A 56,049-nucleotide genomic window follows, 5' to 3' on the forward strand; every position below is an offset into this window, starting at 1 on the left:
CTTGATCCCTGTTTTGTAGCCGTACGGACGGCGGGCCCTTTTCGGTGTTCTGATCTCACCGCAGGCGTGCGAGCAGTGCGTGTTCGACGAGGGTGATGAGGGCGCTTTTGGCGCTGTCTCGGCGGCGGGCGTCGAGGGTGATGACGGGGGTGTCGGGGCCGAGTTGGAGTGCTTCGCGGACTTCGTCGGCGGTGTGGGGTTGGTGTCCGTCGAAGCCGTTGAGGGCGACGACGAAGGGGAGYCCKSWGTTTTCGAAGTAGTCGAGTGCGGGGAAGCAGTCGGCGAGGCGGCGGGTGTCGACGAGGACGACGGCGCCGATGGCGCCGCGGACGAGGTCGTCCCACATGAACCAGAAGCGGTCCTGGCCGGGGGTGCCGAAGAGGTAGAGGATGAGGTCTTCGTCGAGGGTGATTCGGCCGAAGTCCATGGCGACGGTGGTGGTCGTCTTGCCTGCGGTGTGGGTGAGGTCGTCGATGCCCGCCGAGGCGGAGGTCATGACGGCTTCGGTGCGCAGGGGGTTGATCTCCGACACTGCGCCGACGAGGGTGGTTTTGCCGACGCCGAAGCCGCCTGCGACGACGATCTTCGCGGAGGTGGTGGCGCGGGTGGGGGTGGCCGCGTTAGAGCTTGCGAAGTCCACTGAGGACCCTTTCGAGCAGCGTGACNCGCCTGCGACGACGATCTTCGCGGAGGTGGTGGCGCGGGTGGGGGTGGCCGCGTTAGAGCTTGCGAAGTCCACTGAGGACCCTTTCGAGCAGCGTGACGTCAGGCGTTCCGCCCGACTCGCCCGCGGCGGCGGGCTGGTGGATGGCGACAAGACCGGCTTCCGCCAGGTCGGCGACGAGAATCCGGGCGACCCCGAGCGGCACACCGGCCAGCGCGGAGATCTCGGCGACGGACTTCACCTCGCGGCAGAGACTCACGATCCGCTGGTGCTCCGGCAGCAGGCCGCCGGTGCGCTCGGCCGAGGCGGTGGTGGAGATCAGCGCCTCGATCGCGAGCTGGTACCGCGGCCGGGTACGGCCACCCGTCATCGCGTACGGGCGGACCAACGGCTGCTGCTCGTAGGACTCCTGGCCGCCGTAGCCGCTACCGGACTGCCGGGCGCCGTAACCGCCGCTGCCGTACCCGTTGTTGCCGTAGGAACCGGCGGGTGTCGGGGTCATGAGTCCTCCTTGTGCTGCCGCCGTTCGCAGCAGGTTCCGGCTGGGTGAAGGCCAGCCGAGGCGGGATTGCCAACCACCCTACGGCGGCTGACGGTTGGGGCGCCGGACCGGGTCGGTCGGTCCGGCGCATCGGGGTTGACGAACCGTCAGTGCAGGAGACTGCCCTGGAGTTCTGCGCGGAGTGCGGGGGTGAGGACGGCTCCGGCGCGGTCGACGAGGAGGGCCATTTCGTAGCNGACGAACCGTCAGTGCAGGAGACTGCCCTGGAGTTCTGCGCGGAGTGCGGGGGTGAGGACGGCTCCGGCGCGGTCGACGAGGAGGGCCATTTCGTAGCCGACGAGTCCGATGTCGGAGTCGGGGGCGGCGAGGACGGCGAGGGAGGAGCCGTCGCTGACTGCCATGAGGAAGAGGAAGCCGCGTTCCATTTCGACGACGGTCTGGTTGACGTCGCCGCCCTCGAAGATCCGGCTGGCGCCGGAGGTGAGGGAGGTGAGGCCGGAGGCGACGGCGGCGAGCTGGTCGGCCCGGTCGCGGGGGAAGCCTTCGGACATGGCGAGCAGGAGCCCGTCGGCGGAGACCACCACTGTGTGGGACACCCCGGGGGTGTTGTCCACGAAATTGGTGATCAGCCAGTTCAGGTTCTGTGCGGCCTGGCTCATCTGACTCAACTCAACGCTCCTGGTGNTGTGGGACACCCCGGGGGTGTTGTCCACGAAATTGGTGATCAGCCAGTTCAGGTTCTGTGCGGCCTGGCTCATCTGACTCAACTCAACGCTCCTGGTGATCTGGGCCGAACTCCCCGGAACCCGGGTTGCCCTGCGCACCGTTCTGCCGGCCGCCGCCGTTGCGGTGGCCTCCCCCGAAGCCGTCGAAGCCCTGCGGCCCACGGCTCTGCTGCTGCCCCTGACCCTGCTGGCCCTGACCGGGCTGGCCGGGCTGCTGCCCCTGGGCCTGCTCCGCGCCTGCCTGCCGGCCCTGCTGGATGCCGCGGCGCAGGTTGGTCAGCCGGCCACGCACCTCCTCGGGCGCGCGGGAGACCTGCGGACCGGTCAGCGGCGCCGCCTCGGCGGTGCCGGAGACCAGGTTGGCCTGCGGGGTCCGCCGGGGCAGGCCCGACATGGTCAGACCGTCGGAGGACGGCTCCCGGACCTGCTCGGCCCGGCGCCAGCGCTCGTCGTTGGCGGACGGGCGCCACGGTGCGTCCCCGAAGCCGGGAGCACGCTGGGCCTGCTCCTGCTGGGGAGCCTGCGGCTGCTGCGGGCCCTGCGCCGGACCGGCCTGCTGCTGCGGGCGCGGGGCGGACGGCTCGGTGAAGCCGGGGGCGGAGGTACCGGGCCGCCGGGGCTGGTACGACCGGGGACGGTCGTCCTGGCCACCGGGCTGGGCCGGCGCCTGCTGCGGCGCCGGTCGGCCCTCCGCGGTCCGGGCCCGGCCGGGCAGCGGCTGGCCGCCGCCCTGACCCTGCGGGCCCTGGGGCTGCGGGCGCTGGCCCGGACCCTGGCCCTGCTGCGGAGCCTGCCGGGGCCGGCCCGCCTGCGCGTCCTGCGGACGCGCCCACTGCTGGGTGTCCTCCGGGCCGGGCCCGGTCGGCAGCGCCATCGGCTGCTGCTGGACCTGCTGGGGCAGCGGCTGCGGGGCGTGCTGCTGAGGTGCGTGCTGCTGCGGTGCCGGGGTGGGCACGGTGGGCAGCACCGGCTCGACCAGCCCGAGCCCGAGCGGGTCACGCGGGTCGATCTCGCTGGCCTCGAACCGGGGCCGGGCGAACTGCACGGTGCCGTCCGGCATGCCGGACTCCAGCGGGGCCGGAGCCTGCTGCTGCGGGGCCTGGGCCTGCTGCTGGGCGGGGGCCTGCGGGGCGCCCGGCCCGAACGGCTGACGCTGGGCCGGCTCCTGCGGACGACGCCGGGCGGGGTCGGGCGAGGTGGCCCGGCCGTGCTGCGGCTGGTCGGCCCAGGCGGTGTCGGCGGCGTTCCCGGTGGGCTCGCCGACCGGCTGCCGACGCTGCTGGCCGGGGCCGGGACGGCCCTGGCCCTGACCGAAGCCCTGCTCCTGCGGAGCACGGCGCTGCTGACCGGCACCGGGGCCGGCCTGGCCCTGGAGACCGGGCGCACCGGAAGCGCCGGGGATGCGACGCGGCGGCTGCCCGTCGCCCTCGCGCATCGGCTGGGCGGACTCGCGGGTGGGCAGTGCACCGGCCGGAGCGCCGAACAGACTGCCGGCACCGGGTGCGGCAGGACCGCCGCCCGGACCGCCGGGGCGGCCACCCTGAAGCTGCGGGCGACCGGCCGGAGCGGCGCCGGGGCCACCCTGGCCGAGCGCGGCCGCGCCACGGCCGGCCAGCGCCTCGGCGACGTTCGGACGGTTCTGCTGACGCGGCGTCGGGCCGACACCGCGCTGCTGCTTGCCCTGGGCGGAGCCGGGGCGGCCGGGGCCGCGCCGGTCACCGGAGGTGGTGACGTCGAGCGGGAGCATGACCAGCGCGGTGGTGCCGCCGGAGTCGCTCGGACGGAGCTGGATCCGGATGCCGTGTCGCAGCGACAGCCGGCCGACCACGAACAGGCCCATCCGGCGGGAGACCGAGACGTCCACCACGGGCGGGTTGGCCAGCCGCTCGTTGATGTCGGCCAGGTCGTCGGGGGAGAGGCCGATGCCGGTGTCGTGGATCTCGACCAGCACCCGGCCGTCCGGCAGCGCGTGGCCGGTGACCCGGACCCGGGTCTGCGGGCTGGAGAACGAGGTGGCGTTCTCCAGCAGCTCGGCGAGCAGGTGGACGAGGTCGTTGACGACGCGTCCGGCGACCTCGGCCGACGGGACCGAGGCGAGTTCGATGCGCTCGTACTGCTCCACCTCGGAGGCGGCGGCGCGGAGCACGTCGACCAGCGGGACGGGGCGGGTCCAGCGGCGGCCCGGGTCCTCGCCCGCGAGGACGAGCAGGTTCTCACCGTTACGGCGCATACGGGTCGCGAGGTGGTCGAGCTTGAAGAGGTTGGCCAGCTGGTCCGGGTCGGCCTCGCGGCTCTCCAGCTCGGAGATCAGCGAGAGCTGACGCTGGATCAGGCCCTGGCTGCGGCGCGAGAGGTTGGTGAACATCGCGTTGATGTTGCCTCGGAGCAGCGCCTGCTCGGCGGCCAGCGAGACCGCCTGCTTGTGCACCATGTCGAAGGCGTGCGCCACGTGGCCGATCTCGTCCGCCGAGTCGACACCGACCGGTTCGACGGTGACGTCGACGTCGTGCGGGTCGCTCTCGGAGAGGATCTTGACCAGCTCGGGCAGGCGGCGCTCGGCGACGTCCTCGGCCGCGACCTGCAGCCGGGTCAGCGAGCGCACCATGCCACGGGCCACCAGGGCGGCGCCGGCGATGGCGACGATCAGCACCAGGGCGATCAGCGCACCGTTGACCAGGGCCTCGGTGTCGGCCTCGTCCTGGAGCTCACCGGCCTTGCCGTCCAGCGCCTCGAGCAGCTTGGTCTCGCTCTTCTGCTGGGCGTTGATCTTCACGGAGGCCTGGTCGTACCAGAGCTTGTACGAGAGCGGCTCGGTCTGCTTGATGCCGTTCGCGCTCAGCACCCGCTTGGTGTAGCGGTCCGAGTCGGCGATCTGCTGGTTGCGGGCCATCCCGGCGTTGAGCGCCTGGGCCTCGCCGTCACCGTAGATCGCGGTGAAGTTGGTGAGCGCGTTGCCCTCGGAGATCTGCAGCCGGATGCCGAAGGACTCGTCGGAGGAGTTGAGGTGCGGTCCCTCGGCGCCGGGGAAGGCCAGTGCGGCGCTGATCAGCGCGCGCTGCATGGAGGTGTTCTCCTTGGCCAGCGAGAACTGCTGCAGCGCACGGGTGATCTTGACCAGCTCGGTCGAGTTCGAGGCGATCGCGATGTCCTGCGTGATGGACAGCAGGTTCTTGATGATCACGTCGTAGTTGGTGATCGTCGCCTGGATGTTGTCCGGGTCCCGGTAGGCGTTGCTGCGGGCCTCGGAGAGCTGGTTCAGGTCACGGCGGACCTGCAGCAGCAGGGCCTTGCCACCGGCCAGGTCGAGCTCGTCGAAGTTGTCGGAGCTGGTCGCGAAGGCCTTGCTCAGCGCGTCCGAGTTCTTCCGGGCGGTGACGATGTCGTCGTCCTTCGCCCGCTCGGGGCCGCCGTTGGTGAGCGGGCCCGCGCTGATGTCGCGCTCGGTCTGCAGGGCGCTCGCCAGCGCGGTGGCCTTCTTGGCCAGGTCGGCGAGGTTGGCCATCTGCGAGAGCTGCTTGGAGTTCTGCAGCGAGGACTCGACCCGGAGGCCGCCCAGGACCAGCGCGACCACCACGGGGAGCAGCAGCAGGGCGATCAGGCGGGTACGGATTCGCCAGTTGCGCATCGCGAACCGGCGCAGACCGGTGGCCCGGCGCCTGGTCAGCGTGGACCGCAGCCGGGAGCGGCCGCGGTCGGACTCATCCGCGCCCTCCGGGCCGTCCTGCGGCTCGGGCTCACCGCCGCCGACTATCTGCTCACCGGGGCCGGTGAGCGGCGTTGCCTGGTGGGGGCCTGCCACGGGCTCACGCGACTCCGGGTCTCCCGCGGCGCCGCTGCCCCTCTTGAAACGTCCCTGCACTGGCGTCGCAACCTCTGGACCGGGCGCCCCTCCCCGCTTGCGCGGATGGGGCGGTGTCGAGTTTTTCCGTCGCATTCCAGCACAGCGGGAGAAGTCCAACAAGGGGCGTTACCTGTCGGTGTCCTGGGCTACCCAGTGCGCGCACCGTCTCACGGAGTGTGCGGCAACCGGCCCGGAATACCACCCTTTTCGGACACTCGCCGGATACATGCCAACTGGACCGTAGGTCGCCCGGAGTCGCAGACGTTCCTGAATGTCCGAGATATCGGGATTGTCGTAATAGCCCGACCGTTCGAAATGCCCGACATGACGACATTGTCCGGCAATTTGTGAGCAAAATCACAGCCGAATTATGTAGCCGTGATCAGGATGCCTGTGGAAAGAGCTCCAGATGGTCCGCTTCCGGACCGTCTACTCTGGTGCGCGGTGCCCAGGCGCCAGCCTGCCCAGAATCACCGTCGCCGACTCCTGCGAGCGGCCCCGAACTCAAGGTGTGACGCAATGTCCCAGCCCATGAGCAACTCGACCGCGAACCCGCGCCGCACGTCGCTGGCCTCGATCGAGGAGTTCAGTCAGCTGCCCGGCGCCCAGGTCGCGCGGCAGCCGCGGGAGTACGGCACCGAGCTGCCCTCGAACACCGCCAATCCGCGTCGCACCGTGCTGATGGTCGCCCCGGCCCCGCGTCTGCCGCAGGACTGACCGGGAATCAACTTCTTCCTCGCCCGAGGGGCGCCGACCCGCAGACAGCCGGGTCGGCGCCCCTCTCGCGATAGCCTGGGGACCGTTCGAGCAGGGCCCGGTAAGGCCGGCGCCCGACAGACCGAGAGGCTCCCCACCGTGCGAATTGCCAGGTTCTCCGTCCGGGAAGGGAGTCCTGCCGCCGGCAGCGTCTCCTTCGGTGTGGTGGAGGGTGACCCCACCCAGCCCGAGTCTCTGGTGGTGCACGGCCTGGCCGGCCACCCGATCGTCTCGATGCAGCTCAGCGGCGAGAGCTACCGGATGCAGGACATCCGCCTGCTGTCGCCGATCCTGCCGAACAAGGTGGTCGCGGTCGGCCGCAACTACGCGGCGCACGCCAAGGAGCTCGGCAACGAGGTCCCGGACGTCCCGCTGACCTTCTTCAAGCCGTCCACCGCCGTGATCGGCCCGACCGAGGCGATCGCGTACCCGCCGTTCTCCTCGGACGTCCAGCACGAGGCCGAACTCGCCGTGGTGATCGGCCGGATGGGCCGCGAGGTCCCGCTGGAGCGGGTCCCCGAGATCATCTTCGGCTACACCTGCGCGAACGACGTGACCGCCCGCGACGTCCAGCAGCGCGAGGGCCAGTGGGCCCGCGCCAAGGGCTTCGACACCTCCTGCCCGCTCGGTCCGTGGATCGAGACCGAGCTGGACCCGAGCGACCTGGCGATCACCTGCACCGTCAACGGTGAGCTCAAGCAGACCGGCCGGACCTCCCTGATGGTCCGTTCGATCGCCGAGCTGATCGTGCACATCTCGGAGGCCATGACCCTGCTGCCCGGTGACGTCATCCTCACCGGCACCCCGGCCGGGGTCGGCCCCCTCAACGTCGGCGACGAGGTCGCCGTCTCCATCGAAGGCATCGGCACTCTCGCCAATAAGGTGATCAAGCGTGGCTAACACCGAGCTGGACCCGACCGTCCGGGTCCGCTTCTGCCCCTCCCCGACCGGCAACCCGCACGTGGGCCTGGTCAGGACCGCCCTCTTCAACTGGGCCTTCGCCCGCCACCACGGCGGCAAGCTGGTCTTCCGGATCGAGGACACCGACGCGGCCCGGGACTCCGAGGACTCGTACCACCAGCTGCTGGAAGCGATGCGCTGGCTCGGCTTCGACTGGGACGAGGGCCCCGAGGTCGGCGGCCCGCACGAGCCGTACCGGCAGTCGCAGCGGATGGACATCTACGCCGACGTCGCCACCAAGCTGCTGGTGGCCGGCAAGGCCTACCACTGCTACTGCTCCACCGTGGAGCTGGACGCCCGCCGCGAGGCTGCCCGCGCGGCCGGCAAGGCCTCCGGCTACGACGGCCACTGCCGCGACCTGACCACCGACCAGGTCGAGGTCTACCGCCAGGAGGGCCGCGAGCCGATCGTCCGGTTCCGGATGCCGGACCACACCATCGCCTTCGACGACCTGGTCCGCGGGAAGCTCAGCTTCGAGCCGGAGAACGTGCCGGACTACGGCATCGTCCGGGCCAACGGCGCGCCGCTCTACACCCTGGTCAACCCGGTGGACGACGCCCTGATGGGCATCACCCACGTGCTCCGTGGTGAGGACCTGCTCTCCTCGACGCCCCGTCAGATCGCCCTCTACGCCGCGCTGGCCGAGATCGGCGTCGGCGACGGCTCCACCCCGCGCTTCGGCCACCTGCCGTACGTGATGGGCGAGGGCAACAAGAAGCTCTCCAAGCGCGACCCGCAGGCCAGCCTCAACCTGTACCGCGAGCGCGGCTTCCTGCCCGAGGGCCTGCTCAACTACCTGGCGCTGCTGGGCTGGTCGCTCTCCGAGGACCAGGACCGCTTCTCCATGGAGGAGTTCGTCGCGGCCTTCGACATCGCCAAGGTGAACGCCAACCCGGCCCGCTTCGACCTCAAGAAGTGCGAGTCGATCAACGGCGACCACCTGCGCCTGCTCGACCCGGCGGAGTTCGTCCGCCGCCTGGTGCCGTACCTGCAGGCCCCCGGCCTGCTGCCGGCCGAGCCGACCGCCGAACAGCTCGACCTGCTGGCCAAGGTGGCGCCGCTCACCCAGGAGCGGATGGTCGTGCTGAGCGAGATCGTCAACATGGCGGGCTTCCTCTTCGTCGACCCGGCCGACTTCACGGTCGACCCGGAGGACGCCGCCAAGGTGCTCACCGCGGACGCCCGCCCGGTGCTGGCCGCCAGCATCCAGGCCCTCACCGAGCTGGCCGACTTCACCCCGGAGCCGATCCAGGCGGCGTTGCGCGAGGCGCTGGTGGAGGGCCTGGGCATCAAGCCCAAGTTCGCCTTCACCCCGCTCCGGGTGGCCGTCACCGGCCGCCGGGTCTCCCCGCCGCTCTTCGAGTCGATGGAGCTGCTCGGCCGCGCCGAGACGCTGCGCCGGCTGACGGCGGCGCTGGAGCTCACTCCGCAGGCCTGATCCTGCCTGCCCCGAGGGGCTGCGTTGACCAGCGACGCAGCCCCTCGGGGGCCTGCCTGCGGTTATGGATTTTGGAGCGGGGCCGGGTGTCGGGTAATGTTCTTTCTGCGCCGCCCGGGAGGGACAGGGCGAGGGACCAGAAACCTCGTCAGGGACAGACCAGCGGTCGCAACGCCGAGCAAAACCCCATCAGGGGTTGAACTCTGGTGGGGTATGGTGTAATTGGCAGCACGAGTGATTCTGGTTCATTTAGTCTAGGTTCGAGTCCTGGTACCCCAGCGCAGTATCCGAAGTACAAGCCCCCGTTGTGTAGCGGCCTAGCACGCTGCCCTCTCACGGCAGTAGCGCCGGTTCGAATCCGGTCGGGGGTACGCAACAAATAGAGATCAAGCCCCCGTTGTGTAGCGGCCTAGCACGCTGCCCTCTCACGGCAGTAGCGCCGGTTCGAATCCGGTCGGGGGTACCAGATCCTTTCCACTGTCACCACCGGACGAGTTCGCAACCCCGGTCCTGACGAAGCATGGGATCACCAAGTTTGCCCCCGTTGTGTAGCGGCCTAGCACGCTGCCCTCTCACGGCAGTAGCGCCGGTTCGAATCCGGTCGGGGGTACCAGAGCAGAACGGCCGGTGGGCTTCGCAGTCCACTGGCCCGATGCTTTGTTGGGGTATGGTGTAATTGGCAGCACGAGTGATTCTGGTTCATTTAGTCTAGGTTCGAGTCCTGGTACCCCAGCCAGTAGGACAGCCCCGGAGATCCGGGGCTTTTTTGCTTTTCCGCCCCGCGTACGGGAAAAGGAACGGCCCCCGCCTCGGCGGGGGCCGTTCGTCGTTTTTTGGGACGGGTCTAGCCGCGCCGCAGGGCCTCGGTGAGGCGGTTGGCGGACTCGATGATGGCCTGGGCGTGCATCCGGCCGGGGTGGCGGGTCAGGCGCTCGATCGGTCCGGAGACCGAGACGGCGGCCACCACGCGGTTGGAGGGGCCGCGGACGGGTGCCGAGACGGACGCCACGCCCGGCTCGCGCTCGCCGATCGACTGGGCCCAGCCGCGCCGCCGTACGCCGCTCAGCGCGGTCGCGGTGAAGCGCGCGCCCTGGAGGCCGCGGTGCAGCCGCTCGGGCTCCTCCCAGGCCAGCAGGACCTGGGCGGCGGAGCCGGCCTTCATCGGCAGCGTGGAGCCGACCGGCACGGTGTCGCGCAGGCCGGAGAGCCGCTCGGCGGCGGCCACGCAGATCCGCATCTCGCCCTGCCGGCGGTAGAGCTGGGCGCTCTCGCCGGTGACGTCGCGCAGGTGCGTGAGCACCGGCCCCGCGGTGGCGAGCAGGCGGTCCTCGCCTGCTGCGGCGGAGAGTTCGGAGAGTCGGGGGCCGAGGATGAACCGGCCCTGCATGTCCCTGGTGACCAGGCGGTGGTGTTCGAGTGCGACGGCGAGTCGGTGGGCGGTGGGCCGCGCCAAGCCGGTGGCGGCGACCAGCCCCGCCAACGTGGCGGGGCCCGACTCCAGTGCGCTGAGCACCAGAGCGGCCTTGTCGAGAACGCCGACGCCGCTAGAGTTGTCCATGCCCTGATACTGCAGTCTCATTCCGCGAGACGCAAGTTCAATTCTCCAAGAAAAGCGCCACTCTTGATGGAGCAGCCCGGGAGACACCCAGCTTCGGACCATCATCCAACGTCCGCATGCTGGACACGATCCGGCGTGCAGGTCGTCCGGACAAGCGCCTCACCAGGCCGGCGGGACACACGACCTCGATCACACGAGAAGGCCGGCAGAGCGGCCGGCTGGAGGGAAAGCGATGGGACGGACACTCGCAGAGAAGGTCTGGGACGACCACGTCGTCCGGCGCGCCGAGGGCGAGCCCGACCTGCTCTACATCGACCTGCACCTGCTGCACGAGGTGACCAGCCCGCAGGCCTTCGACGGTCTCCGGCTGGCCGGCCGGAAGGTCCGCCGGACCGATCTGACGATCGCGACCGAGGACCACAACACCCCGACGCTGGACATCGACAAGCCGATCGCGGACCCGGTCTCCCGGGTCCAGCTGGAGACGCTGCGCGCCAACGCCGCCGAGTTCGGGGTCCGGATCCACTCGCTCGGCGACGTCGAGCAGGGCGTCGTGCACGTGGTCGGCCCGCAGCTCGGTCTGACCCAGCCCGGCACCACGGTGGTCTGCGGCGACTCGCACACCTCCACCCACGGCGCTTTCGGTGCACTGGCGTTCGGCATCGGCACCAGCCAGGTCGAGCACGTGCTGGCCACCCAGACGCTGCCGCTGGCCCCGTTCAAGACGATGGCGATCACGGTCGAGGGCGAGCTGCCCGAGGGCGTCACCGCCAAGGACCTGATCCTGGCCATCATCACCAGGATCGGCACCGGCGGCGGCCAGGGCTACGTCCTGGAGTACCGCGGTTCGGCGATCCGCAGCCTCTCCATGGAGGCCCGGATGACGATCTGCAACATGTCGATCGAGGCGGGCGCCCGGGCCGGCATGATCGCTCCGGACCGGACCACCTTCGACTACCTGGAGGGCCGCCCGCACGCCCCCCAGGGCGCCGACTGGGACGCGGCGGTGGAGTACTGGAGCACGCTGGCCACCGACGAGGACGCGGTCTTCGACGCCGAGGTGGTCATCGACGCCACCCAGCTGACCCCGTTCGTCACCTGGGGCACCAACCCGGGCCAGGGCGCACCGCTCGGCGCCAACGTGCCGGACCCGGCCTCGTTCGCCGACCCCTCGGAGCGGGTCGCGGCCGAGAACGCGCTCAAGTACATGGGCCTGGAGGCCGGTACGCCGCTGCGCGAGGTCAAGGTCGACGCGGTCTTCGTCGGCTCCTGCACCAACGGCCGGATCGAGGACCTGCGGGCCGCCGCGGCCGTCGTCGAGGGCCGCACCATCGCCGAGGGCGTCCGGATGCTGGTCGTCCCCGGCTCGGTCCGGGTCGCCCTGCAGGCGATCGAGGAGGGCCTGGACAAGGTCTTCACCGCCGCCGGCGCCGAATGGCGGCACGCGGGCTGCTCGATGTGCCTGGGCATGAACCCGGACCAGCTGGCCCCGGGCGAGCGCTGCGCCTCGACCTCGAACCGCAACTTCGAGGGGCGGCAGGGCAAGGGCGGCCGTACCCACCTGGTGTCCCCTCAGGTCGCCGCCGCCACCGCCCTGCTGGGCCGGCTGGCCGCGCCCGCCGATCTGTCGTCCGACGTCGCTGTGGAGGTCTGAGCAGCCATGGAGAAGTTCACCACGCACACCGGCCGGGCCGTTCCGCTGCGCCGCAGCAATGTCGACACCGACCAGATCATCCCGGCGCACTGGCTGAAGAAGGTCACCCGCACCGGATTCGAGGACGGGCTGTTCGAGGCCTGGCGCAAGGATTCCGAGTTCATCCTCAACCAGCCCGAGCGGCAGGGCGCATCGGTGCTGGTGGCCGGCCCCGAGTTCGGTACCGGTTCCTCGCGCGAACATGCGGTCTGGGCACTTCAGAACTACGGTTTCCAGGCCGTCATCTCGTCTCGTTTCGCCGACATCTTCCGCGGTAACTCGCTGAAGAACGGTCTGCTCACCGTGCTGCTGCCGCAGGAGACGGTGGATCAGCTCTGGGCCCTGACCGAGGCCGATCCGACCGCCGAGATCACCGTTGACCTGGAGACCAGGGAGGTCCGCGCCGAGGGTGTGACCGCCTCTTTCGAGTTGGACGACAACGTCCGCTGGCGCCTGCTCAACGGCCTGGACGACATCAGCATCACGCTCCGGAACGAAGGTGACATCGCGGAGTTCGAGGCCACCAGGCCCAGCTTCAAGCCGCGTACGCTGCCGGTCCTCTGAGGCCCGGATTCCTGACGGTCCGCCGGATGGCCCACCCCTCCCGAGGGGTGGGCCATCGGTCTGTTCCGGGCCCGAGTTGAGCTCCGGATAAACCCCCGGGCAGCGCAACTCCGTACAGATGGCACAATCGTTGCATGCACCGGCACCATGAACCTCCGTACGGGGACTGCGAACCAGCGTCCTCGGAGGGGATGGTCGACCCGGAAGTCACCGTGCTCTACGCGCTGGTGGCCGAGCGGTTGAAGCAGGCACACGCCCGCGTTCATGCGCTGAACGTGTCAACCGAGGCAAAGACCGCTCTCACCCGCCAACTGTTGATCGTCACGGAGACCGCCAAGCGCGATCTTCCGGGGGCGGCAAGGCGGTTGGCGCGCTTTGTGCAAGACCTCGACGAGGGGCACCTGCCTCTCGGGTGAGGTCCCGGACGCGCAAATCCATTGCGACACTAGGGTGATTCGCGCGTTTGGTAATTGAAAGTCCGCAGATACATACCTAACGTGCGAAATGAACGGATGGAATCATCCGGCGCCCGTTTCCGAAGGGGAAGACGTTGAACAAGGCTCAGCTTGTCGAAGCGGTGGCCGAGCAGCTGGGCGGTCGCAAGGCTGCCGCAGAGGCCGTCGACGCAGTGCTCGACACCATGGTGCGTGCCGTTGTGGCCGGTGACCGGGTGTCGGTCACCGGCTTCGGCACCTTCGAGAAGGTCGACCGCTCCGCGCGGTTCGCCCGCAACCCGCAGACCGGCGAGAAGGTCAAGGTCAAGAAGACCGCCGTGCCGCGGTTCCGTCCCGGCCAGGGCTTCAAGGACCTGGTCAGCGGCAGCAAGAAGCTGCCGAAGGAGGGCCCCTCGGTCAAGAAGGCCCCCAAGGGCTCGCTGACCCCGGGCAAGAGCGGCACCACCGCTGCCGTCAAGCGCGCCGCCACCAAGCGCGCTGCCACGGCCGCCGCTGCGGCTCCGGCCAAGCGCACCGCGGCCAAGAAGGCCACCACCGCGGCGAAGACCACGGCGGCCAAGACCACCGCGGCGAAGAAGGCCACCCCCGCCAAGAAGGCGACGGCGGTCAAGAAGGCTGCCGTGGCCAGCAAGACCGCGGCCGCGAAGAAGACCACCGCGGTCAAGAAGGCCACGCCGGCCAAGACCACCGCGGCGGCCAAGAAGGCCGCTCCCGCCAAGAAGGCGACGGCGGTGGCGAAGAAGACCGCTCCCGCGAAGAAGACCGCAACGCGCAAGACCACCGCGCGCCGGTCCACCGCCAAGTAGTTCTGGCGATCGGTCAACCGACGGCGGGTCAACCCGCCGTGAGCCGTGGCGGCTCGCATCCGCGGGTCTCGAAGCGGTCCGAGAGCCGCTCCGAGAGGTCGTTGAAGGCNCCGTGGGCCGCGTACTACAGCCGCGAGGCGTACACCGACCTCACCCAGGGGCGGTACCACGCGGGTCATTCCCGGAGCGAGCCGCCACGGCTCTTTTCCGTTATGACTCCTGATGCCCGATCGGGAGTTCGTAGCTGATATCCCAGCGCGAATCCGGCACGACCAGTTCGGCGGTCTCCACCGCCCGGCCCTCCCGGTCGTAGTAGGTGCGCTCGATCAGCGTCACCAGGTCGCCGGCCGAGACGCCGAGCAGGTTGGCCTGCTGCGCGGTGGCGCGGGAGGGGCGGGTCCGCTCCACCGCACGCTCCACCTGCACCCCGATCGCCGCCATCCGCCGCACCACGCCCTGGCCGGCCAGCGGGCCGTACTCGGGGCAGATCACCGGCGAGCCCTCGGTCAGCGCCAGCGGCTCCCAGCTGTTGGCCAGCAGGACCGGCTGACTGTCGATCAGGAACTCGTAGACGGTGTGCACCGTCGGCGCCCCGGGCTCCAGGCCCAGCCGGGCGGCCACCTCCGGCGAGGCCGGACTGTTGGTCTCGGTGCTGGACTCCCAGCTGCCGGTGCCGTCGATCTCGCCCAGATCGGCCCGGAAGGACGCCGGGATGCCGATCCTGGAGCGGACCATCGTGCGGCGCAGCACGGGGCGGCGGACGTAGGTGCCGGAGCCGGTGCGCCCCTCCAGCAGGCCCTCGGTGATCAGCAGCTGCTGGGCGCGCTGGAGCACGTTCGCGTCGACGTCGTACTCGATCGCCAACTTGGCGCGGGACGGCAGGACCTCGCCGGTCTGCCACTCGCCCCGGCCGATGCGGAGGCGCAGATCGGCGGCGATGCGCTGGTACTGGCGCTCAGCAGGTGACATCTGGCTCTCCCGGCGGCAGGCACGACCCGGCCGAGTTCGGCAGGGCGGGTGATTCAGCGTTGACAATCTAATGCATCAGGTGGAATCTAATTACTTAGATTCACGTTCCGTAACCAGCTGCTCGCGGGGAGAGTCGTTGCGTGCGAACCACCAGGGTGTTTGACGTGGCGAACCGCCTGGCCAGGGCCACCGGAGGGCGGCCCAGGGTCCGCGTCAGGCTGGACGGCGGCTGGCGGCTGTACCTGGTGCTGCCGGAAGGGCTGAGCGTCGACGCCCAGCTCACGGTGCTGGATCTGCTGGCCGGGGCGGACCGCTTCGGCCATGACCGGACCGACACGGCCCAGCGGGTCTGGGCCGACTTCGACCGTGACCACGAGCAGGAGCCGACGCTGTGAGTACCACCGGGGGCTACACCGTCTCCATCGAGGACATCGCCCCGCCCGCGACCTTCCAGCACCTGCCGGACGCGCTGACCGCCCTCTGGCAGGCCCTGCGGGTGCTGCCGCTGGGCTGGACCCAGTACGAGGCCTACCGCTTCTTCCTCGGCGAGGGAGCGGTCGAACGGGTCACGGAATTCCTCGACCGCGACGGCGAGTTGACGCTCAGTTTCGCGATCGGCGGCCGGTCCCACGCGATCCAGCTGACCCTGGCCTGAGGCCGGGCGTCAGCTCGCCCGGTCCGCCGGGTCGGGGAAGGTCTGCAGGGTCAGGAAGACCACCCGGCGGGCCTCGCCGCTGCCCTCGGTGCGGATCCGCAGCCGCTGGCCCGGGCGGAGCAGCCGCAGGCCGCCCGCGTCGAAGGCCGCGGCGTCGAACGGGACGGGGGTGCCGTCGTCCAGAAGGACCGAGCCGGTGCGGGTGGCGGGGTCGAAAGTGTACGAGGTGGCCTGCATGGCAGCAGCATAGCGACGGGTCAGGGCGCGTCAGGAGCAGACCGGGCTCAGTCCGCGCGCGCAGGCGACGGCGGCGGTGTGCGGCCCGACGCCGAGCGCTAGCGCCTCCCGGAGGTCCGCCCCGGTGTCCACGTCCCGGCGCACCGACGGAACGTCACCCGGGCTCAGCTCGGCGGCGCCGCCGGCCGCGTGCCGGGCCCGCGAGCCGTCGCCGAACCGGGGAGCCAGCGGGTGGCCCGGCGGGCAGGCCAGCAGGGTGGTGCCGAGCCCGGGGGAGTCGGCCAGGAAGGACCGCCCGCCGTGCGCCGCGGCGGCGGCCAGCACCCGGCTCAGCTCGGCGCTGCGCAGGGCGGGCAGGTCGGCCGAGAGCACTGCCAACGGGGCGTCAGGAGCCAGCCGCCTGGCCAGCTCGGCACCGTACGTCAGCGCCGGATTGAGCCCGCCGCCGGGCTCGTCCGCCACCACCAGCGCCCCCAGCCGGGCCAACTGGGCCCCGGCCAGCGCGTCCTGGGTGACCACCAGTACCCGGGCCACCAGCGGACACGCCAGCGCGGCCGCCACCGTGTCCAGCGCGAACGCCAGGGCCAGCGCGGGCCTGCGCGCACCGGCGTACGGCTCCAGCCGGCTCTTCGCCACGGCGAGCGGCTTCACCGGCAACACCAACGACCACTCGGGGTGGGGCGTGGGCGCGGGCGGTACTGCGAGGCGTACGGTGTCCTGGGTCATCGGCGCCATTCTTACGCCGGTGGCAGACCCCTGACCAGGCGGCCCACATGCCGCAGCCCTAGGAAGAGGAGCAGGAGTGGCTCGCCGCTCGTACGCCAGGTTCGGCAACGCCGACTACGGGATCTGGTACCGCTTCGCGGCCGCGCTCGTGAAGCCGGTGACCACCGCGCTGGTGAAGCCGGACTGGTACGGGTGGGAGCAGTTGCCCGAGCGGGGCGGCTTCCTGGTGGTGGTGAACCACAACTCGCTGATCGATCCGCTGATCTACGCGCACTGGCAGTACAACAGCGGCCGGCCGCCCCGGATGCTCGGCAAGGCCGGGGTGTTCTCGGTGCCGTTCATCGGCTTCATGCTGAGGAAGACCGGCCAGATCCCGGTGTTCCGCGACTCCACCGACGCGTCCAAGGCGTTCCGGGCCGCGGTCGCCGCCGTCGAGCAGGGCCAGTGCGTGCAGTTCTACCCCGAGGGCACCCTCACCCGGGACCCGGACGTCTGGCCGATGACCGGCAAGAGCGGCGCGGCCCGGGTCGCGCTGATGACCGGCGCGCCGGTCATCCCGGTCGCGCACTGGGGCGCGCACGAGATCATCCCGCCGTACGGCCGGGGCGGGAAGGGCAAGTTGCACCTCTTCCCCCGGCACAAGGTGACCGTGGCGGCCGGGCCGCCGGTGGACCTGACCAGGTACCAGGGCCAGGAGCTGACCGCCGAGGTGCTGCGGGACGCCACCGAGGACATCATGACCGCGATCACCGAGGTGCTCGCGGGGATCCGCGGCGAGCAGCCGCCGGCCGAGCGCTACGACATGCGGAAGGCGGCCCGGCAACGGGCCGACGACCACGCCGCCAAGAAGGACCGCGCCGCGGGCCGCCGGAACGACGAAGAGAGCACCAAGTGACCCGCTGCGCCGTGTTCGGGACCGGGTCCTGGGGGACCGCGTTCGCGATGATCCTGGCCGACGCCGGCTGCGAGGTGACCCTCTGGGGCCGCCGCCAGGAGCTGGTGGACGCGATCAACGCGACCCACGCCAACCCGGACTACCTGCCGGACACCCGGCTGGCCGCGACCGTCCGGGCCACCACCGACCCGGCCGAGGCGCTGGCCGGGGCGGAGTTCGCGGTGCTCGCCGTGCCGTCCCAGACGCTCCGTCAGAACCTCGCCGCCTGGGCGCCGCTGCTCGGCCCCGACACGGTGCTGGTCTCGCTCATGAAGGGCATCGAACTCGGCACCGCCAAGCGGATGTCCGAGGTGATCCAGGAGGTCGCCAAGGTCGGCCCCGAGCGGGTCGCCGTGGTCAGCGGCCCCAACCTGGCCCGGGAGATCGCCAACAAGCAGCCCGCCGCCAGCGTGGTCGCCTGCACGGACGAGCTGGTCGCCAAGCGGCTCCAGCGGGCCTGTCACACGCCCTACTTCCGCCCGTACACCAACACCGACGTGGTCGGCTGCGAGCTCGGCGGCGCGGTGAAGAACGTGATCGGCCTGGCGGTCGGGATGGCCGACGGGATGGGCCTGGGCGACAACACCAAGGCCACCCTGATGACCCGTGGGCTGGCCGAGATCACCCGGCTCGGGCTGACCCTGGGCGCCGACCCGCACACCTTCGCCGGGCTGGCCGGGATGGGCGACCTGGTGGCGACCTGCTCCTCGCCGCTCTCCCGCAACCACACCTTCGGCACCAACCTCGGCCGCGGCATGTCTCTCGAGGAGACCATCGCCGCCACCAAGCAGACCGCCGAGGGCGTCAAGTCCTGCGAGTCGGTGCTCGACCTGGCCCGCCGGCACGGGGTCGACATGCCGATCGTGGCGGCCGTGGTGGACGTGGTGCACCACGGGCGGCCGACCCAGGAAGCGCTGGCCGGGCTGATGGCCAGGTCCGCGAAGCCCGAACGTCACTGAACTCACTACCGCGCCGGTGACTTTCACCGAAACGCCCGCACGGTAGTCTCGAACACGATATGAGCATCGAAAAGACCTCCCCCAACGCGGCCAAGCCGCGCGTTGCGATCGTCTTCGGCGGCCGCAGCTCCGAGCACGGCATCTCGGTCGTCACGGCCGGCAGTGTGCTCAGGGCGATCGACCGGAGCAAGTACGAGGTGCTGCCGATCGGCATCACCCATGAGGGCCGCTGGGCCCTGGTCGGCGACGAACCGTCCCGGATGGCCATCACGGACGGGAAGCTCCCCGACGTGGACGGCGTCTCCGAGTCCACCGAGGGCCAGGTCGCGCTGCCCGGCAGCCCGGTCAGCCGCGAGGCGGTCTGGAGCGAGCCCGGCGCCGTGCCCAAGGCGCTCGGCGAGGTGGACGTGGTGCTGCCGCTGCTGCACGGCCCGTGGGGCGAGGACGGCACCATCCAGGGCCTGCTGGAGCTCTCCGGCGTCCCGTACGTCGGCTCCGGCGTGCTGGCCAGTGCGGCCGGCATGGACAAGGAGTTCACCAAGCGGATCCTGGAGTCCCACGGCATCGGCGTCGGCCACTACACCGTGGTGCGCCCGCGCGAGTGGGAGACCGAGGCCGGCCGCGCCGCCGCCCGGGAGCGGATCGCCGCGCTCGGCCTGCCGCTCTTCGTCAAGCCCTGCCGGGCCGGGTCCAGCATGGGCATCAGCAAGGTCAAGGACCTCGCCGACCTGGACGCCGCGATGGCCGAGGCCCGTCGGCACGACCCCAAGGTGATCGTCGAACTGGGCGTCGAGGGCCGCGAGATCGAGTGCGGCGTGCTGGAGTTCGAGGACGGCCCGCGGGCCAGCCTGCCGGCCGAGGTGCTGGTCGACGGGGACTACGAGTTCTACGACTTCGAGGCGAAGTACATCGACTCCTCCGAGGTGCAGATCCCGGCCCGGCTGACGGAGAGTGAGACGGCCGAGATCCGCCGGCAGGCGGTGCTGGCCTTCGACGCGCTCGGCTGCGAGGGCCTGGCCCGGGTCGACTTCTTCCTGCTGCCGGACGGCAGCTGGATCGTCAACGAGATCAACACCATGCCCGGCTTCACCCCCATCTCGGCCTACCCCAAGATGTGGGAGGCCACCGGCCTGCCCTACTCGGAGCTGATCGACCGGCTGCTCACCGCAGCCCTCAACCGCTCCACCGGCCTCCGCTGAGGTTTTGGCAGGTGCTCAGCCAGGCACCACCAGGGGCTCGGGGAACTGCGACGCCGACCCGTGCAAGGTGATCCATGCGTAGCTGGTCAGGCACTTTCGCAGTGACCCGCACGCCAGATCTCCTCGCAGTTCCCCGAGCCCCTGGACCGTAAATGGCTGAGCAGTTGCCTAGAGCCCCTCGGGGACGGTGGCCTTGACGGCGTCCGTCAACGAGCTGAGCGGGTCCGCGTAGTTGGGGTACGCCCCCTTGGGCACGGTGACCTCGACGTACGTCTTCCGCAGCGTGGTGACGAAGCGGTAGCCGCCGTCCGGGTCCCGGGTCATGCCCCACTGGACGCCGTTGACCTCCGGGGCGGCGGCCAGCGGGTCGTCGTCCAGGTAGCCGGGCCGGGCCAGCCCGCACTTCAGCACCGTCCGGGGCGAGCTGCCCCAGGCGGCGGTGTACGTCGAGGCGGGTGACGGGTCGTCACGGTCGTGACCGAGTACGGCCCCGGGCAACGCCTTGTCGAGCGCCTCGCAGAAGCCCGCCTCGGCGGCCCGGGGCGTCGGGGGAGTGACGTCGGCGGGCAGGCTCCAGCTCCAGCCCAGCAGACCGGCGCAGGTCAGCAGGACAGCGGGCGGGACGCCCCAACGGACGGTCGCAGGCAGGCTGCGGAGACGGCTCATCCCGCGATGGTAGCCAGCCCTTACAGCCGGACCACCGGGCAGGTCAGTGTCCGGGTGATGCCCTCGACCTGCTGGACCTGGGCGACCACCAGGCGGCCGAGGTCGTCGATGGTCTCGGCCTCGGCGCGCACGATCACGTCGTAAGGACCGGTGACGTCCTCGGCGGTGAGCACTCCGTCGATCTTCGCGATCGACTGGGCCACCGCGGTGGCCTTGCCCACCTCGGTCTGGATCAGGATGTATGCCTGTACCACGGGGGACCTCCAGCGGGGTGGGCTGATCGGCAGTCTGATCACCACGCTACCGCCCGGTGGGCCAGGTACGGGAGACCTCGGTACGGCCCGAGGGCGTACGCTGCGCGCGGGGGCGCGCAGGAGCGGCCTGGAGTCAGGTCAGTGAGAGAGGACGGCAGATGCAGGGGACCGTGGGCGAGCTCGGCGAGTTCGGACTCATCAGGGAGCTCACCGCCCGGCTGCCGCTCACCCCGGCCGTGGAGCTCGGGCCGGGCGACGACGCGGCCGTGGTGAGGACGCCCGACGGCCGGGTGGTGGCCACCACCGACGTGCTGATCGAGGGCCGGCACTTCCGTCGGGACTGGTCCACCGCGTACGACGTCGGCCGTAAGTGCGCCGCGCAGAACCTGGCCGACATCGCCGCGATGGGCGCGGTGCCGACCGCGATCCTGCTCGGCCTGGTCACCCCCGCCGACCTGCCGACCACCTGGGCCACCGAGCTGATGGACGGTCTGCGGGACGAGTGCCAGGTGGCCGGGGCGACCGTGGTCGGCGGCGACGTGGTGCGCGGGGAGACCATCACGCTGGCGATCACCGCGCTCGGCGACCTGCAGGGCCGGGCCCCGGTGAAGCGCTCCGGCGCCCAGGTCGGCGACGTGGTCGCGGTGACCGGCTGGCTGGGCTGGTCGGCGGCCGGGCTGACCGTGCTGTCCCGGGGCTTCCGCTCGCCGCGCGCCTTCGTCGAGGCGCACCGCCGCCCGGAGCCGCCGTACCACGCGGGCCCGGCCGGATCCGACCTCGGCGCCACCGCGATGATCGACGTCAGTGACGGTCTGGTGGCCGACCTCGGCCATGTCGCCAAGGCCAGCGGGGTGGACATCGACCTGCGGGCGGCCGACTTCGACGTGCCTGCCCAGATGGCGGACATCGGCCAGGCGGTCGGGGTCGATCCGCTTGTATGGGTGCTGTCCGGTGGGGAGGACCACGCGATCGTGGCCACCTTCCCGAGCACCGTCCAGCTTCCCGCCCGATGGCGTGTGGTCGGCGAGGTGGTGCGCACGGCGAGCACGGCCCGCGGCGGACAGGTCACCGTGGACGGCGCCCCGTGGGACCGGGCCGGCGGCTGGGACCACTTCGCTGAGGAGTAGGAGCAACGGCTTCGAGGCGCGGGGTCTGAGTCGGCGACAGGTCGGGCGGGTAGCCTGAGCGCTGTCGGCATGTCCGGTCTGTCCGGGGTGTCCGGTTCGTAGGAGAATCCATCAACTCGGGGGCCTGCGCTGCCCCAGGAGCGGGAGAGCACGCCCCCATGAGAATCGGCGTCCTGACCAGCGGCGGAGACTGCCCCGGCCTCAACGCGGTGATCCGCTCGGTGGTCCACCGTGGCACCGATGTGCACGGCGACGAGATCGTCGGCATCGAGGACGGCTTCCTCGGCCTGATCGAAGGCCGTGCCCGGCCGGTCTCGCACGACGACGTGACCGGTCTGCTCACCCTCGGCGGGACCATCCTGGGCTCGGCCCGGGTACAGCGGGAGCGGATCGACTGGGCGGTGGAGAACGCCGAGCGGCTGGCGAAGAACATCGGCATCGACGCGCTGATCGCGATCGGCGGTGAGGGCACGCTGACCGCCGCCAAGATGTTCAGCGACGCCGGGCTGCCGGTGGTCGGCGTACCGAAGACCATCGACAACGACATCGACGCCACCGACGTGACCTTCGGCTTCGACACCGCCGTGCACGTGGCCACCGAGGCGATCGACCGGCTGAAGACCACCGCCGAGTCGCACCAGCGGGTGATGGTGGTCGAGCTGATGGGCCGTCACACCGGCTGGATCACGCTCACCGCCGGGATGGCCGGCGGCGCGCACGGCATCCTGATCCCGGAGAAGCCGTTCGACATCGAGGCGGTGGCCCGGATGATCGAGGAACGCTTCCAGCGCGGCAAGAAGTTCGCCATCATCGCGGTCGCCGAGGGTGCCAAGCCGATGCCGGGCACGCTCCGCTTCGACCACGGCGCGGTCGACCAGTACGGCCACCAGACCTTCGGTGGGATCGGCACCAAGCTCGCGCACGAGCTGGAGGACCTGCTCGGCAAGGAGTCCAGGCCGGTGATCCTCGGGCACACCCAGCGCGGCGGCACCCCCACCGCGCGGGACCGGGTGCTGGCCACCCGGTTCGGCTGGCACGCCGTGGAGGCCGTGCACAAGGGTGCGTTCGGGCACTTCACCGCGCTGCGCGGGACCGAGATCGTGCTGGCCCCGGTCGCCGAGGCGGTCACCAGGCTGAAGACCGTGCCGCAGGACCGCTGGACGGAGTCCGAAGCCGTCCTCTGACGGCCGGTTCGGTAGGTTGACGGCATGGTTGCTCCTCCTCGCGTACTCACCATCGCCGGTTCGGACTCCGGCGGCGGCGCCGGCATTCAGGCCGATCTCAAGACGATGCTGGCGCTCGGCGTGCACGGCATGAGCGTGCTCACCGCCGTCACCGCGCAGAACTCGGTCGGGGTCCAGGGCTACTGGGAACTGCCCGCCGAGGCGGTCAGGGCCCAGTTCCGCTCCGTGGTCGACGACATCGGTGTGCAGGCCGTGAAGACCGGCATGCTCGCCTCGGTCGAGCTGGTGGAGACCGTCGCCGAGCTGCTCGCCGGGGTCGACGCCCCGGTGGTGGTCGACCCGGTCGGCGTCTCCAAGCACGGTGACGCGCTGCTCGCCGCCGAGGCGGTGGCCACCGTACGGGAGCGGCTGCTGCCGGTGGCCACCCTCGCCACGCCCAACCTGCACGAGGTGACGCAGCTCACCGGCCTCGAGGTCACGGGCGAACGGGACATGGCGGCCGCCGCCGAGGCCCTGCTCGGATACGGCCCGGCCTGGGTGCTGATCAAGGGCGGCCACCTCGAAGGGGAGGCCGCCGACCTGCTGGTCGGCGCGGACGGTTCGGTGCACTGGTACCGGGCAGCCCGGTACGACAACCGGCACACCCACGGCACCGGTTGCACGCTGGCCAGCGCGATCGCGGCCGAGCTGGCCAAGGGCGCGGCGATGCCGGAGGCGGTGGCGGGCGCGAAGGAGTACGTGACCGGCGCGATCCGGGGCGGCTTCGCGCTGGGCGCGGGCATCGGCCCGGTGGACCACGCCTGGCGTTGGCGCTGATCCCGGGAACGACCGAAGGGCGGACCCGAGGGTCCGCCCTTCAACCGGTGCGGTGGGGCAGTAAGACAGAAAGCCGACCCACCCGAGGGTGAATCGGCGATCTGGAGGACCGGCTAACCGGTCTGCGCGTCAGCGCGAGACCTTACCGGCCTTGATGCACGAGGTGCAGACGTTGAGCCGCTTCGGCGTCCGACCGACCGTCGCACGCACCGTCTGAATGTTGGGGTTCCAACGACGGGGAGTACGGCGGTGCGAGTGGGAGATGCTGTTGCCGAAGCCCGGCCCCTTGCCGCAGACGTCGCAGTTGGCAGCCACAGGAGTCACTCCAAGACTTCAGATCATTTACGTTCGAAAACCCCGGCTGAACCAACTCGGGCCACTCGCGTGAACCGGACTGCTTCAAAGGGTGAGCCCGGACTGTTCCAGGCAACCGGGAGAGCATACAACGACGACTCCCGTTCAACGAAATTACCACGGTGCGGCCCTTGATCATCCCCCGGCAGCCCGCCGGCCAGCGCAGATCGCCACCCCGGACGGATAACCTGCCAGCATCGCCCCAGCCACGTTGTTACCCGCGCCCCCGCCCAGGGTTCGGGTGGCGTTCACCCGGAGGAGAGACCTGGTGCTGGACACGCTCGACGCCACCACCGTCCGCACCTGGTGCCGCCTCGCCCTGACCGCGCTCGGCCAGGCCCGCGAGGAGATCGACGCGCTCAACGTCTACCCCGTCCCGGACGGCGACACCGGCACCAACCTCTACCTCACCGTGGAGTCCGCCGCCGAGGCCGTCGAACGGTGCTTCGCCGAACAGGCCGACCCCGAACTCGGCAGCGCGATGGCGGCCGGCGCCCGCGGTGCGCTGATCGGCGCCCAGGGGAACTCCGGGGTGATCCTGGCCCAGTGGCTGCGCGGCCTGGCCGAGGTGCTCGCCCTCGGTGGCGAGCCCGCCGACCTGCGCAAGGGCCTGCTGCGAGCCGCCGAATCCGCCTACCAGGCCGTCGCCGAACCGGTCGAGGGCACCCTGCTCACCGTCGCCGCCGCCGCCGCGCGGGCCGCCGCCCAGGGCGCGGGCTCGTTGGCCGAGGCCACCGACACCGCCTACCGGGCCGCCCGGGAGGCACTGCTGCGCACCCCCTCCCAACTCGCCGTCCTCGCCGAGGCCGGCGTGGTGGACGCCGGCGGCCGCGGACTGGTCGCCATCCTCGGCACCCTCTCGGACGCCGTCACCGGCAAGACCCCGATGGGGCCGCTCCGGCAGGAGTTCGTCCGCGAGGTCCGCCCGGCCGGCTGCGAGGGTCACGAACGCCCGCCGGGTCCCGGGCACCCCGCCTTCGAGGTGATCTACCTGCTGGATGCCCCCGACCAGGCGCTGCCGACGCTCCGCGCCGAACTGGCCGGGCTCGGCGACTCCCTGGTGGTCGGCGGTGGCGACGGCCTGTGGAACGTCCACGTCCACGTCGACGACGCGGGCGCCGCCGTCGAGGCCGGGGTCCGGGCCGGACGGCCGTACCAGATCCGGATCACCCACTTCGCCGAGGCCGCCGCCCGGGCGGGGGAGCGCGACCGGGAGACCACCGCGGGCCGGGCGGTGCTCAGTGTGGTGGCCGGCGCCGGACTGGCCGAGCTCTGCGAACAGGCGGGGGCGCACGTCCTGCACGCCGACCCGGACCGGCCGCCCGCCAGCGCCGAACTGGTCACCGCCGTCCGCCGCTGCGCCGCGCACGAGGTGATCCTGTTGCTCAACGACCCCGAGCTGCGGGCCGCCGCCGGCGCCGCCGCCGACCAGCTCCGGCAGGACGGCGTACGGATCGCGGTGCTGCCCACCCGCTCACCCGTGCAGGGCCTGGCCGCGCTGGCCGTGCACGAGCCCGCGCGCCGGTTCGACGAGGACGTGGTCGCGATGACCTCCGCCGCCGGGGCCACCAGGTACGCCGAACTCGCGGTCGCCGAGGGTGAGTCCTGGACCATGGCCGGGGTCTGCCAGGCCGGGGACGTGCTCGGCCTGATCGACGGCGACGTGGTGGTGATCGGCGAGGACCTGGTCGCGATCGGCGAGGAACTGCTCGGCCGGATGCTCGCGGCCGGCGGCGAACTGGTCACCCTGGTGCTCGGCGAGGGCGCCCCCGCCGAGCTGGCGGACCGGCTGGTCGCGCACGCCCGCCGCCAGCGTCCCGAGGTCGACACCGTGGTCTACGACGGGCGGCAGCAGTCGGCCACCCTGCTGATCGGGGTGGAGTGATCCTGGCTGTCGCCCCCGTGGTGTCCAATAGGTCCGATGGGCGCTCTCGATGAATCTCTGACCAAGCTGGTCGGCGACCGCACCGCCAAGGTGCTGGCCGACAGCCTCAAGCTGCGCACGGTCGGCGACCTGCTGCACCACTACCCCCGGCGGTACGTGGAGCGCGGCCAGCTCACCAGCCTGGACGATCTCGAGGTGGACGAGCACGTCACCGTGCTGGCCCGGATCGAGAAGGTCACCCTGATCCCGTTCAAGGCCCGCAAGGGCGACCGCCTCGAAGTGGTGGTCACCGACGGGCGCGGGCGGCTCAGCCTGGTCTTCTTCAACCAGGGCTGGCGGCAGAAGGACCTCCGCACCGGCTCCCAGGGCCTGTTCGCCGGCAAGGTCGGCGTCTTCAACGGCAAGCGCCAACTCGCCTCGCCCGACTACCAGTTGATCGACGCCGAGGACGGCGCCCCGGAGGCCGACAAGTTCGCCGGTCGGCTGATCCCGGTCTACCCCGCGAGTGCCCAGATGCCCAGCTGGAAGCTCTCGCTCTGCGTCGAGGTAGCCCTCGACAAGCACCTCGCCGACGTCGGCGAACCCCTCCCGGCCGAGCTGCGCGGCAAACACGAGTTGATCCCGCTCCCCGAGGCACTGGAGCTGATCCACCGCCCGCGCAACCAGGCCGACAAGGAGCGGGCCCGGGACCGCCTGCGCTGGGACGAGGCCTTCGTCCTCCAGGTCGCCCTGGCCCAGCGCAGGGCCGCTGACTCCGCGCTCCCCGCCGTCGCCCGCAAGCCCGTCCCGGACGGTCTGCTGGACGCCTTCGACGCCCGCCTCCCGTTCGAGCTGACGGACGGGCAGAAGACCGTCTCCGCCGAGATCTTCACCGACCTCGGCACCGAACACCCCATGCACCGCCTGCTCCAGGGCGAGGTCGGATCGGGCAAGACCCTGGTGGCGCTGCGGGCCATGCTGGCCGTGGTGGACGCGGGTGGGCAGGCGGTGCTGCTGGCGCCGACCGAGGTGCTGGCGCAGCAGCACCACCGATCGATCGTCGAGATGATGGGCGACCTGGCGGAGGGCGGCATGCTCGGCGGCTCCGACCTGGGGACGAAGGTCGCGCTGCTGACCGGCTCGATGGGGACGGCCGCGCGGCGGCAGGCGATGCTCGACATGGCCTGCGGGGACGCCGGGATCGCGATCGGCACGCACGCGCTGATCGAGGACAAGGTGCAGTTCCAGGACCTCGGCCTGGTGGTGGTGGACGAGCAGCACCGCTTCGGCGTCGAGCAGCGCGACGCGCTGCGCGCCAAGGGTGACCAGCCGCCGCACCTGCTGGTGATGACGGCGACGCCGATCCCGCGCACGGTGGCGATGACGGTCTTCGGCGACCTGGAGACCTCGGTGCTGGACCAGCTGCCGGCCGGGCGCTCGCCGATCTCCACCCACGTGGTGCCCGCCGTCGAGAAGCCCAACTTCCTGGCCCGGGCCTGGGAGCGGGTCCGCGAGGAGGTCGGCAAGGGCCACCAGGCGTACGTGGTCTGCCCCCGGATCGGCGACGAGCCTCCGGATGCCCCGGGTAAGAAGAAGCGCAAGACGGTGACCGACGACCCGGAGGACCTCGGCGCCGAGAGCGACGAGAAGCGGCCGCCGCTGTCGGTGGTGGAGACCGCCGAGATGCTCACCAAGGGCCCGCTGGCCGGGCTGCGGGTGGAGATCCTGCACGGGCGGCTGACGCCGGAGGCCAAGGACGACGTGATGCGGCGGTTCGCGGCCGGTCGGGTGGACGTGCTGGTCGCCACCACGGTGATCGAGGTCGGCGTGAACGTCCCCAACTCGACCGCGATGGTGATCATGGACGCCGACCGGTTCGGCGTCTCCCAGCTGCACCAGCTGCGCGGCCGGGTCGGCCGTGGCTCGGCCCCCGGGCTCTGCCTGCTGGTCAGCGACATGCCCGCGGCCAGCGCCGCCCGGGCCCGGCTGGACGCGGTGGCCGGCACCCTGGACGGCTTCGAGCTGTCCCGGATCGACCTGGAGCAGCGCCGGGAGGGCGATGTGCTCGGCCAGGCGCAGTCCGGGGTGAAGTCCTCGCTCAAGGTGCTCTCGGTGCTGGACGACGAGGAGGTCATCGCGACCGCCCGCGAGGAGGCCGCCCGGCTGGTCGCCGAGGACCCGTCGCTGGCCGCCCATCCGGAGCTGCGCACCGCCCTGGAGAGCCTGCTCGACGAGGACCGCGCGGAGTACCTGGAGAAGGGGTAAATCCCCTGCTGGGAACGGCTGTTGGACCCCCTGAATTGTCAGTGCCGGAGGAGAGAATGTAGTTGTTCGGGACGCACCCCCAAGGTGCGCTCCCGGCACGACACCTGGGGGTTCCGCCTTGGCTTTCCGTCATCTCAACGAGCTTCCGCTGGGCGACAAGGTCTTCCGGATCGAGCTGGCCAGCGAGGACGACCGTGAGGTCACCCTCACCCTGACCGGCTGGCGCGAGGGCGCCGCCGCCACCCCGCTCGCCACCGGCAAGCTCCGGCTGCCGGTGGAGGACGTGGCCAACCTGCGGATCGCGCTGAACCGCGCGCTGCGGGCGATGGCCATCGTCGCCGACGTCTCCGAACCCATCCCCGACCGCGACGTACTGCGCGAGCTCTACCCCGGACACGGCGCCCCCTGGGTGCCGCAGCACGAGGAGGAGCTGACCCGTCGGTTCCACGACGGCGACACGGTGGCCCGGATCGCCGCCCGCTTCGGCCGGACGCCCGACTCCGTCCGCACCAAGCTGCGTGAGCTCGGCCACGACCCGCGCAAGCCCGAGTACTGCCCGCCCGACGGCTGCCTGTCCTGGTCCCGCTACGCCTCGCCGAGCATCCTGGGCGCGGCCGAGTAAGGCTTCGGCGTCAGCGGCGCGGGCGTTCACCGACGGCGGTCGGTGGGCGCCCGCGCCGCTGCGCGTGCGCCCGGCCACCGGCCAGCGGATAGCGTGTCAGATGCATCCAGGCAGGGTGTATCCAGAAGGGACCGCACTTCTCATGACCCGCGTGATCGCCGGGGTGGCCGGTGGCCGCCGTCTCTCCGTGCTCCCAGGCCGGACCACCCGCCCGACCTCCGACAAGGCGCGGGAGGCGATGTTCTCCACCCTGGCCGCGCTGCGCGGCACCCTGCACGGCGCCCGGATGCTGGACCTGTTCGGCGGATCGGGGGCGGTCGGCCTGGAGGCGCTGTCCCGGGGCGCCGAGCACGTCCTGCTGGTGGAGGCGGACGCGGGCGCCGCGAAGGTGATCCGGGAGAACGTCCGGATCGTCGCCCTGCCGGGCGCCGAGGTGCGGGCCGACCGGGCCGAACGGGTGATCGCGGGCCGGGCCCCGGAGACGCCGTACGACCTGGTCTTCCTGGACCCGCCGTACTCGGTCACCGACGAGGAGGTGCGGGAGATGATGGTCACACTCCTGGCCGGGGGCTGGCTCACGGCGGACGCACTCGTCACCGTGGAACGCAGCACCAGGGGCGGCGATTTCGGTTGGCCCGAGGGTTTCGAGGCCGAGCGCTCCCGGCGCTACGGCGAGGGCACCCTCTGGTACGGTCGCGCCGCCAACGGGCCTGCCGAAGACTCGTAGCAGCCCACCCATCAGGCCCCACAAGGGAGTCCATGTCATGCGCCGCGCCGTCTGCCCGGGTTCCTTCGACCCGATCACCAACGGACACCTCGACATCATCGAGCGTGCCTCCAAGCTGTACGACGTGGTCCATGTCGCGGTGGCGATCAACAAGAACAAGCAGGGCATGTTCACCGTCGAGGAGCGGATCGCGCTGATCGAGGAGACCACTGCCCAGTACGGCAACATCGTGGTCGAGTCGCACTACGGCCTGCTGGTGGACTTCTGCCGGGAGCGCGGCATCCCGGCGATCATCAAGGGCCTGCGGGCGGTCAGCGACTTCGACTACGAGCTGCAGATGGCCCAGATGAACCGCGGCCTGTCCGGCGTCGAGACGCTCTTCGTGCCGACCTCGCCGACCTACAGCTTCCTCTCCTCCACCCTGGTCAAGGAGGTCGCCTCGTACGGGGGTGACGTCTCGCACCTGCTGCCGGAGACGGTGAACCGCCGGCTGGTCGAGCGGATCGCCGAGCGGGCGAAGCAGTAGCACCCGAACAAATCGGATCAGGTCTGGCGAAGCGTCACATACCGTCCCCCGCCCGGCCGAGCGGCTGGCCTCGGACATTGTGAGCTCTCCCCGCTCTGGACGTACAGTCTGTACTCCTGCCCGGAGGCGCCACGCCGAAGGGCACTGCCTCCGCCGCAGCTCGGCGGCACACGGAAAGACAGAAGCCCCCGTGGACGTGCAGAACAGACTTGACGCGATCGTCACGGCGGTGGAGAACGCCCGCTCGATGCCCATGTCGGCGTCCTGCGTGGTGAACCGGGCCGAGCTGGTCGGCCTGCTCCAGCAGCTCCGTGAGGCGCTGCCCGCCGAACTCGCCCAGGCCCAGTCGGTGATGGCCGACCACGAGCAGGTGGTCGCGGACGCCCAGGCCCAGGCCGACCAGATCATCCAGGGTGCGCACAGTGAGCGCGGCTCGCTGATCTCCGACACCGAGGTGGTGCTGCGCGCCCAGGCCGAGGCGGACCGGATTCTCGGCGAGGCCAAGACCGAGGTGCAGACCAAGCTGGCCGAGGCGGACGACTACGTCGACTCCAAGCTGGCCAACTTCGAGGTGGTGCTCACCAAGACGCTCGGCGCGGTCGGCCGCGGCCGGACCAAGCTGCGCGGCGACGCCAGCGTCTTCGAGCAGCCCTACGACGAGGACGCGACCGACGGCGAGGAGTTCCGCTCCCGGGTCAGCCCGAGCCCCGAGGTCGACGAGTACGTCGATGTGAAGCTCGCCACCCTGGAGACGGTGCTCAGCAAGACCCTCGAAGCGGTCGGCAAGGGCCGGGACAAGCTGCTCGGCAAGGCCTCGGTCGACGAGCTCGGCGCCTACCTGGCCGCCGCCGACGAGGCCCAGCAGCTCAAGGACCGGGCCGAGGCGGTCGCGGCCGGCTTCTCCGAGGACGGCTTCGACCCCAGCGGCGGCGGTGGCTTCGACGCGAACGGCCAGGAACAGCCCTGGTACCGGGCGGAGGTCCCGCAGCAGCAGAGCTGGCCCGAGCCGACCCCGGCGGCAGCCGGCTGGCAGGCCCCGGAGGCCGACCAGTACGCCGCCGCGCAGTACACCGAGGTCTACGGCGGCGGCTACGACCCGGCCGGCCAGCCGCAGACCGACCCGTACGGCTACCCGCAGCAGCCGCAGCCGAGTTACGGCGGCCAGGGTTTCGACACCCAGGGCACGCAGGGCTTCGACTACGGCTACCAGCAGCAGCCGGTCTACCAGGAGCAGCCGCAGGAGCAGCAGGCGTACGACGCCTACGGCTACCCGCAGCAGGCTGCCCAGGTGCCGCAGCAGGCCGCGCTGGACGAGACCAGCTTCTTCGACACCAGCATGATCGACATGACCCGGCTGCGGGAGCTCGGCGGCAGGTGAAGTTGGGCCAGGCCGGAGTGTCCGGTAGTCTGACCACTCCGGCCTGTTCGTTGCTGGGCTGTTCTGCTGCCTCGAAGCAGCCGGATCGAACCAAATTCGCGCCACGCAGGGATGCGTGCCGCCTCCAGGAAGTCAGGACACCTTGAACCGCCTCGACCACCGCGACCCGCTCGTGTTCGACACGCATGAGCTCGGCCGTCGCCCGGGATCGTTGCGCAAGATGGTCCGCACCGTGGAGGCCCCGGAGGGTCTTGGCATCATCGATGTCATCGCCGTCCCGGTGAAGAGCGAGATCGAGATCGAGCTCCGTCAGGAGTCCGTGGTCGAGGGCGTGCTGGTGACCGGCCGCGCCAGGGCCAGGGTCGAGGGCGAGTGCGTACGCTGCCTGGAGCCGATCGAGGACCGCCTGCGGGTCGAGTTCCAGGAGCTCTTCTACTACCCGGAGTCCGACGAGCGCACCCGCGCCCGGACCACCGGGGCCGACGACCTCGACGAGGAGTCGGACGACGAGACTTACCGTCTGGAGGGCGATTTCTTCGACCTCCGGCCGGTGCTGCGTGACGCGGTGGTGCTCGCACTGCCGCTGCAGCCGGTGTGCCAGGAAGACTGCCTGGGCCTGTGCTCCGAATGCGGAGCGCGCCTGAGCGACGACCCGGACCACCACCACGATGCCGTCGACCCCCGGTGGGCGGCTCTGCAGGGACTCTCCGCCGCCCCCGGCGACGAGGGTGACGGAATCAAGAACAGCGACACCCGTGAGGGTGGAGCCGAGAACCAGGAGAAGTAGCCGTGGCTGTTCCGAAGCGGAAGATGTCGCGCAGCAACACGCGCCACCGTCGGTCCAACTGGAAGGCCGTTGTCCCGGCCCTGGTGGCGTGTGACCGCTGCCACGAGCCGAAGCTTGGTCACATTGCGTGCCCGAGCTGCGGCACGTACAACCGTCGCCAGGTCCTCTCGGTCTGATCGGCGGGTACGGATCGATGTCGGACAGTAACTCACCCCGCAAGTCGGCTCCTGCCAACGGGAGCAAGGCCGGCGGTCCGGCTTCGACCGAATACGACGTTCTGGAAGGGCGCCTCGGGTTCGTACTCGAGCGCGCCCTTCTGGTGCGTGCCCTGACGCATCGTAGCTTCGCCTACGAGAACGGCGGGCTGCCCACCAACGAGCGCCTGGAGTTCCTCGGCGACTCGGTGCTGGGCTTGGTCGTGACGGACACCCTCTACAAGCTCCACCCGGAGGTTGCCGAGGGCACGCTCGCCAAACTGCGTGCCGCGGTGGTCAATTCGCGTGCCCTGGCCGAGGTCGGCCGTGGCCTCGAACTGGGCACCTTCATCAGGCTCGGCAAGGGCGAGGAGGGGACCGGTGGCCGTGACAAGTCGTCGATCCTCGCCGACACCGTCGAGGCCGTGATCGGCGCCATCTACCTGGATCAGGGGCTGGACGCCGCGACCGACTTCGTCCACCGCCTGTTCGACCCGCTGATCGAGGAGTCCTCTCAGCTGGGCGCGGGCCTGGACTGGAAGACCAGCCTTCAGGAGCTCACCGCCTCGGTGGGCATCGGCGTACCCGAGTACGTGGTCGCCGAGTCCGGTCCTGACCACGAGAAGACCTTCGACGCCGCCGCGCGGGTGGCCGGCGAGGACTTCGGGCACGGCAGCGGCCGGTCGAAGAAGGAAGCCGAGCAGAAGGCAGCGGAGAGCGCCTGGCGCGCGATCCGGGCCAAGTACGCGGAGCAGCTCAACCCCACCAGCTGACACCAGAGTTGAGGCGGCAGGCGTGCCCGAACTCCCCGAGGTCGAGGTGGTCAGGCGCGGCCTGGCCCGCTGGGCCGCAGGCCGTACCGTGGCCGAGGCCCAGGTGCTGCACCCACGGTCGGTCCGGCGTCAGCCGGGCGGCGCCGACGAGTTCGCCGCCCGGCTGACCGGGACGACCCTGGGGGAGGCGCAGCGCCGCGGCAAGTACCTCTGGGTGCCGCTCGGCCGTGACCAGGCGCTGATCGGCCACCTCGGCATGAGCGGCCAACTCCTGGTCCAGGACGCCTCGGTGCCGGACGAGACGCACCTCCGGGTCCGGCTCCGGTTCACCGACGGCGGGCGCGAACTGCGCTTCGTCGACCAGCGCACCTTCGGCGGCCTGGCGGTGGAGGAGTCCGAGCCGGGCGACCCCGAGTCGACCCCGCTCTCCATCGCCCACATCGCCCGCGACCCGCTGGACTCGCGCTTCGACGACGGTGCCTTCATAGCCGCACTGCGGGCCAAGCGGACCACCGTGAAGCGGGCCCTGCTCGACCAGACGCTGATCAGCGGCGTCGGCAACATCTACGCGGACGAGTCGCTCTGGCGCGCCAAGCTGCACTACGAGCGCCCCACCGCCACCCTCACCCGGGCCCAGGCCGCCACCCTGCTCGGCCACGCCCGCGACGTGATGAACGCCGCCCTCGAGGTCGGCGGCACCAGCTTCGACAGCCTCTACGTCAACGTGAACGGCGAGAGCGGCTACTTCTCCCGTGAGTTGGACGCCTACGGGCGCGAGGGTGAGCCGTGCCGCCGCTGCGGCACCGCCGTCCGGCGCGAGCCGTGGATGAACCGCTCCAGCTACTTCTGCCCCCGCTGCCAGCGCCCGCCGCGCTAGGCACACGCCAGGGGCTCGGGGAACTGCGACGCCGACCTCGGACAAGGTGATCTGTGCGTAGCTGGTCAGGCACTTTCGTACGTGACCCCGGCGCCAGATCTCCTCGCAGTTCCCCGAGCCCCTGGACCGTAGACGGTCAATGCACCGAGGTGAGTTCAGCCTCCTGGGCGGTGTCCTGTTCGCCCTGGCCGTAGTAGGCGACGCCGACCGCGCTGACGACGGCGAGGACGAAGCCGAAGGCGGCCAGCCAGCCGAGGCCGGCCCGGGAGGAGTCGCCGAGCCAGATGACGCCGACCGCGCCGGGGATGACGGTCTCGCCGACCACCAGGGCGGCGGTGGCCCCGTTCACCGAGCCGATCTGCAGCGCGATGGTGTGCAGGTACATCCCGCCGATCCCGCCGATCAGGATCGCGTACAGGGCCGGGTCGGAGACCAGCTGCCCGAGGTCGTAAGGCTCGATGCCGTTCAGGATCCGGACGCCGACCCCGAGTGCGCCGAAGCCGAGCCCGGAGAGCAGACCGGCCACGATCGCCCCGCTCGCCCCCAGCAGCCGGACGATCAGCGCGCCGCCGCCGATGATCGCGACCGAGGCACCCAGCAGCCACCAGTGCACGGCCATCGCGGCGTGGTGCCCGCCCTCGGGCCCGGCCGCCACCGCGAGCAGGATCAGGGCGGCGCACAGGATCGCGATCGAGGCCCACTCGGGCCGCTTCAGCCGGATGCCGAGCAGCTTGATGCTGAGCACGGCGGTGACCACCAGGTTGGCGCTGATGATGGTCTGGGAGAGGAAGAGCGGGAGCAGCCGGGCGGCCAGCGCGCCGAGCCCGAAGCCGATCAGGTCGAGCACCGTGCCGAGGATGAACTCCCAGGTGACGGCGGCCTTGGCGGTGGAGGAGAGGTTGGGTCCGCCGTGTTCGGTGACTCCAGCGGAGCGGCCGTTGGCGGCCGCCTCCTCGCGGGCGGAGCGGCGTGAGCCGACCGCCTGGAGTACCGAGCCGGTGCCGTAGCAGGCGGATGCCGCGACGGCGGTGACGAGGCCCAGGATCACCGGGTGCTCCGATCTGGATGTGGCAGGTGTGGTGGATCAGGCACCACTATGCCCGCTCGGGCCGGTGGTCTCGTCAGCCACCAGGAGGACCGGAGCTCGTCCCCACGGCGGGGGAGCCGTTGACCGGAGGTATGGGGCCGAAGGCCGTTCGTACGAGTAGCGTCGAAACATGAGAACCACGCAGCTCAGCCGCTCGAAGGCGACCGCTCTCCTGGCGCTGGTGCTGGCCGCCCTGCTGCTCCTGCCCGCCACCGCCGCCTCGGCGGCGACGGGTGGTGTGGAGGAGGCGGCCCGGATGCTGAAACAGGGTCAGGTCTATGTCGACCCGGCGATGACCGGGCGGTTCTCCACGGCCGAGACGGCCGCGCTGACCGAGCGGATCAGGCAGGCCGACAAGCCGGTCTTCGTCGCGGTGGTCCCGGCGAGCGAGCAGTACCCGGCCCGTACGGTCGCCACCGATCTGCGGACCAGAGTCGGGGTGACCGGCCTGTACGCGATCTGGCGGGGCGAGGAGTTCAAGGCCTTCGCGGACCCGGCGGCGATCTCCACCGCCGCTGCGAACAACCTGGCCGGTGCGGCGGTACGGGCCCACCCCGGGGACGTCAACGGCACGTTGAACGACTTCGTGGGCCAGGCGGTCGGCCAGGTCAAGGGCAAGGGCGTGGCGGCCTCCGCCGACAGCGGCGGGGCCGGGGTGGCGGCGATCGTGGTGCCGCTGGCACTGCTGGCGCTGGCCGGTGGCGGTGTGTTCCTGCTGTTCCGCCGGTCGAAGCGGCGCAAGGAGGAGCAGGCGCAGGCCGCGCTGGCCCAGCTGCGGGTGGTGGTGGACGAGGACATCACCGCGTTCGGCGAGGAGCTGGACCGGCTGGACTTCGCGCCCGGCGACCCGGCGGCGGACGACGCCCAGCGGGCCGACTACGCGCACGCGCTGGACAGCTACGACGGCGCCAAGCGCGCGATGGACTCGGCGACCGCGCCCGAGCAGGTCCGCCCGGTGACCGAGGCACTGGCCGAGGGCCGGTTCGCGCTGGCCACCCTGACGGCCCGTCGGGAGGGGCAGCCACTGCCGGACCGGCGCCCGCCGTGCTTCTTCGACCCCCGGCACGGCCCGTCGGCCAAGGACGCGGACTGGGCCCCGGCGGGTGCGGCCCGGCGGACCGTCCCGGTCTGTGCCGCGGACGCGGCCCGGCTGGCGGCGGGCCAGGAGCCGGAGATCCGTACCGTGCAGACCGAGCACGGCCGGGAGCCGTACTGGAACGCGGGCCCGGCGTACAGCCCGTGGGCCGGTGGCTACTTCGGCGGCGGGATGCTGCCGGGGCTGCTGATGGGCACCATGCTCGGCTCGATGATGGCCTCGCCCGGTACGGCCTGGGCGGCCGGCGGTGAGGGCTACCAGGGCGGCGACAGTTCCGGCGCGGACTTCAACCCCTCGGACTTCGGCGGCTTCGACGGTGGCGGTGGTGGTGACTTCGGAGGCGGAGGGGACTTCGGGGGCTTCTGAGGCGGGTGGTGTGAAGCCCCTTGCTTGCTGATCATCAGAGCGCTATCAGTACGATGATCAGCTAGAACCGCAGCGAGGGGCAGTTTTCATGGGGGAGCAAGGCTTCCGGGTAGAACCGGGTGCACTCAGGGCGTACGCGGCACTGATCGAGGCCCAGGCGGAGCGGATCGCGGAGATCCAGTCCCGGCTGGCCTCGGTCACGCTGAACTCGAACGACTTCGGCATGCTGCCGGACGCGCAGAACCTCTACCAGGCGTACGAGGAGCACGCGGAGGTGGAACAGCAGAACTTCGCCGACCTGGGCGAGTTGCTGACCGACACCGCCGAGGGCCTGCAGCACTCGGCGGACAACTACGAGAGTCACGACACCGCGATCGCCTCGGTCTACGGGGGTGGCCGGTGATCCCCGGGACGGACATCTCCTACGGTGAGGCGGGCGCCGCGTACAAGTGGACCCGCGACTTCGTCAACACGCCCTTCGAGGCGCTGCCCAGCTTCACGAACCCGGTCTCCGAGGGTCTGGACGCCGGGCTGGACGAGTTCGTCAAGGGCGCGCTGGACTTCCTCGGGCTGATGGACATGCTGGAGGAGGTCACCGGCGAGCTGGAGACCCTCACCAACGCCGCGCAGGAGTGGCAGGCCCAGGCGAAGGCGATGCAGGAGGTCGCCAACGCGCTGCGCGAGGGCGGCACGACGCTCGCCGGCCAGTGGGAGGGCCAGGCGTCCGACGCCTTCGGCACCCACATGGGCACGGTGGTCGAGGCCATCGAGAGCACCGCCGCCGACATGAACGAGGTGGCCCAGATCATCAGCCAGGCCGCCGCGGCCTGCGAACTGGCCGAGAACCTCGTCATCGGCCTGATCCGCGAGGCGATCGAGGTCCTGATCGCCACCATGGCCGCGATGATCCTGGTCGACATCATCACGCTCGGCGCCGCCACCGTGGTCAACGCCCTGGTGGTCGAGGCCGAGGTGTCGGTCTACGTCATGCGGATCGCCTCGGTGTCGCGCAAGCTGGCCACGGCGCTGGGCAAGCTGATGGACGCGGTGCGCAAGATCCAGACCGCCGGGAAGTCCTTCAAGAACATCAAGGAGGGCCTCAAGGCGGCCAAGGCGGTCCGCAAGATCGGCGGTGCGGGGAACCGCTTCGGCACCGCGAAGGACCTGCTGACCAACCCGAACCTCGGCACGCTCGGCGAGTTCGCCACCGCGCGCGGGGTGAAGACCGTCTTCGGAGCGGTCAAGGGCGGCATCGCGACCGGCGTCGGGATGGGTATCGGCGCGGGTGACTTCGGCGGCGCCTTCACCGACGCGGCCAAGGACGACGCCGCGATCGACGCCGCCACCGGCGCGCTGGACGGCGGCCCGCACGCGAAGCCGTACCGGGTGCCGCAGACCCGGGTCGAGGAGGCCTTCGGATGAGCCAGTACGTCGAGCCGCGCCCGCTGGGCGGCGAGTCCTACCGCCCGCTGTTCGCCCCGCTGCTGCAGCCGGGCGAGCAGATCCACGCGGTGGCCGAACTCACTCTCAGCGACCTGATCCGCCGGGTCCCGCGCAAGTACCGCCCAGGGGCCGCGACCAGGGGGGCGATGGCCGCCTTCGGTGCGCTGTTCGAGCTGGTGGCCGTCGTCGCGGAGCTCCTGTTCGAGGCGGTCTTCGGGTTCTTCCGGATGATCCGCCGGATCACCCGGGGCCGGGGCCTGCAGGGCGGCTGGGGCAGCCAGGCCGGACAGTTCGTGATCGCGGTGCGGCACGGGTACGAGGGCGCGGCGCCGATGGACAACAACCGCGCGGTGCTGGCCTTCACCGACCGACGCATCCTGCTGGCCGACCACCTGGTCGGCGTCGGCCTCAGGCCGCTCGGTGAACTGCCGTACGGACGGATCCGCCGGGTCGAGGACCGCACCGGCGGCGTCTCCGACCGGGTCGACCTGCACTTCGCGGACGGCTCGCTGGCCGCCCTCTCCCAGGGCACGGACGAGGCCCGGGCACTGGTCGCACTGATCCGCTGAACCCGCGGACGGCCCCGTTGCTGTGCATCGCCTAGGGTCGAGCCATGCACAGCAACGATCCGGTCCGCTGCACCGCCTGGGTGCGCGGCAAGGTGCAGCAGGTCGGCTTCCGCTGGTGGACGCGGGCCAGGGCGATGGAGATCGGGCTGACCGGGTACACCAGCAACCTCGGTGACGGCCGGGTGCAGGTGGTGGCGGAGGGCAGTCACGCCGACTGCGAACGTCTGCTGACCCTGCTCCGCGGGCCCGACACCCCGGGTGCCGTCACCGGTGTCACCGAGATCTGGAGCGCGACCGGCGACGGTTACGAGACCTTCGCGATCCGCTGACGCCACCCGCACGGGGGTGGCCCGGCAAGTGCCGGTGTCAGGCGGTTGCCTTCTGGGCAGACTCGTGGTTGACTCCGCAGCGAGCAGTGATCCATCTGATGCACGGATGGACCCCCGCCCGGCCGCACGGCGTGTCCTTCCCCGCCATGCAGGTGACAGGGTCGCGGTAGCGTGCGGTGATCGTGTTGACCCGTACCGTCTTTGGTGAGACGCTGAAAGCCCGCGCACCAATATGCGTTCTCCCGGCAGGGTCATGCCGTCGTGAGCCCAGCTCACACGGCTCTCCCGTAGTGCCCAGCCAGCACTTCCGGCCCGCGGACGGGTGCGTGACTCCCCTTCCCCCTAGACCCATACCGCAAAGGTTCGGTCACTCAGCGTGGAGGACCATTCATCATGGCAAAGGCGCTTCTCGGGTACGTCGGCGGCCCCGACCCGCGAATGCTTTCCGAGATGCGACGGCTTCAGCAGCGCGTCCAGGACCTGGAATCCGAGCTCATTCGGATGCAGGCCGAGAACGACGCACTCATCGCTGTCGCTGACGAGCACTCGCTGCTCAGCAGCATCGAGTTGGATCAGCGGGAGCCGGCACTCACCTGATCCGGACCCGGTCTTCACTGATCGACGCTGCTGCGCACTGAGCTTCCCGTAGGGGTCGCAGCTTTCGAGGGACGCCCGCGTGGCGTCCCTTCGTCGTGCGCGGAACCTTTTGCCAGGGAGAGTGCCCAGCCCCGGCGTGGCCAAACCGTCGCCTGCCCGGTTGCCGTCCGCACTGCCGGATACAGTCGGCAAACGGAGGAAGAAGCCGAGGTGAGGAGAGCGGGCGCGTGCATCTGAAGAGTCTGACGCTGCGCGGGTTCAAGTCCTTCGCCTCCGCCACCACGCTGCGCTTCGAGCCCGGCATCACCTGCGTGGTCGGGCCGAACGGCTCCGGCAAGTCGAACGTGGTGGACGCGCTCAGCTGGGTGATGGGCGAACAGGGGGCCAAGTCGCTGCGCGGCGGCAAGATGGAGGACGTCATCTTCGCCGGCACCAGCGGCCGCCAGCCGCTCGGCCGGGCCGAGGTCAGCCTCACCATCGACAACTCCGACGGCGCGCTGCCGATCGACTACGCCGAGGTGACCATCACCCGGACGATGTTCCGCAACGGCGGCAGCGAGTACGCGCTGAACGGCGACACCTGCCGGCTGCTGGACATCCAGGAGCTGCTCTCCGACTCCGGCATCGGCCGGGAGATGCACGTGATCGTCGGGCAGGGGCAGCTCGACTCCGTGCTGCACGCCGACCCGATGGGCCGCCGGGCCTTCATCGAGGAGGCGGCCGGGGTGCTCAAGCACCGCAAGCGCAAGGAGAAGGCGCTGCGGAAGCTGGACTCGATGGCCGCCAACCTCAACCGGGTGCAGGACCTGGTGGCCGAACTGCGCCGCCAGTTGGGCCCGTTGGGCCGACAGGCGAAGATCGCCCGGCGGGCCGCCGGGATCCAGGCCGAACTGCGGGACGCCCGGCTGCGGCTGCTCGCCGACGACCTGCTCACCCTGCGCAGGGCGGTCGAGGCCGAGATCGCGGACGAGCTGGCGCTCCGGCTGCGGCGATCCACCGTCGAGCAGGAGCTGAGCCGGGCGCAGCAGCGCGAGGCCGTTCTGGAGGCCCAGGTCCAGCAGCTCGGGCCGCAGCTGGAGGAGACCAGGCAGACCTGGTACCGGCTCTCCGCGCTGGCCGAGCGGACCAGGGGGACGGTCGGGCTGGCCGAGGCCCGGGTGCGGCACGCGGTCAGCAGTGCGCAGGGCGAGGAGCGGCGCGGGCGGGACCCGGAGGAGCTGGAGCGGGAGGCCGAGCGGACCCGGGAGGAGGAGGCCGCGCTGACCGAGGCGCTGGAGGAGGCGCAGTACGCACTGGCCGAGGCGGTCGAGCGGCGGGGCGAGCTGGAGCGTGAACTGGCGGTCGAGGAAGGCCGGTTGAAGGCTGCGGTGCGAGCCATCGCGGACCGCAGGGAGGGGCTGGCCCGGCTGCAGGGCCAGGCTGCCGCCGCCCGCTCCAAGGCGGCCGGGGCGCAGGCCGAGATCGGCCGGCTGGCCGAGGCCGGGGACGAGGCGGTGCTGCGGGCCGAGGCGGCGCAGGCGGAGTTCGAGGAGCTCCAGGCCCAGGTGGACGAACAGGCGGCCGGGGACGAGGAGTTGGACGCCGCGTACGACCAGGCCCGGGCCTCGACGGCCGGGGCGGAGGCCGGGGTGGCTGCCGTCCGGGATGCGCTCGGGCTGGCCGAGCGTGAGCGGGCCGGGCTGCTGGCCAGGCACGAGGCGCTCTCGCTCGGGCTGCGGCGCAAGGACGGCAGCGGGGTGCTGCTGGCGGCGGGGGAGCGGCTGGCCGGGGTGCTCGGTCCGGCCGCCGAGCTGCTCAAGGTCGAGCCCGGGTACGAGACGGCGGTGGCGGCGGCGCTCGGCGCGGCGGCGGAGGCCGTCGCGGTGGACGGGCTGGACGCGGCGGTGGCGGCCCTGCGGCTGCTGCGCGGCGAGGACGCCGGGCGGGCGGCGCTGCTGATCGCCGGTGACGTCGTGAGCGTGGGCCCGGCCGTCGGGGTGGCCGAGTTGGTGAGCGGACCGGCCGAGCTGATGCCCGCCGTGGCCGCGCTGCTGGCTCGTACCGTGGTGGTGGACGGGCTGGACGAGGCGCGTCAACTGGTCCAGGACCGGCCGGAGTTGACCGCCGTCACCCGAGACGGCGACCTGCTGGGCGCCGGGTACGCGCAGGGTGGTGCGGCCGGGGCGCCGAGCCTGCTGGAGACCCGGGCGGCGGTGGACGAGACGGCCCGGAAGATCGAGCGGTTGGCGGAGCGGTGCGAGCGGCTGGCCGGCGAGCTGGCCTCGGTGACCGCCGAGCGTCGTGAACTGGCGGCCGGAGTCGAGGAGTTGGCGGCCCGTCGGCGGGCTGCCGAGAAGGAGCGGGCCGGTGTCGCTGGAGCGCTCGGCCGGCTCGGCGGGCAGGCCAGGGCGGCGGCGGGGGAGGCCGAACGGCTGGCCTCCTCGGTGCGGCGCGCCGAGGAGGGCCTGGCCCAGGCGCTGACCGCGGCCGAGGAGCTGGCCGAACGGCTGGCGGTGGCCGAGGAGTCGGTCGACTCCGGGGAGGACGAGCCGGACGGCGCCCGGCGGGAGGAACTGGCCGGAGGCGCCGCCGAGGCCCGGCAGGCCGAACTGGAGGCCAGGCTCGCGGTCCGCACCCACGAGGAGCGGGTACGCGGTCTGAGCGGCCGGGCCGACCAGCTGGACCGGGCGGCCAAAGCCGAGCGCGAGACCAGGGCCCGGGCAGCCGAGCGGCGGGCCCGGGCCCGGTACGAGGCCGAGGTGGCCGGGGCGGTGGCGGCCGGGGCGCGGCAGCTGCTGGCCCGGCTGGAGATCTCGCTGACCCGGGCCGAGGCCGAGCGGGCCGAGGTGGAGCAGGCCCGTGCCGAGCGGGAGACCGAGCTGCGCACCGGCCGTGAGCACGGCCGCGAACTCAAGGGCGAGCTGGACAAGTTGGTCGACGCGAGCCACCGGGACGAGGTGCTCCGGGCGGAGAAGCGGCTGCGGATCGAGCAGCTGGAGGCCAAGGCGCTGGAGGAGTTCGGCATCGAGGGCGAGGAGCTGCTGGCCGCCTACGGCCCCGCGCAGTTGGTACCCCCGCCGCTGCCGGAGGAGGGGCAGGAGGCGGGCGAGCCGCGCCCGTACGTCCGGGCCGAGCAGGAGAAGCGGCTGCGGGCCGCCGAGAGGGCGTACCAGCAGCTCGGCAAGGTCAACCCGTTGGCGCTGGAGGAGTTCGCGGCGTTGGAGGAGCGGCACCAGTTCCTCGGTGAGCAGCTGGACGACCTGAAGCGGAGCCGGCGGGACCTGCTGGAGATCGTCAAGGACGTGGACGTCCGGGTGGAGCAGCTGTTCACCGCCGCCTACCACGACACGGCGGCGCAGTTCGAGGGCGTGTTCTCGCGGCTCTTCCCGGGTGGGGAAGGGCGGTTGGTGCTGACCGACCCTTCGAGCATGCTGACCACCGGGGTGGAGGTGGAGGCCAGGCCGCCGGGGAAGAAGGTGAAGCGGCTCTCGCTGCTCTCCGGCGGTGAGCGTTCGCTGACGGCGGTGGCGCTGCTGGTGTCGATCTTCAAGGCCCGCCCCAGTCCGTTCTACGTGATGGACGAGGTGGAGGCGGCCCTCGACGAGACCAACCTGCGGCGGCTGATCGCCATCATGGAGGAGCTGCGGGAGAGTTCACAGCTGATCGTGATCACCCATCAGAAGCTCACCATGGAGTCGGCCGACGCGCTGTACGGCGTCACCATGAAGGGGGACGGGATCTCCCAGGTGATCAGCCAGCGGATGCGGGAGGAGCACCGCGAACGCCCGGCGCGCGCGGTGCCCAGGCAGCAGCAGGAGACGTCGGTCAGCTCCGAATGAGCTCGTCGGTGGGGCTCAGCGCCGCTCGGGTGAACATCAGTCCGGTGCCGATCGCCAGCACCCAGGCGGTGAGCGCCTGCCGGCAGAAGCCGCCCCACTGGCCGGAGATGGTGAGCAGCCCGACGATCCCGTACGAGACCGCCGCCGCGCAGAGCGCGACCAGCAGGACCTGCCAGAGGTTCAGGCCGTTGAAGACGATCAGGCCGGCGCCCATGGTGAGCAGCAGCACACTCATGTTGGCGGCGAACCAGGTGTGGAAGAGCTCACGTACCCGGGCGTGGCCTCGCTGTCGGGGACGGGTTCGATGCCGCGGGTCTCGACGGCGTGCTTCTCGATCGTGGGACAGAAAGGTATACGTTGCCCTGAATAGGCCATAAGGGGCGAATGTCCCCGTTCTCCGGGACGGGTCTGTCGCGGATACTGGGTTCCGTTATGGAATATCTGATCCTTGCCGTAGTCATCGCCGTGGTCGCCGTCGGTGCGATCGCGGGCCTCGTCGTCAGCGGCAGACGACGTAAGCAACTGCCTCCCAAGGCCGAGGCGCCCGTCATCACGCCCCCGCGCGAGCCCGGGGTCGGCGAGGAGTCAGCGGCCCCGACTCCCGAGCCGGTCAAGACCGTCGAGGAGGTGACGCTCCCGCCGGAGGCACCCGTTGTCGAGGTGCCTGCGCTGGAGGTGCCGGAGCCCACCGCCGGACGACTCGTCAGGCTGCGCGGCCGACTCTCCCGTTCGCAGAACTCGCTCGGCAAGGGGCTGCTCACGCTGCTCTCGCGCGAGCGGCTGGACGAGGACACCTGGGAGGAGATCGAGGAGATCCTGCTCACCGCCGACGTCGGCGTGACGCCCACCCAGGAACTGGTGGACCGCCTGCGTACCCGGGTCAAGGTGCTCGGCACCCGGACGCCCGAGGACCTGCGGGCCCTGCTGCACGAGGAACTGGTCGCCCTGATCGGCACCGAGGCGGACCGCTCGCTGAAGACCGCCAAGCACGAGGACGGCCGTCCGGCCGTGGTGCTGGTGGTCGGCGTGAACGGTGTGGGCAAGACCACCACCTCGGGCAAGCTCGGCCGGGTGCTGGTCGCCGACGGACGCAAGGTGGTGCTCGGCGCGGCCGACACCTTCCGGGCGGCCGCCGCCGACCAGCTGCAGACCTGGGGCGAGCGGGTCGGCGCTGCCACCGTTCGCGGGCCCGAGGGTGGTGACCCCGCCTCGGTCGCGTTCGACGCGGTCAAGGAGGGCATCGCCGAGGGCGCGGACACCGTGCTGATCGACACCGCAGGACGGCTGCACACCAAGACCGGCCTGATGGACGAGCTCGGCAAGGTCAAGCGGGTCGTCGAGAAGCACGGTCCGGTGGACGAGGTGCTGCTGGTGCTGGATGCCACCACCGGTCAGAACGGGCTGGTGCAGGCGCGGGTGTTCGCCGAGGTGGTGGACATCACCGGGATCGTGCTCACCAAGCTGGACGGGACCGCGAAGGGCGGGATCGTGATCGCGGTGCAGCGGGAGCTGGGCGTGCCGGTGAAGTTGATCGGGCTGGGCGAAGGCGCGGACGATCTGGCGCCGTTCGAGCCGGGGGCGTTCGTGGACGCGCTGATCGGCGAGTAACTTTCTGGCTGACCTGAGCTTGCACTATCCGGGGCTCGGGGAACGGCGACGAGATCTGGCGTGCGGGTCACTGCGAAAGTGCCTGACCCGCTACGTACGGATCACCTTGTACGAGGTCGGCGTCGCAGTTCCCCGAGCCCCTGGTGGTGCTTGACCGTTCACGCCGTCCAGGCGGGTTCGGCGGTGCGTTCGCGGGTGCGGTGGCAGGCGTACGCGATGGTGCCGAGGAGGAGGCGGGCCTCCGGGGGACAGGCGGCGCTGTCGCGGCAGGGGCGGCGGAGCCAGCGCGCGGGGCCGAGGGCGCCGAGGGTGGTGGGCGGGGCGGCCACGTAGTCGCCCTCGCCGTGGCAGGCCAGGTCGAGGGTGGTGTCGTCCCAGCCCATCCGGTACAGGAGTTCGGGCAGTCGTTGGGCGGCGCCGGGGGCCACGAAGAAGAGCAGCCGGCCGGTCGGCAGACCGAGTACGGGGCCGACCTGGGTACCCATCCGTTCCAGTCGGACCAGGGCCTGCAGGCCGGGCTGGGTCGGGGCGTCCAGGACGTCGAACGAGCGGCCGGTCGGCAGTAGCAGCGCGGCCTCGCCGCCGCGAAGGCGGTTCAGGTCGGCGGTGCCCGCGCCGGTGGCCGGGTCGACGGTGTGCGCGGGGCCGAGCCCCTGGTGCAGGCCGGGTGCGGCGCAGTGGGCGGCCGGGCAGGAGCAGCGGCCGTCGGTGCGGGTGGTGCCGGTGCCGACCGCCACCGCCCAGCCCCAGCGGCCGGTGTACTCCGCAGCCGCCTCGAACGCGGTACCGCGAAGACGGCGGCGGGAGCCGAAGCGCAGCTCGCCGAAGAGGTTGTCCATGCCTCCCCCAACAGGTTCGGATTGCCGGTGGTTACGGGGATGTGACGGTCCGTCGATTGTCCGGCGTGAAGCGGGTCGCGTGTTGGCGGCGCGCAGCAGTCGGAGTGCTCCGATTCGCGCGGTCAGGGCCAGAAGGCTCCTTGCATCGGTGTCACGGATACCGGATCGTCGGTGCTGCACGGGAGTCCCCTTCCTGGCCGGATGGCCTGTAGGGCCGTCAAGATCCCTGTGAATTCGGCGAGTTGGGCCGCTGCTTCCTCGACTACCAGTGAAGCGCGCGGTGCCCTTGCGTAGTTCACTCGTGGGGGTGGCGAAAGGTGGCGATTCTCGGGTGATGCTCCCCCGGATGGCGGTTGTCGCGTTACGTTCAGCACACGGAACGCAGCGGACCGTCCACATCGGGCGGGTAAGAAGCGGGCAAAGCGGGCGAAGACGAGCGGGGCCTCTGTGCGGGGGCCGGGCGGGATGGGGACGTTCCCATGGCAGAGAAGCAACCGAACGAGAAACTGACCTCGTGGTTCGGCCGGAGCGGCTGGTCCAAGGGTGAGTTGGCCCGCCAGGTGAACCGCAGGGCCCGGCAGATCGGCGCGCACCACGTCAGCACCGACACCTCCAGGGTGCGCCGCTGGCTGGACGGGGAGCAGCCCAGGGAGCCGATCCCGAAGATCATGTCCCAGCTGTTCTCCGAGCGGTTCGGCTCGGTGGTCTCGATCGAGGACCTCGGGCTGCGCACCGCCGTCCCGGTGAGCACCGTGGAGAGCGGCGTCGACCTGCCGTGGAGCGCGCCGCAGACGGTGCAGCTGATCAGCGAGTACTCGCGCAGCGACCTGATGCTCAACCGCCGTGGCTTCCTCGGCACTTCGCTCGCGCTGACCGCGGGCGCCGCGTTGATCGAGCCGATGCAGCGCTGGCTGGCCCCCAACCAGGGCGGCGTGCCGACCCCGATCCTCGCGGCGGCCACCGGCGGTGAGCAGTTCTCCGGCCGACTCTCCGAGCCCGAGCTGCAACTGCTGGAGCAGACCACGGTGATGTTCCGTCAGTGGGACGCGCAGAACGGCGGCGGCCTGCGCCGCAAGGCAGTGGTCGGCCAGCTGCACGAGGTCACCGACCTGCTGCAGGAGAGCTACCCCGAGCAGACCACCAAGCGGCTGTTCCGGCTGACCGCCGAACTCGCCCACCTGGCGGGCTGGATGTCGTACGACGTCGGCATGCACCCGAGCGCGCAGAAGTACTACGTGCTCGCCCTGCACGCGGCCAAGGAGGCGGGGGACCGGCCGTTCGGCGCGCAGATCCTGACCGACATGAGCCGCCAGATGATCCACCTGAACCGGGGCGAGGACGCCCTGGAGCTGATCCACCTGGCCCAGTACGGCAGCCGGGACAGCGCCAGCCCGCGTCAGCAGTCGCTGCTGTTCGCGATGGAGGCCCGGGCCTACTCCACCATCGGCGAGGTCAACCGCTGCGCCCGGGCGGCCCGGCTGGCCGAGGACACCTTCAGTGACTGCGCCCGGGGTGACAACGACCCGGACTGGCTGAAGTTCTTCTCGCTGGCGGAGCTGAACGCGGAGAACGCCCACTCCTACCGGGACTTGGCCTACCACACCACCCGCAGCCCGCTGTACGCCTCGATGTCCGCGCCGGTGATGGAGCGCGCGGTGGACCTGTTCCGGGAGGACCCGGACCACGTCCGCAGCTACGCCTTCAACCTGATCGGCATGTCCAGCGTGCACCTGCTGCAGAACGAGCCGGAGCAGGCCGTGGTGATGGCCAAGCAGGCGGTGGACATCGCCACCCGGGTCCGCTCCGAGCGGCTGAACACCCGGATCAGGAAGACCTCGGCCGCCGCCACGCGGAACTTCAGGGACGTCGCCGAGGTGGGTCAGCTGGCCGACCTGGTGGTGCAGGACATCCCGGAGTTCGTCCCCACCGGCTGATCCCACGTCACGGTTCGGTTTCGGCCAACTCCACCCCGCACCCCGGCCGTGGGGCCGCCAGAGGTCTGTACGCGATCGGGCTCCCCCGCCCCCGCCGCCCCTGGAGCCCCACGGCCGGTGACCGTTCGGGCACCCGGCGTCCGACCGGGCCGTACGGTAACCCATGGTCTGTCATGGCACGGCCGTAGTTCATCTCCTCGTAACGTCGTGGTCCGGCCCGTCACGGCCGCGAAACACCGAGCCGCATCGGCCGAAATCAGCCTTCGGCACTCTCCTCTTCATCGCCGACACTCCAGGTGGCACGGGACAGGGATCCTGCGGGTGGAGCGGCATTCATTCACGAGGAGACGCCGATGCCGGACGGCTTCAGCGCGGGCGATACCGCCTTTGTATTCATCTGTGCGGCCCTGGTCATGGTGATGACACCTGGCCTGGCCTTCTTCTACGGCGGAATGGTCAGGGTCAAGAGCACGCTCAACATGCTGGTCATGAGCTTCATCTCGCTCGCGATCGTCAGCGTGCTCTGGGTGCTCTACGGCTACTCGCTCGCCTTCGGTCCGGACGCGGGTGCCGGCCTGATCGGCAACCTCGACTTCCTGGGCATGCGCGGCATCGGCCTGAACGACATCACCGGCACCATCCCGGTCACCGCGTTCTCCGCCTTCCAGCTGATGTTCGCGATCATCACCCCGGCGCTGATCAGCGGGGCCGTCGCGGACCGCGCCAAGTTCGCCTCCTGGGGCCTGTTCATCGCGCTCTGGGTGACGGTGGTCTACTTCCCGGTCGCGCACTGGGTGTTCTTCTTCGACGGCGGCAACGGTGGCTGGCTCGGCGACCGCAACGGCGTGATCGACTTCGCCGGCGGTACCGCGGTGCACATCAACGCCGGTGCGGCGGGCCTCGCGCTCTGCCTGGTGCTCGGCAAGCGGATCGGCTTCAAGAAGGACCCGATGCGTCCGCACAGCCTGCCGCTGGTGATGCTCGGCTCCGGTCTCCTCTGGTTCGGCTGGTTCGGCTTCAACGCCGGTTCGGCGCTGGCCGCCAACGGTGTCGCGGGCATGGCCTTCATCAACACCCAGGTGGCCACCGCCGCCGCGGTGCTCGGCTGGCTCGCCTACGAGAAGATCCGGCACGGCGCGTTCACCACGCTGGGCGCCGCCTCCGGCGCGGTCGCCGGTCTGGTCGCGATCACCCCGGCCTGTGGTTCGGTCAGCCCGCTCGGCGCCATCGCGATCGGCCTGATCGCCGGTGCGGCCTGCGCCGCCGCGATCAGCCTGAAGTACCGCTGGGGCTTCGACGACTCGCTCGACGTGGTCGGCGTGCACCTGGTCGGCGGTGTGATCGGCTCGCTGCTGATCGGCCTGTTCGCCACCGGCCACGTCGGCCAGACCGCGCAGGGCCTGTTCTACGGCGGCGGGGTCGAGCAGCTCGGCAAGCAGGCGATGGGTGTCGCCGTGGTCGGCGTGTACTCCTTCGTCGTCTCCTGGCTGCTCGGCCAGGCGATCGACAAGACGATCGGCTTCCGGGTCTCCGAGGACGTCGAGGTGTCCGGCATCGACCAGGCCGAACACGCCGAGTCCGCCTACGACTTCAGTGCGGTCGGGGCCAGCCTGGGCCGTACCGCCGTCGCCACCCCCGTCGCTGCCGTCACCGCTGAGAAGAAGGCCGAGGTCGACGCCTGATGAAGCTCATCACCGCAGTCATCAAGCCGCACCGTCTGGACGAGGTCAAGACCGCGCTCCAGGAGCACGGGGTGCACGGCCTGACCGTCACCGAGGCCAGCGGCTACGGCCGGCAGCGCGGCCACACCGAGGTCTACCGGGGCGCGGAGTACACCGTCGACCTGGTGCCCAAGGTCCGGGTCGAGATCCTGGTCGAGGACGACATGGCCGAGGAGGTCATCGAGGTCCTGGTGAAGGCCGCCCGCACCGGCAAGATCGGTGACGGCAAGGTCTGGAGTGTCTCGGTCGACACCGCCGTCCGCGTGCGGACCGGCGAGCGCGGGCCGGACGCGATCTAGCATTCGACGCAAGGTCCTTGGCGGGCCGGTCACCCTCGGGGCGGCCGGTCCGCCGGACGCGTATCCGGAAGTCCCGCAGCACCGACGGACGGGGAACTCGCCGTGAGCAGCACCGACCAGCCCTCCGAGTACGCCGCCGCCCGGACCCGCCTGCTGGCGGAACCCGGCCTGGGCGGCACGGCCCGCCGCACCGCGCTCTCCCGGCTGGCCGACGGCTGGCTCGCGGGCCTGTACGCGGCAGCCGGCGCCCCGTCAGGCACCGCACTGGTGGCGGTCGGTGGCTACGGCCGCGGCGAGCTCTCCCCGCGCAGCGACCTGGACGTGCTGCTGCTGCACACGGGCCCGATCGACCCGGCACTGCCGGAGCGGATCTGGTACCCGGTCTGGGACGGCGGCGCCGCGCTGGACCACGCGGTCCGCACCCCCGCCGAGGCCCGCGCGGTGGCGGCCGAGGACCTCAAGGCCCAGCTCGGCCTGCTGGACGCCCGGCACCTGGCCGGTGACCCGGAACTGACGGCGGAGCTGCGCTCGAACGTCCTGTCGGACTGGCGGGCCACCGCACCGAAGCGGCTCCCCGAACTCCGCCAGTCCTGTCTCGAACGGGCCGAGCGGCACGGCGAGTTGTCGTTCCTGCTGGAGCCCGACCTGAAGGAGGCCAGGGGCGGCCTGCGGGACGTGGTGGCGCTGAACGCGATCGCCGCCAGCTGGCTGGCCGACGCCCCCCGGGACGGTCTGGAGGCGGCCGCCGCCCGGCTCGCCGACGTCCGGGACGCGCTGCACCTGACCACCGGCCGGGCCACCGAACGGCTCACCCTGCAGGAGCAGGACCAGGTGGCCGCCCGGCTCGGCGTGCTGGACGCCGACATCCTGCTCCGGCAGGTGTACGAGGCGGCCCGCACCATCAGCTACGCCGGGGACGTCACCTGGCGGTCCGTCGAACGCGTGCTGGCCGCCCGCACCGGCCGGGGCCGCCGGGTCTCCCGGCTGGCCTTCCCGTTCACCGGCGTCGGCCGGGGCAACGGCGCGGTGGCGCGCGGCGTGGTGGACCGCCGGCCGCTGGCCGAGGGCGTGGTCGAGCAGGACGGCGAGGCGGTGCTCGCCCAGGGCGCCAGGCCCGGGCAGGACCCGGTGCTGGCGCTGCGCGCGGCGGCCGCCGCCGCGCAGGCCGGTCTGACGGTCGGTTACGCCACCGTGCGCCGGCTGGCCACCGAGGCCAGGCCGCTGCCGGTGCCCTGGCCGGACGAGGCCAGGGAGCAGCTGATCACCCTACTGGGCGCGGGCGAGGCGGCCATCCCGGTCTGGGAGGCGTACGAGGCGGAGGGTCTGATCACCCGTCTGCTGCCGGACTGGGAGCGGGTCCGCTGCCGTCCGCAGCGCAACGCGGTGCACCGCTGGACGGTGGACCGGCACCTGATCGAGACCGCGGTGAAGGCCGCCGCGATGACCCGCCGGGTGGCCAGGCCCGACCTGCTGCTGGTGGCCGCGCTGCTGCACGACATCGGCAAGGGCTGGCCCGGGGACCACTCGGAGGCGGGCGAGGTGATCGTCCGGGACGTGGCGGCCCGGATGGGCTTCGACAAGGCCGACACCGACACCCTGGCCCTGCTGGTGCGCCACCACCTGACGCTGGTGGACACCGCGACCCGGCGCGACCCGGACGACCCGGCCACCGTCGACCTGATCACCAAGGTGGTCGGCACCCTGCCGCACCTGGAGCTGCTGCACGCACTGACCGAGGCGGACGCCACCGCCACCGGACCGGCCGCCTGGAGCGGCTGGCGGGCCTCGCTGGTGCGCGGTCTTGCCGAGCGGGCGGCCGAACGGCTGGCCGGCGGCAGCTCGTACCCGGCGGACGCCGAGCCGACCGCCGAGGAGGAGCGGCTCGCGGTGGAGGCAGGACGCACCGGCGGCCCGGCGCTCACCCTGCTCGCGCAGACCCAGCAGGACTCGTTCGCCACCGAGCCGATGGGCGTCGAACTGACCCTGGCGCTGCCCGACCAGCCTGGCCTGCTCGGCACGGTGGCCGGGGTGCTGGCGCTGCACCGGCTGACGGTCCGTTCGGCCGGGCTGCGCGAGCTCGACCCGGTCGGGGCAGGGCCGGTCCTGCTGCTGTCCTGGACGGTGGCGGCGGAGTACGGCGAACTCCCGGAGGGCGCGCGCCTGCGGGCCGACCTGCGCCGGGCGCTGGACGGCTCGCTGGACGTGGCCCGCAAGCTGGCCGAACGGGACGCGGCCGCCCCGCGCCGCCGGGGGATCGCCACGCCGCCGCCGGTGGTCACGGTCGCTCCCGGCGGCGCGTCCAGCACTGCCACCGTGCTGGAGGTCAGGGCGCACGACGCCCCCGGCCTGCTGCACCGGATCGGCCGGGCGCTGGACGCGGCGGGCGTCCGGGTCCGTACCGCGCACGTCTCCACCCTCGGTGCGGACGCGGTGGACGCCTTCTACGTGACCGATCCGGCGGGCCGTCCGCTGTCCGCCGAACGGGCCCGCGAGGTGGCTTCGGCGGTGCAGGCGGCGTTGGGGTAACCGGGTTTCGACCGGGGTGGGGACCGTTGGTGAAGCGGCCGGATACCCTGGGGGCGACGACCGTACCCGTACCGATGCCGCAAGGGACCCGCGACCGACGTGTTCGACACTCTTTCCGATCGCCTCGCAGCGACGTTCAAGAACCTCCGGGGCAAGGGCCGCCTCAGTGAGGCGGACATCGACGCCACCGCCCGTGAGATCCGGATCGCGCTGCTGGAGGCGGATGTCGCCCTCCCGGTGGTCCGGGCCTTCATCAAGCAGGTCAAGGACCGTGCGCTCGGCGTCGAGGTCACCGGCGCGCTGAACCCGGCCCAGCAGGTCGTCAAGATCGTCAACGAGGAGCTCATCAACATCCTCGGTGGCGAGACCCGACGCCTCCGCTACGCCAAGACCGGCCCGACCGTCATCATGCTGGCGGGTCTGCAGGGTGCCGGTAAGACCACCCTGGCGGGCAAGCTCGGCCACTGGCTGAAGAGCCAGAAGCACACCCCGCTGCTGGTCGCCTGCGACCTCCAGCGCCCGAACGCGGTCACCCAGCTCGGCGTGGTGGCCGAGCGCGCGGGCGTCGCGTTCTACGGCCCGCAGCCCGGCAACGGCGTCGGCGACCCGGTACAGGTCGCCCGCGACTCGATCGAGTACGCCAAGCAGAAGCAGTACGACGTGGTCATCGTCGACACCGCGGGCCGCCTGGGTATCGACGCCGAGCTGATGCAGCAGGCCGCGGACATTCGCGCCGCGGTCGACCCGGACGAGGTCCTGTTCGTGGTCGACGCGATGGTCGGCCAGGACGCGGTGGTCACCGCGCAGGCCTTCCTCGAGGGCGTCGACTTCACCGGTGTGGTGCTGTCCAAGCTGGACGGTGACGCCCGCGGTGGTGCCGCGCTGTCGGTCGCGCACGTGACCGGCCGTCAGATCATGTTCGCCTCCAACGGCGAGAAGGTCGACGACTTCGACGCCTTCCACCCGGACCGGATGGCCTCCCGGATCCTCGGCATGGGCGACATGCTGTCGCTGATCGAGAAGGCCGAGCAGACCTTCTCGCAGGCCGAGGCCGAGAAGATGGCCTCCAAGCTGCAGGGTGGCGGCAAGGACTTCACGCTGGACGACTTCCTGTCCCAGCTGGAGCAGGTCCAGAAGATGGGCTCGATCTCCAAGCTGCTCGGCATGCTGCCGGGCATGGGCCAGATCCGGGACCAGATCAACAACATCGACGACAAGGACGTCAACCGGGTCGGCGCGATCATCAAGTCGATGACGCCCGCCGAGCGGACCGAGCCGAAGATCATCAACGGCTCGCGCCGGCTGCGGATCGCCAAGGGCTCGGGTGTCCAGGTCGGCGAGGTCAGCAACCTGGTCGAGCGGTTCTTCGAGGCCCGCAAGATGATGGCCGCGATGGCCTCCGGCAAGGGCATCCCCGGCATGCCGGGTATCCCGGGCATGGGTGGCGGCGGCAAGAAGGCGCTGAAGAAGGCCCCGGCCGCCAAGGGCAAGCGCAAGTCCGGCAACCCGCTGAAGCGGGCCCAGGAGGAGGCGGCCGCCGCCGAGCGCAAGGCGCTCGGTCCGGGTGCCCCGGCCGCACCCGCCGAGGGCGGCGCCGGTGGTGCGTTCGGCCTCGGCGCGGGCAAGGGCCCGGCCGACTTCCAGCTGCCCAAGGAGTTCAAGGACCTGCTCTGAGCGGTCCACGCCCGACGGCCCGTCACCCCGACCGGGGTGGCGGGCCGTCGCGCTGTTCCCGGCATGTTCGATGATGGAGGGGTGCGAGTGACGATTCGACCCCCGATGACAGCCGACGCCGGACCGTACGCCGAGGCGGTGCGCCGCTCCGCCGAGCACGTCGGGCGGTGGAACCCCGTCGAACCGGACGGCCTGCCCGAACTGCTGGAGCGTCAGGGCCCAGGGCTGCGGACCTTCCTGATCGCCGACCTGGCCACCGGCGGCCTGGTCGGCAAGTGCAACGTGGCCAACATCGTGATGGGCCGGTTCTGCAACGCCGCCCTCGGCTACGACTCCTACCTGCCGTACGCCGGAACCGGGCGGATGACCGAGGGCATGCGGCTGGTGGTGGACCGCTGTTTCGGGCCGCAGACCGACGGCGGGCTCGGGCTGCACCGGCTGGAGATCAACGTCCAGCCGGAGAACGAGCGCTCCATCGCACTGGCCCGCCGGCTGGGCTTCCGGCACGAGGGCTTCACCCCCCGGATGCTGTTCCTGGACGGCGCCTGGCGCGACCACGAGCGGTTCGCCCTGACGGCGGACGAGTGGCCGGGGGCCGCGACCGGCCGTTGAGCAGTGCGGTCGGCGGCGCGTTCCGAGGGCGGCGTTGCGGCTTGGTCGGCCTGACCGTATGTCCGTACTGTCCGATGGGTGAGTAATCCCGTACCGCCTCGTCAGACTCCCGACCAGCCCTGGCGGTCCGAGGGAGCGCCGCCACCGCCACCGCCGCGCCGGAAGATGCCCGGCGGCTGGATCGGACTGGTGCTCACCGCGCTGGCCGTCTTCCTGATCGCCGAAGCGCTGCTGAACTACTTCGGCGGCGGGGTGAGCACCACGGTCTCGTACACCGAGTTCAACAGTCAGCTCGGCAAGGGCAACGTCACCAAGATCTACTCCAAGGGCGACGCGATCGAGGGCACCCTGAAGGCCGCCGCCCCCAAACCGGACGGCGGCCGCGGGGACTACACCGAGTTCACCACCCAGCGCCCGGCCTTCGCCGACGACCAGCTCTGGACCACCCTCCAGCAGCAGAACGTCACCGTCACCGCCGAGCCCGTGGTCCAGCAGCGCAGCTTCCTGGCCAACCTGCTGCTCTCGCTCGCCCCGATGCTGGTGCTGGTGCTGATCTGGGTGCTGGTGGCCCGGAAGATGGCCGGTGGGATGGGCGGTGCGGGCTTCGGCAGGAAGGGCCCGCCGAAGCCGGTCGTCCCCGAGGACGGCAGGCGCACCACCTTCGCCGACGTGGCCGGCATCGACGAGGTCGAGGCCGAACTCGCCGAGGTGGTCGACTTCCTGAAGAACCCGCAGGAGTACCGCAAGCTCGGCGCCAAGATGCCGCGCGGTGTCCTGCTGGCCGGGCCGCCCGGCACCGGCAAGACCCTGCTGGCGCGGGCCGTGGCCGGCGAGGCCGACGTGCCGTTCTTCTCCGCCTCGGCCTCCGAGTTCATCGAGATGATCGTCGGCGTCGGCGCCGGCCGGGTCCGCGAGCTCTTCGCCGAGGCCAGGAAGGTGGCGCCCGCGATCATCTTCATCGACGAGATCGACACCATCGGCCGCCAGCGCGGCGGCGGCGGGGGGATGGGCGGCCATGACGAGCGGGAGCAGACGCTCAATCAGATCCTCACCGAGATGGACGGCTTCTCCGGCTCCGAGGGCGTGATCGTGATCGCGGCCACCAACCGGGCCGAGGTGCTCGACCAGGCGCTGCTGCGCCCCGGCCGCTTCGACCGCCGGATCACCGTCAGCCCGCCGGACCGGGAGGGCCGGACCGCCATCCTGGCGATCCACAGCCGGGCCGTCCCGCTCACGCCCGAGGTCGACCTGCGCCAGGTCGCCAAGGTCACCCCCGGGATGACCGGCGCCGACCTGGCCAACCTGGTCAACGAGGCAGCCCTGCTCGCGGTCAAGCGCAAGCAGGAGCAGGTCAACCCGGCCGACCTCTCGGACGCCCTGGAGAAGGTCCAACTGGGTGCCGTCCGCCCGCTGGTGATGCCGCAGGAGGAGCGCGAACGCACCGCCTTCCACGAGAGCGGGCACGCACTGCTCGGC

Annotated in this window: 53 protein-coding genes, 5 tRNA genes and 1 pseudogene (1 of these 59 only partly in view); 45 read left to right on the forward strand and 14 right to left on the reverse strand. The window is 71.4% G+C overall.

Features of this window, described 5'->3' with window-relative positions:
- Positions 1-55: 55 nt before the first annotated feature.
- The 4 genes from ASC99_RS14955 to ASC99_RS14970 all read right to left on the reverse strand — a co-directional run bounded on the left by ASC99_RS14955 (position 56) and on the right by ASC99_RS14970 (position 5,750).
- Positions 56-640 carry an ATP/GTP-binding protein gene (locus ASC99_RS14955; RefSeq protein ID WP_057232214.1) on the reverse strand — a complete coding sequence of 195 codons (585 nt, stop codon included), beginning with the start codon at positions 638-640 and terminating at the stop codon, positions 56-58.
- A 79-nt stretch (positions 641-719) separates the two neighbouring features.
- On the reverse strand, positions 720-1,166 hold the full coding sequence (locus ASC99_RS14960; RefSeq protein WP_057232216.1) for a DUF742 domain-containing protein: 447 nt from the start codon (positions 1,164-1,166) through the stop codon (positions 720-722).
- 245 nt (positions 1,167-1,411) lie between these two features.
- Entirely contained in the window at positions 1,412-1,825 is a 414-nt protein-coding gene (locus ASC99_RS14965) for a roadblock/LC7 domain-containing protein (protein WP_057232378.1), read from the reverse strand.
- Between the two features lie 109 nt (positions 1,826-1,934).
- Positions 1,935-5,750, reverse strand: coding sequence for a nitrate- and nitrite sensing domain-containing protein (locus ASC99_RS14970; protein ID WP_082598344.1), 3,816 nt, complete (start codon positions 5,748-5,750; stop codon positions 1,935-1,937).
- Between the two features lie 501 nt (positions 5,751-6,251).
- Between ASC99_RS14970 and ASC99_RS14975 the strand changes: the two genes are divergently transcribed.
- From ASC99_RS14975 to ASC99_RS15010, 8 genes are all read left to right on the forward strand, one after another.
- A complete protein-coding gene (locus ASC99_RS14975; RefSeq protein ID WP_063857091.1) occupies positions 6,252-6,449 on the forward strand; it encodes a hypothetical protein in 198 nt (65 codons plus the stop codon).
- A 138-nt stretch (positions 6,450-6,587) separates the two neighbouring features.
- The gene (locus tag ASC99_RS14980) at positions 6,588-7,388 is read left to right on the forward strand and encodes a fumarylacetoacetate hydrolase family protein (protein ID WP_057232219.1); all 801 of its coding nucleotides are present in this window, start codon (positions 6,588-6,590) and stop codon (positions 7,386-7,388) included.
- Complete coding sequence (gltX, locus tag ASC99_RS14985) at positions 7,381-8,886, forward strand: glutamate--tRNA ligase (RefSeq protein WP_057232221.1); 1,506 nt, start codon at positions 7,381-7,383, stop codon at positions 8,884-8,886. Before ASC99_RS14980 ends, gltX begins: the two co-directional genes overlap by 8 nt.
- Positions 8,887-9,093: 207 nt before the next feature.
- A tRNA-Gln gene (locus ASC99_RS14990) sits at positions 9,094-9,165 on the forward strand.
- Between the two features lie 19 nt (positions 9,166-9,184).
- Positions 9,185-9,257: transfer RNA gene (locus ASC99_RS14995), tRNA-Glu, on the forward strand.
- 19 nt (positions 9,258-9,276) lie between these two features.
- Positions 9,277-9,352: transfer RNA gene (locus ASC99_RS15000), tRNA-Glu, on the forward strand.
- A gap of 71 nt (positions 9,353-9,423) precedes the next feature.
- Positions 9,424-9,499 (forward strand) — tRNA-Glu (locus ASC99_RS15005).
- Positions 9,500-9,547: 48 nt separating this feature from the next.
- Positions 9,548-9,622 (forward strand) — tRNA-Gln (locus tag ASC99_RS15010).
- A gap of 108 nt (positions 9,623-9,730) precedes the next feature.
- Here ASC99_RS15010 and ndgR read toward each other — a convergent pair.
- The gene (gene ndgR / locus ASC99_RS15015) at positions 9,731-10,444 is read right to left on the reverse strand and encodes an IclR family transcriptional regulator NdgR (RefSeq protein ID WP_057232382.1); all 714 of its coding nucleotides are present in this window, start codon (positions 10,442-10,444) and stop codon (positions 9,731-9,733) included.
- A gap of 232 nt (positions 10,445-10,676) precedes the next feature.
- Between ndgR and leuC the strand changes: the two genes are divergently transcribed.
- From leuC to ASC99_RS15035, 4 genes are all read left to right on the forward strand, one after another.
- On the forward strand, positions 10,677-12,098 hold the full coding sequence (gene leuC, locus ASC99_RS15020; protein ID WP_057232222.1) for a 3-isopropylmalate dehydratase large subunit: 1,422 nt from the start codon (positions 10,677-10,679) through the stop codon (positions 12,096-12,098).
- A gap of 6 nt (positions 12,099-12,104) precedes the next feature.
- On the forward strand, positions 12,105-12,701 hold the full coding sequence (gene leuD, locus ASC99_RS15025; RefSeq protein ID WP_057232223.1) for a 3-isopropylmalate dehydratase small subunit: 597 nt from the start codon (positions 12,105-12,107) through the stop codon (positions 12,699-12,701).
- A 191-nt stretch (positions 12,702-12,892) separates the two neighbouring features.
- Positions 12,893-13,117 (forward strand): hypothetical protein, encoded by a 225-nt coding sequence (locus ASC99_RS15030; protein WP_057232225.1) that lies wholly within the window; start codon positions 12,893-12,895, stop codon positions 13,115-13,117.
- A gap of 134 nt (positions 13,118-13,251) precedes the next feature.
- The gene (locus ASC99_RS15035; RefSeq protein WP_057232227.1) at positions 13,252-13,962 is read left to right on the forward strand and encodes an HU family DNA-binding protein; all 711 of its coding nucleotides are present in this window, start codon (positions 13,252-13,254) and stop codon (positions 13,960-13,962) included.
- Between the two features lie 210 nt (positions 13,963-14,172).
- On the opposite strand, the gene ASC99_RS15040 is transcribed toward ASC99_RS15035, so the two are convergent.
- Positions 14,173-14,931, reverse strand: a complete 759-nt coding sequence (locus tag ASC99_RS15040) for a GntR family transcriptional regulator (protein WP_057232229.1) — start codon at positions 14,929-14,931, stop codon at positions 14,173-14,175.
- Positions 14,932-15,095: 164 nt separating this feature from the next.
- Between ASC99_RS15040 and ASC99_RS15045 the strand changes: the two genes are divergently transcribed.
- The gene (locus ASC99_RS15045; protein WP_057232231.1) at positions 15,096-15,326 is read left to right on the forward strand and encodes a hypothetical protein; all 231 of its coding nucleotides are present in this window, start codon (positions 15,096-15,098) and stop codon (positions 15,324-15,326) included.
- A complete protein-coding gene (locus ASC99_RS15050; RefSeq protein WP_057232233.1) occupies positions 15,323-15,586 on the forward strand; it encodes a hypothetical protein in 264 nt (87 codons plus the stop codon). The genes ASC99_RS15045 and ASC99_RS15050 overlap by 4 nt, the downstream gene beginning before the upstream one ends.
- Positions 15,587-15,595: 9 nt before the next feature.
- Here ASC99_RS15050 and ASC99_RS15055 read toward each other — a convergent pair whose 3' ends face one another.
- Positions 15,596-15,823 (reverse strand): hypothetical protein, encoded by a 228-nt coding sequence (locus tag ASC99_RS15055; protein WP_057232235.1) that lies wholly within the window; start codon positions 15,821-15,823, stop codon positions 15,596-15,598.
- 30 nt (positions 15,824-15,853) lie between these two features.
- Complete coding sequence (gene cofC / locus ASC99_RS15060; protein ID WP_057232237.1) at positions 15,854-16,549, reverse strand: 2-phospho-L-lactate guanylyltransferase; 696 nt, start codon at positions 16,547-16,549, stop codon at positions 15,854-15,856.
- A 76-nt stretch (positions 16,550-16,625) separates the two neighbouring features.
- On the opposite strand from cofC, the gene ASC99_RS15065 reads away from it, so the two are divergent.
- From ASC99_RS15065 to ASC99_RS15075, 3 genes are read left to right on the forward strand one after another with little or no spacing between them, the layout of a single operon-like run.
- Positions 16,626-17,444: a 1-acyl-sn-glycerol-3-phosphate acyltransferase gene (locus ASC99_RS15065; RefSeq protein WP_057232239.1), complete on the forward strand. Its 819-nt coding sequence runs from the start codon at positions 16,626-16,628 to the stop codon at positions 17,442-17,444.
- Positions 17,441-18,442 carry an NAD(P)H-dependent glycerol-3-phosphate dehydrogenase gene (locus ASC99_RS15070; protein ID WP_057232242.1) on the forward strand — a complete coding sequence of 334 codons (1,002 nt, stop codon included), beginning with the start codon at positions 17,441-17,443 and terminating at the stop codon, positions 18,440-18,442. The genes ASC99_RS15065 and ASC99_RS15070 overlap by 4 nt, the downstream gene beginning before the upstream one ends.
- Positions 18,443-18,501: 59 nt before the next feature.
- Positions 18,502-19,641, forward strand: a complete 1,140-nt coding sequence (locus tag ASC99_RS15075; protein ID WP_057232244.1) for a D-alanine--D-alanine ligase family protein — start codon at positions 18,502-18,504, stop codon at positions 19,639-19,641.
- 168 nt (positions 19,642-19,809) lie between these two features.
- Here ASC99_RS15075 and ASC99_RS15080 read toward each other — a convergent pair whose 3' ends face one another.
- Both ASC99_RS15080 and ASC99_RS15085 read right to left on the reverse strand, forming a co-directional pair.
- Complete coding sequence (locus ASC99_RS15080; protein WP_057232245.1) at positions 19,810-20,307, reverse strand: DUF3515 domain-containing protein; 498 nt, start codon at positions 20,305-20,307, stop codon at positions 19,810-19,812.
- 20 nt (positions 20,308-20,327) lie between these two features.
- Positions 20,328-20,561, reverse strand: a complete 234-nt coding sequence (locus ASC99_RS15085; protein WP_057232247.1) for an Lrp/AsnC family transcriptional regulator — start codon at positions 20,559-20,561, stop codon at positions 20,328-20,330.
- A gap of 158 nt (positions 20,562-20,719) precedes the next feature.
- On the opposite strand from ASC99_RS15085, the gene ASC99_RS15090 reads away from it, so the two are divergent.
- The 3 genes from ASC99_RS15090 (at position 20,720) to thiD (ending at position 23,688) form a co-directional block, all read left to right on the forward strand.
- On the forward strand, positions 20,720-21,688 hold the full coding sequence (locus ASC99_RS15090; RefSeq protein ID WP_057232249.1) for a thiamine-phosphate kinase: 969 nt from the start codon (positions 20,720-20,722) through the stop codon (positions 21,686-21,688).
- A gap of 158 nt (positions 21,689-21,846) precedes the next feature.
- On the forward strand, positions 21,847-22,872 hold the full coding sequence (locus ASC99_RS15095) for a 6-phosphofructokinase (RefSeq protein WP_057232251.1): 1,026 nt from the start codon (positions 21,847-21,849) through the stop codon (positions 22,870-22,872).
- A 24-nt stretch (positions 22,873-22,896) separates the two neighbouring features.
- Positions 22,897-23,688: a bifunctional hydroxymethylpyrimidine kinase/phosphomethylpyrimidine kinase gene (gene thiD / locus ASC99_RS15100; RefSeq protein WP_057232254.1), complete on the forward strand. Its 792-nt coding sequence runs from the start codon at positions 22,897-22,899 to the stop codon at positions 23,686-23,688.
- A gap of 129 nt (positions 23,689-23,817) precedes the next feature.
- Here thiD and rpmB read toward each other — a convergent pair whose 3' ends face one another.
- Positions 23,818-24,003: a 50S ribosomal protein L28 gene (rpmB, locus tag ASC99_RS37180; RefSeq protein ID WP_082598345.1), complete on the reverse strand. Its 186-nt coding sequence runs from the start codon at positions 24,001-24,003 to the stop codon at positions 23,818-23,820.
- 307 nt (positions 24,004-24,310) lie between these two features.
- Between rpmB and ASC99_RS15105 the strand changes: the two genes are divergently transcribed.
- The 10 genes from ASC99_RS15105 (at position 24,311) to mutM (ending at position 34,055) form a co-directional block, all read left to right on the forward strand.
- Positions 24,311-25,927: a DAK2 domain-containing protein gene (locus ASC99_RS15105; protein WP_057232256.1), complete on the forward strand. Its 1,617-nt coding sequence runs from the start codon at positions 24,311-24,313 to the stop codon at positions 25,925-25,927.
- A 36-nt stretch (positions 25,928-25,963) separates the two neighbouring features.
- A complete protein-coding gene (gene recG / locus ASC99_RS15110) occupies positions 25,964-28,171 on the forward strand; it encodes an ATP-dependent DNA helicase RecG (RefSeq protein WP_057232258.1) in 2,208 nt (735 codons plus the stop codon).
- Between the two features lie 118 nt (positions 28,172-28,289).
- Positions 28,290-28,793 carry a hypothetical protein gene (locus ASC99_RS15115; RefSeq protein WP_057232260.1) on the forward strand — a complete coding sequence of 168 codons (504 nt, stop codon included), beginning with the start codon at positions 28,290-28,292 and terminating at the stop codon, positions 28,791-28,793.
- 142 nt (positions 28,794-28,935) lie between these two features.
- The gene (gene rsmD, locus ASC99_RS15120; protein ID WP_057232262.1) at positions 28,936-29,520 is read left to right on the forward strand and encodes a 16S rRNA (guanine(966)-N(2))-methyltransferase RsmD; all 585 of its coding nucleotides are present in this window, start codon (positions 28,936-28,938) and stop codon (positions 29,518-29,520) included.
- A gap of 37 nt (positions 29,521-29,557) precedes the next feature.
- Positions 29,558-30,046: a pantetheine-phosphate adenylyltransferase gene (coaD, locus tag ASC99_RS15125; RefSeq protein ID WP_057232264.1), complete on the forward strand. Its 489-nt coding sequence runs from the start codon at positions 29,558-29,560 to the stop codon at positions 30,044-30,046.
- Between the two features lie 196 nt (positions 30,047-30,242).
- Positions 30,243-31,424: a cell division initiation protein gene (locus ASC99_RS15130; RefSeq protein ID WP_369824226.1), complete on the forward strand. Its 1,182-nt coding sequence runs from the start codon at positions 30,243-30,245 to the stop codon at positions 31,422-31,424.
- 142 nt (positions 31,425-31,566) lie between these two features.
- The gene (locus ASC99_RS15135) at positions 31,567-32,211 is read left to right on the forward strand and encodes a DUF177 domain-containing protein (protein WP_057232268.1); all 645 of its coding nucleotides are present in this window, start codon (positions 31,567-31,569) and stop codon (positions 32,209-32,211) included.
- A 2-nt stretch (positions 32,212-32,213) separates the two neighbouring features.
- Positions 32,214-32,387, forward strand: a complete 174-nt coding sequence (rpmF, locus tag ASC99_RS37185; protein WP_030056747.1) for a 50S ribosomal protein L32 — start codon at positions 32,214-32,216, stop codon at positions 32,385-32,387.
- Positions 32,388-32,404: 17 nt separating this feature from the next.
- Entirely contained in the window at positions 32,405-33,178 is a 774-nt protein-coding gene (gene rnc / locus ASC99_RS15140) for a ribonuclease III (protein WP_057232270.1), read from the forward strand.
- Between the two features lie 22 nt (positions 33,179-33,200).
- A complete protein-coding gene (gene mutM, locus ASC99_RS15145) occupies positions 33,201-34,055 on the forward strand; it encodes a bifunctional DNA-formamidopyrimidine glycosylase/DNA-(apurinic or apyrimidinic site) lyase (RefSeq protein ID WP_057232272.1) in 855 nt (284 codons plus the stop codon).
- A gap of 136 nt (positions 34,056-34,191) precedes the next feature.
- On the opposite strand, the gene ASC99_RS15150 is transcribed toward mutM, so the two are convergent.
- On the reverse strand, positions 34,192-35,103 hold the full coding sequence (locus ASC99_RS15150; protein ID WP_057232275.1) for a hypothetical protein: 912 nt from the start codon (positions 35,101-35,103) through the stop codon (positions 34,192-34,194).
- Between the two features lie 169 nt (positions 35,104-35,272).
- Here ASC99_RS15150 and ASC99_RS15155 point away from each other — a divergent pair, with 169 nt between their 5' ends.
- The 7 genes from ASC99_RS15155 to smc all read left to right on the forward strand — a co-directional run bounded on the left by ASC99_RS15155 (position 35,273) and on the right by smc (position 43,360).
- Positions 35,273-36,604: a hypothetical protein gene (locus ASC99_RS15155; RefSeq protein ID WP_057232277.1), complete on the forward strand. Its 1,332-nt coding sequence runs from the start codon at positions 35,273-35,275 to the stop codon at positions 36,602-36,604.
- An 88-nt stretch (positions 36,605-36,692) separates the two neighbouring features.
- Positions 36,693-37,007 (forward strand): type VII secretion target, encoded by a 315-nt coding sequence (locus ASC99_RS15160; RefSeq protein ID WP_057232279.1) that lies wholly within the window; start codon positions 36,693-36,695, stop codon positions 37,005-37,007.
- Complete coding sequence (locus ASC99_RS15165; RefSeq protein WP_057232282.1) at positions 37,004-38,026, forward strand: WXG100 family type VII secretion target; 1,023 nt, start codon at positions 37,004-37,006, stop codon at positions 38,024-38,026. The genes ASC99_RS15160 and ASC99_RS15165 overlap by 4 nt, the downstream gene beginning before the upstream one ends.
- Positions 38,023-38,616, forward strand: a complete 594-nt coding sequence (locus ASC99_RS15170) for a hypothetical protein (RefSeq protein WP_057232285.1) — start codon at positions 38,023-38,025, stop codon at positions 38,614-38,616. Before ASC99_RS15165 ends, ASC99_RS15170 begins: the two co-directional genes overlap by 4 nt.
- Positions 38,617-38,660: 44 nt before the next feature.
- Positions 38,661-38,945 carry an acylphosphatase gene (locus ASC99_RS15175; protein ID WP_057232288.1) on the forward strand — a complete coding sequence of 95 codons (285 nt, stop codon included), beginning with the start codon at positions 38,661-38,663 and terminating at the stop codon, positions 38,943-38,945.
- A gap of 393 nt (positions 38,946-39,338) precedes the next feature.
- Positions 39,339-39,542, forward strand: coding sequence for a hypothetical protein (locus tag ASC99_RS15180; RefSeq protein ID WP_057232290.1), 204 nt, complete (start codon positions 39,339-39,341; stop codon positions 39,540-39,542).
- Between the two features lie 227 nt (positions 39,543-39,769).
- Complete coding sequence (gene smc / locus ASC99_RS15185; RefSeq protein ID WP_082598346.1) at positions 39,770-43,360, forward strand: chromosome segregation protein SMC; 3,591 nt, start codon at positions 39,770-39,772, stop codon at positions 43,358-43,360.
- Between the two features lie 88 nt (positions 43,361-43,448).
- Here smc and ASC99_RS37190 read toward each other — a convergent pair.
- Positions 43,449-43,735: pseudogene (locus ASC99_RS37190) on the reverse strand (cytosine permease); the annotation flags it as partial.
- 57 nt (positions 43,736-43,792) lie between these two features.
- Here ASC99_RS37190 and ftsY point away from each other — a divergent pair.
- Complete coding sequence (ftsY, locus tag ASC99_RS15195) at positions 43,793-44,968, forward strand: signal recognition particle-docking protein FtsY (RefSeq protein ID WP_057232292.1); 1,176 nt, start codon at positions 43,793-43,795, stop codon at positions 44,966-44,968.
- Positions 44,969-45,126: 158 nt separating this feature from the next.
- On the opposite strand, the gene ASC99_RS15200 is transcribed toward ftsY, so the two are convergent.
- Positions 45,127-45,807: a bifunctional DNA primase/polymerase gene (locus tag ASC99_RS15200; RefSeq protein WP_057232294.1), complete on the reverse strand. Its 681-nt coding sequence runs from the start codon at positions 45,805-45,807 to the stop codon at positions 45,127-45,129.
- 479 nt (positions 45,808-46,286) lie between these two features.
- Between ASC99_RS15200 and ASC99_RS15205 the strand changes: the two genes are divergently transcribed.
- The 7 genes from ASC99_RS15205 to ftsH all read left to right on the forward strand — a co-directional run.
- The gene (locus tag ASC99_RS15205; protein ID WP_057232296.1) at positions 46,287-47,741 is read left to right on the forward strand and encodes a hypothetical protein; all 1,455 of its coding nucleotides are present in this window, start codon (positions 46,287-46,289) and stop codon (positions 47,739-47,741) included.
- A gap of 353 nt (positions 47,742-48,094) precedes the next feature.
- Positions 48,095-49,423 (forward strand): ammonium transporter, encoded by a 1,329-nt coding sequence (locus ASC99_RS15210; RefSeq protein WP_057232298.1) that lies wholly within the window; start codon positions 48,095-48,097, stop codon positions 49,421-49,423.
- A complete protein-coding gene (locus ASC99_RS15215) occupies positions 49,423-49,761 on the forward strand; it encodes a P-II family nitrogen regulator (RefSeq protein ID WP_057232299.1) in 339 nt (112 codons plus the stop codon). Before ASC99_RS15210 ends, ASC99_RS15215 begins: the two co-directional genes overlap by 1 nt.
- Positions 49,762-49,863: 102 nt before the next feature.
- Entirely contained in the window at positions 49,864-52,287 is a 2,424-nt protein-coding gene (locus tag ASC99_RS15220; protein WP_057232302.1) for a [protein-PII] uridylyltransferase, read from the forward strand.
- A 99-nt stretch (positions 52,288-52,386) separates the two neighbouring features.
- A complete protein-coding gene (ffh, locus tag ASC99_RS15225) occupies positions 52,387-53,961 on the forward strand; it encodes a signal recognition particle protein (protein WP_057232304.1) in 1,575 nt (524 codons plus the stop codon).
- A 63-nt stretch (positions 53,962-54,024) separates the two neighbouring features.
- Positions 54,025-54,573 carry a GNAT family N-acetyltransferase gene (locus tag ASC99_RS15230; RefSeq protein ID WP_057232306.1) on the forward strand — a complete coding sequence of 183 codons (549 nt, stop codon included), beginning with the start codon at positions 54,025-54,027 and terminating at the stop codon, positions 54,571-54,573.
- Positions 54,574-54,651: 78 nt separating this feature from the next.
- Positions 54,652-56,049: the 5' portion of an ATP-dependent zinc metalloprotease FtsH gene (gene ftsH / locus ASC99_RS15235; protein WP_057232308.1), read on the forward strand. 522 nt of this gene lie beyond the right edge of the window; the window shows 1,398 of its 1,920 coding nt (coding positions 1-1,398); it begins with the start codon at positions 54,652-54,654; its stop codon lies beyond the right edge, outside the window.

This window comes from Kitasatospora sp. Root107 (assembly GCF_001424875.1).
Taxonomy (GTDB): Bacteria; Actinomycetota; Actinomycetes; order Streptomycetales; family Streptomycetaceae; genus Kitasatospora.

What these genes read in the sequence shown, in the direction of transcription:
- ASC99_RS15080 (WP_057232245.1), bottom strand. Translation starts at nt 20,307, where the DNA reads ATGAGCCGTCTCCGCAGCCTGCCTGCGACCGTCCGTTGGGGCGTCCCG.
- thiD (WP_057232254.1), top strand. Translation starts at nt 22,897, where the DNA reads ATGGTTGCTCCTCCTCGCGTACTCACCATCGCCGGTTCGGACTCCGGC.
- ASC99_RS15040 (WP_057232229.1), bottom strand. Translation starts at nt 14,931, where the DNA reads ATGTCACCTGCTGAGCGCCAGTACCAGCGCATCGCCGCCGATCTGCGC.
- ASC99_RS15205 (WP_057232296.1), top strand. Translation starts at nt 46,287, where the DNA reads ATGGCAGAGAAGCAACCGAACGAGAAACTGACCTCGTGGTTCGGCCGG.
- ASC99_RS14975 (WP_063857091.1), top strand. Translation starts at nt 6,252, where the DNA reads ATGTCCCAGCCCATGAGCAACTCGACCGCGAACCCGCGCCGCACGTCG.
- ASC99_RS15215 (WP_057232299.1), top strand. Translation starts at nt 49,423, where the DNA reads ATGAAGCTCATCACCGCAGTCATCAAGCCGCACCGTCTGGACGAGGTC.
- ASC99_RS15180 (WP_057232290.1), top strand. Translation starts at nt 39,339, where the DNA reads ATGGCAAAGGCGCTTCTCGGGTACGTCGGCGGCCCCGACCCGCGAATG.
- ASC99_RS15095 (WP_057232251.1), top strand. Translation starts at nt 21,847, where the DNA reads ATGAGAATCGGCGTCCTGACCAGCGGCGGAGACTGCCCCGGCCTCAAC.
- ASC99_RS15030 (WP_057232225.1), top strand. Translation starts at nt 12,893, where the DNA reads ATGGTCGACCCGGAAGTCACCGTGCTCTACGCGCTGGTGGCCGAGCGG.
- recG (WP_057232258.1), top strand. Translation starts at nt 25,964, where the DNA reads ATGGGCGCTCTCGATGAATCTCTGACCAAGCTGGTCGGCGACCGCACC.
- leuD (WP_057232223.1), top strand. Translation starts at nt 12,105, where the DNA reads ATGGAGAAGTTCACCACGCACACCGGCCGGGCCGTTCCGCTGCGCCGC.
- rsmD (WP_057232262.1), top strand. Translation starts at nt 28,936, where the DNA reads ATGACCCGCGTGATCGCCGGGGTGGCCGGTGGCCGCCGTCTCTCCGTG.
- ASC99_RS15200 (WP_057232294.1), bottom strand. Translation starts at nt 45,807, where the DNA reads ATGGACAACCTCTTCGGCGAGCTGCGCTTCGGCTCCCGCCGCCGTCTT.
- ASC99_RS15210 (WP_057232298.1), top strand. Translation starts at nt 48,095, where the DNA reads ATGCCGGACGGCTTCAGCGCGGGCGATACCGCCTTTGTATTCATCTGT.
- ASC99_RS14960 (WP_057232216.1), bottom strand. Translation starts at nt 1,166, where the DNA reads ATGACCCCGACACCCGCCGGTTCCTACGGCAACAACGGGTACGGCAGC.
- leuC (WP_057232222.1), top strand. Translation starts at nt 10,677, where the DNA reads ATGGGACGGACACTCGCAGAGAAGGTCTGGGACGACCACGTCGTCCGG.
- ASC99_RS15075 (WP_057232244.1), top strand. Translation starts at nt 18,502, where the DNA reads ATGAGCATCGAAAAGACCTCCCCCAACGCGGCCAAGCCGCGCGTTGCG.
- ASC99_RS15170 (WP_057232285.1), top strand. Translation starts at nt 38,023, where the DNA reads ATGAGCCAGTACGTCGAGCCGCGCCCGCTGGGCGGCGAGTCCTACCGC.
- ASC99_RS15230 (WP_057232306.1), top strand. Translation starts at nt 54,025, where the DNA reads ATGTTCGATGATGGAGGGGTGCGAGTGACGATTCGACCCCCGATGACA.
- ndgR (WP_057232382.1), bottom strand. Translation starts at nt 10,444, where the DNA reads ATGGACAACTCTAGCGGCGTCGGCGTTCTCGACAAGGCCGCTCTGGTG.
- rnc (WP_057232270.1), top strand. Translation starts at nt 32,405, where the DNA reads ATGTCGGACAGTAACTCACCCCGCAAGTCGGCTCCTGCCAACGGGAGC.
- ASC99_RS15175 (WP_057232288.1), top strand. Translation starts at nt 38,661, where the DNA reads ATGCACAGCAACGATCCGGTCCGCTGCACCGCCTGGGTGCGCGGCAAG.
- ASC99_RS14965 (WP_057232378.1), bottom strand. Translation starts at nt 1,825, where the DNA reads ATGAGCCAGGCCGCACAGAACCTGAACTGGCTGATCACCAATTTCGTG.
- ASC99_RS15160 (WP_057232279.1), top strand. Translation starts at nt 36,693, where the DNA reads ATGGGGGAGCAAGGCTTCCGGGTAGAACCGGGTGCACTCAGGGCGTAC.
- cofC (WP_057232237.1), bottom strand. Translation starts at nt 16,549, where the DNA reads ATGACCCAGGACACCGTACGCCTCGCAGTACCGCCCGCGCCCACGCCC.
- ftsY (WP_057232292.1), top strand. Translation starts at nt 43,793, where the DNA reads ATGGAATATCTGATCCTTGCCGTAGTCATCGCCGTGGTCGCCGTCGGT.
- coaD (WP_057232264.1), top strand. Translation starts at nt 29,558, where the DNA reads ATGCGCCGCGCCGTCTGCCCGGGTTCCTTCGACCCGATCACCAACGGA.
- ASC99_RS15090 (WP_057232249.1), top strand. Translation starts at nt 20,720, where the DNA reads ATGCAGGGGACCGTGGGCGAGCTCGGCGAGTTCGGACTCATCAGGGAG.
- ASC99_RS15155 (WP_057232277.1), top strand. Translation starts at nt 35,273, where the DNA reads ATGAGAACCACGCAGCTCAGCCGCTCGAAGGCGACCGCTCTCCTGGCG.
- ASC99_RS15055 (WP_057232235.1), bottom strand. Translation starts at nt 15,823, where the DNA reads ATGCAGGCCACCTCGTACACTTTCGACCCCGCCACCCGCACCGGCTCG.